We start from the raw sequence: 55,275 nt of genomic DNA, 5'->3' as shown, positions 1-55,275 counted from the left end.
CCGGGCAGGAACAGCACCAGCTGCGGCCAGATGACGACCAGCACCAGCACGCCGATCATGGGGATCAGCATCAACATGGTGTCCTTCAGCGCGTCGGCCAGCCGCATGTCGGCGATCTTGCAGCAGATCATCAGGCACAGGCCATAGGGCGGGGTGACCAGGCCGAAGGCCAGCGAGACGATCCCGATCATCGCGAAATGCACCGGATCCAGGTGGCCGGCCGCTGCGATCGGCTGCAGGATGGTGCCCACGATGATGATGGCCGGGATCGCGTCGAGAAAGCAGCCCACCACCAGGAACACGAAGGCGATGAACAGGCCCGTGGCGATCGGGCCCATGCCCCAGGCGGACACGCCTGCGAGCAGCGCTTGCGGGATCTTGTAGTACGCCATCAACCAGCCGAAGGCGCTGGCGGTGCCCACGCAGAACAGCGTGACGGACGAGAACTTGCCGGTGTCCAGGAAGGCGAGCTTCAGCGCCTTCAGGTCCATCTCGCGGTAGACGAAGACCGACAGCGCGCCCGCATAGAGCACGGCGACCGCGGCCGATTCCGTGGCCGTGAACCAGCCGAAGATCTTGCCCCCGATGATGATCACCGGCGTCAGCAGCGCCGGCACCGAGACCGCCGCCGACTTCAGGAACTCGATGAAGGTCGCGCGCGGATAGGTCGGATAGCCGCGCCGGACGGCGTAGGCGTGGACGGTGGCCATCTGCACCGCGACCAGCAGCAGGCCGGGGATGATGCCGGCCAGGAACAGCGCCCCGATCGACACGGACAGCACGCCGCCCCACACGATCATCAGGATCGAGGGCGGGATGATCACCGCCAGCACCGAGGAGACGGCGGTGATGGCCACCGAGAAGCTGTCGTCGTAGCCTTCGCGCCGCTGCGCCTCGATGAAGATCTTGGACTGGCTGGCGGCGTCGGCCGTCGACGAGCCCGAGATGCCGGCAAAGAACAGCGACAGCACCACGTTGATCTGCGCCAGCCCGCCCGGGAAGTGGCCCACCATCGTGCGCGACAGCTTGAGCAGCCGGTCGGTGATGCCGCCGACGTTCATCAGGTTGGCGGTGAGCAGGAAGAACGGCACCGCCAGCAGGATGAAGGAGTTGTACGCGTTGAAGGTCTCGCTCATGAGCGTCATGGCGGACAGCCGCGGCTCGATCAGCAGGATCGGCAGGCAGGCCAGGCCGAGCGAGAAAGCCACCGGCACGCGAAACGCCATCAACCCGAAGAAGACGACGAACAGGATGAGGGCGGCGACCGCTGGGGACAGGACGGCCCCGTTCACTCGGCCACCTCCGCGGCAGGCGCTGCGGCTGTGAGCACGCGGACGTTGTCCACGAACTGCTCACCGAGGAACACGATCCAGGCCAGGCCCGTCAACGGCCAGGCAACGTGGATCAGCCACAAGGGCAGCTCGGCCAGCTCGGAGATGCGGTTCATCGCGAACTTCGTGAACTCGATGCCCGACCAGATGAACACCAGCGCGAAGACCAGGGTGGCCACTTGCGTGACGAGGTTCAGTGACGCCTCGCCGCGTGGGCCCAGGCGCTTCCACACGTCGACGTTGAAGTGCGCCATCTCGCGCACGCCGACCATGGCGCCGATCATGATCATCCAGATGAAGACGAAACGAGCCAGTTCTTCCGTCCAGATGTAGGGCGGGATCAGGTCGGTGTAGCGCGCGACGATCTGCATCGTCACGGGCACGATCAGCACCGCCACCAGGGCGACGAGCAGCCAGTCCAGCAGCTGGGCGAACCCGGCGGTGAAGCGGCGCCAGCCGCCGCCAACGGCGCTCACTTGGTGGCGTTGATCTTGGTGTAGATCGCCTCGGCGTCGATTTCCTTGGCGTAGGCCGCCATCACCGGGTCGACCAGCCGCTTCATTTCAGCGCGGTCGGCGAACGGGATGCGCTTGAGCTTGCCGGCCTTTTCGAGCGCATCGAGCTTGGCGGAATCCTCGCTGGATTCGACTTGCCGGCCGTAGGCTCCGGCCTCCTTGCCGGCGCGGATGATGGCGGCCTGCAGGTCGGCGGGCAGTTTCTTGAAGGTCTTGCCCGAAAAGGCGATCGGCCGGATGGTGATGGCGTGCTGCGTCATGCTGAGGTTCGGCGCGACCTCGTAGAACTTCATCGACTCGACGCCTGCCGCCTCGTTCTCACCGGCGGACAGCACGTTGTTCTGGATGCCGTTGTAGACCTCGTTGTAGGCGACCACGGTGGGCGACATGCCCACGGCCGCGAACGTGCGGCTCCAGATCGGCGCGCCCTGCACGCGGACCTTCAGGCCCTTCATCTCGGCCAGGTTGCGAACCGGCTTGTTGACGAAGATGTTGCGCGTGCCGCCGCCGGCATAGCCGATCAGCATCACCTCGGCCTTCTGGTTGATTTCGTCGGCGATGGGCTTGAGCAGGTCGGCGTCGAGGACCTTGTTCCAGTGGTCGATGTCGCGGAACAGGAACGGCGCGTCGATGAAGGGCGCGGCCTTGGAGAACGTGGACATGTGCGCCGGCGACACGATGGCGTAGTCGACGGCCTTGCCCTGGGCCATGTACTCGAAGTACTGCTTTTCCAGGCCCAGCTCGCTGTTCCGGTGCAGCACGAAGTTGATGGGCTTGCCGTAATACTTCTTGACCAGCTCCTCGAACTTGAGAAGCGACTTGTTGAATGCGTGGTCGTCGTTGAACTGGACGGCGCCGTGCAGCGTGATGGCTTGCTGCGCGACGGCGGCAGCGGAGAAGCCCGCCAGTGCGAGAGCGGCGACGATCGCGCGACACCACAGTCCCGATACCGATTTGTTCATGTCCAGTCTCCTGTCTTGTTTCGACCAGCGGCCGAAAGCAAATGTAGAGACATCCCCATGCCCTGTCATAGGCGTAAACGCGAAGAGGTACTTTCCGGGCGCACGGTCATTCCCTCTCGAATCGGGTTTTTCCCTAGCACCCGATGGGTTATTCTGCGGCGAGGCTGTCGCGCTACGCGAGGCCGGCGCCTCGCGAACATCCTTACAGGAGAGACCCATGAAGACACTCAACACCCGATGCCTGGCCCTTGCCATCGCGCTTGGCGGCGTCATCGCCTCGGCGCCCGCGTGGGCCGGCAAGACGCTGGACGGCATCAAGTCGCGCGGCCAGCTGGTCTGCGGCGTCCACACCGGCCTGGCGGGGTTCTCGGCGGCGGACTCCGCCGGCAAGTGGACCGGGCTGGACGTGGACGTGTGCCGCGCCGTCGCGGCGGCGGTGCTGAGCGACCCGGAAAAGGTGAAGTACGTGCCGCTGACGGCGCAACAGCGCTTCACCGCCTTGCAGTCCGGCGAGATCGACCTGCTGTCACGCAACACCACGCTCACGCTCACGCGCGACGCGTCCCTGGGCCTGCAGGCCACCGTGGTCACCTACTACGACGGCCAGGGCTTCATCGTGCCGAAGAAGAGCAACATCAAGAGCCCCAAGCAGTTCAAGAACCAGACGGTATGCGTGCAGTCCGGCACCACCACCGAGAAGAACCTGACCGACTACTCCAAGGCCAACAACCTCAACATCAAGACCGTGGTGTTCGAGAAGGAGGAAGCGGCGACCGCCGCGTACTTCGCGGGCCGCTGCATCTCGTACACGACGGACGCCTCCGGCCTGGCCTCCATCCGCAACAAGGTGGCCACCACGCCGGCCGACCACGTGATCCTGCCGGACCTGGTGTCCAAGGAGCCGCTGGGCCCGATGGTGCGCCGCGGTGACGACGAATGGCTGGCGATCGTGAAGTGGGTGATCTACGGGCTGGTCGAGGCCGAGGAATACGACATCACCCAGGCCAACGTCGACCAGATGAAGGCCAGCAGCCAGGACCCGGTCGTCAAGCGCATCCTGGGCACTGGCGAAGACATGGGCAAGCTGGTGGGCCTGGACAAGGACTGGATGGCCCGTGCCATCAAGGCCACCGGCAACTACGGCGAGATCTTCGAGCGGAACGTGGGCCCGAAGTCCGCGCTGGGCCTGCCGCGCGGCATCAACAACCAGTGGAACAAGGGCGGCCTGATGTACGCCCTGCCGATGCGCTGAGCCTGGGCAACGACCGCCACTGATGCCGGCCAAGCGCCGCCGCGGAAAAAGCAGTTGGTCGTGGCGCAGCCGCGCCTTCCGCGGGTTGATCTACCAGGTGCTGGCCGCCGCGGCCGTCGCGGGGCTGGCCTGGTTCCTCTGGTCCAACACGCTGCACAACATGCGCGTGCGCGGCATCCAGAGCGGCTTCGACTTCCTGGGGCAGCAGGCCGGCTTCACGATCGGTGAAAGCCTGTTCCCCTTCGACTCGTCCGAGTCGTACCTCAAGGGCTTTGCCGTCGGATTGAGCAACACCTTGCGGGTGGCGCTGGCCGGCATCGTGCTGGCCACCTTCATCGGCACGGTGGTGGGCGTCGGCCGTTTCTCGCGCAACCTGCTGGTCCGTAGCCTGTGCGCCGGGTACGTCGAGTGCTTCCGCAACATCCCGGTGCTGCTGCAACTGCTGGTGTGGTACCTGGTGCTGACCGAGTACCTGCCCGGCGTCGGCGAAGAGTGGAAGGCCGGGCCCTTCTTCCTGAGCAAGGGCGGCCTGAACTTCCCCATCCCGATCTGGAGCCCGGGCCAGGCCTGGACGGTTGCGGGACTCGGCGTCGGCCTGCTGCTCGCGTGGGCCTGGCGACGCTGGGCCAGGCGCAGGTTCGAGGCGACCGGCATTCCCAGGAGCACGTTCTGGACGCCGCTGGCGCTGGTCATCCTGTGCATCCTGGCGGGCTGGACGCTGGGTGGCGCGCCGACGGCGCTGGACATCCCCAAGAAGGGCGAGTTCGCCGTGGAAAACGGCGGCGCGCTCACGCCGGAATTCCTGGCGCTGTTGCTCGGGCTCTCGCTGTACACCGCGGCTTTCATCGCGGAGGTGGTGCGTTCCGGCATCAGCTCGGTGGCGGCCGGCCAGTCCGAGGCGGCCGCCGCACTGGGGCTGGACCGCCGGCTCGAGATCCGGCTGGTGCTGATGCCGCAGGCATTGCGCGTGATCATCCCGCCGCTGACCAACCAGTACCTGAACCTCACCAAGAACTCGTCGCTGGCCGTGGCCATCGGCTACCCGGACGTGGTGTCCATCGCCAACACGTCGATGAACCAGACGGGCAGGGCAGTGGAGTGCATCGCCATCATCATGGCGGTGTACCTCACGCTCTCGCTGACGACGTCGGGCCTCATGAATTGGTACAACGCCCGCGTGGCGATCAAGGAAAAGTGAGGCCCATGGCATGGACCTGGCCGGTGCCCGCCGCATAGACCCGCGCCCTGCGCCGCGTGAGCGCGCCGGCGTGGTCGGCTGGCTGCGCGTGCAGTTGTTCAGCGACTGGCGCACCGGCATCGCGACGGTCCTGCTCGGCGCGCTGCTTCTATGGGTGGTGCCGCAGTTCGTTTCCTGGGCGCTGGTCAACGCCGTGTGGACGCCGAACCTGGAAGCCTGCCGCGCCGCGCAGGCGGAGGGCGCGTGCTGGGGAGTGGTGGCGGAGAAGTACCGCATCATCCTCTTCGGCCGCTATCCCTTCGACGAGCAGTGGCGCCCGCTGCTGGCCACGCTGCTGATGTTCGGGCTGGTCGTGGCCAGCTGCATTCGCGCTTTCTGGAAGCCGTCGCTCGCGGCGCTGTGGGCGGTGGGGCTGGCCCTCTTCTTCGTGCTGATGTACGGCAACGTGATGGGCCTGTCCAAGGTGACGACGGACCGCTGGGGCGGGCTGCCGCTGACCATCCTGCTGTCCACGCTGTCCATCGCGCTGGCCTTCCCGCTCGCCTTGCTGGTGGCGCTGGGGCGCCGTTCCAACCTGCCCGCGATCCGCGCACTGTGCACGATCTACGTGGAACTGGTGCGGGGCGTGCCGCTGATCTCGGTGCTGTTCATGGCCTCGTTCATGTTCCCGCTGTTCCTGCCGCAGGGCATGACCATCGACGTGCTGATCCGCGTGCTGGTGGGCATCACCCTGTTCGCCGCGGCCTACCTGGCCGAGGTGATCCGCGGCGGCTTGCAGGCCGTGCCCAAGGGCCAGGTGGAGGCGGCCGCCACCATCGGGCTGTCGTACTGGCAGACGCAGCGCAAGATCGTGCTGCCGCAGGCGCTGGCGATGGTGGTGCCCAGCATCATGAACAGCTTCATCTCCATCCTGAAGGACACGTCGCTGGTCAGCATCGTCAGCCTGTTCGAGCTGACCGGCTCCATGGACATGGCCTTGAACAGCGACGCCAACTGGAAGCCTTTCAAGCTGCAGGCCTACTTCTTCATCGCGCTGATCTACTTCACCCTGTGCTTCTCGATGTCGCGCTACAGCCAGTGGGTGGAAAAGCGCCTGAACCAGAGCAAGCAGCGTTGACGCCAAGGCACCATGACCGACTCCATCATCAGCTTCGACAAAGTCAACAAGTGGTACGGCAACGACTTCCACGTGCTGCGCGACATCGACCTGCGCGTTGCGCGCGGTGAGCGCATCGTCATCTGCGGGCCTTCGGGCTCCGGCAAGTCCACGCTGATCCGTTGCGTCAACGCGCTGGAGGAATACCAGGAAGGCAGACTGGTGGTGGACGGCACCGAGCTCGGCGACGACGTCAAGGCGATCGACGCGGTGCGCCGCAAGGTCGGCATGGTGTTCCAGCAGTTCAACCTGTTCCCGCACCTCTCCGTGCTGGAGAACCTGACCTTGTCGCCGATGTGGGTGGGCAAGCTGCCGAAGAAGGAAGCCGAGGAAAAGGCGATGCACCAACTGGAGCGCGTGCGCATCGCCGACCAGGCCGCCAAGTTCCCGCTGCAGCTGTCAGGCGGCCAGCAGCAGCGCGTGGCGATCGCGCGGGCGCTGTGCCTTACGCCCAAGATCATGCTGTTCGACGAGCCCACCTCCGCGCTCGACCCCGAAATGATCAAGGAAGTGCTGGACGTGATGATCGAGCTTGCGCAGCAGGGCATGACCATGCTGGTGGTGACGCACGAAATGGGCTTCGCCAAGGCGGTGGCCGACTCCGTGGTCTTCATGGACGAAGGCCAGATCGTCGAAGCGTCCAAGCCGGAGGACTTCTTCAACCACCCGCAGAGCGAGCGGGGGCAGGATTTCCTGTCGAAAATCCTGGGGCACTGACTGCCCGTCCAGCCCCGCTCGGCGGCCGCTGGCTACATCAGTTCCGACACCAGCGCGGCCAGGAAGACGCAGACGACCAGTCCGAGCACGACCGCGCCGCCGATGGCGAGCGGGCGCCAGTGGAAGCTGCCGCCCGTGACCCGCAGTCCGCGCGGAACTGACAGCGTCTTCGAGGCGCTTCGCAGTTCACCAGTGCGTGGATCGATGGCAACCCTGAAATCGTCCATCCGGCTAAGGGCCATGTCGCTCACTCCCGTTCGTCGTCGCAATGATCGGCCTCAGCCAGCCACTGGGATGTAGGACACCTTCCTGTCGAAGATCCTGGGATGTTGAATGCTCACTGTGCCGGCGACGCCACCGACTCCCGCAGCACCCCATTGATCTCCGCCCCGAAGATCAGCGTCGTGGCGCTGATGTACAGGAACACCAGCGTGGCGACCACGCCGGCGAAGCTGCCATACAGCAGCACCAGCTTGCCGGCGCTGCGCAAGGTGTACGACAAGGTGGCGGCAGCCCCCACCCAAAGCGCGGCGCCCACCAGCGCGCCCGGCAGCACGGTGTAGAGCCGCTGGGGCACGTCGGGCAGCCAGCCATAGACCAGCGCGTACAACACCGCCAGCGCGAGGAAGGCCAGGCCATAGCGCGCGCCGTCGAAGAGCCACAGGGCTTGCCGGCCATTGTCGGCATTGGCTTGCAGCAATTGCCACACGTAGGGCAGGATGATCACCGAGCTGAAGACCGCCAGCACGCCGGCGCCCACCACGATGGTGAAGATCGTCACCTTGATGCGGGCTCTCCAGAAGGACATGCCGCGCTCGACGCCGTAGGCGCGGTTCAGCGCCGAGCGGATGGCCTGCATGCCGGACGAGGCCGTCCACAGCGTCGCCAGCACGCCGATCGTCAGCAGCGCGCGATTGCGCTGGGCCAGCACCTGGTCGATGGCCGGCTGCATCGCATCCTGCACCATCTGCGGCGCATAGCCCATCACGCGGTGGACCAGGGCGGCCGCTTCGCCGGGCTGGCCGAAGTAGCCGGCGGACGCGGACACCAGCACCAGCAGCGGAAACATCGCCAGCAGCCACGAGAACGCCAGGCTGCCGGCCTGGTTGGCGCTCTGGTGCATCACGTAGTTGTGGACGGCCAGCAGCATCACGCGCAAACCGGGCGTGGCCAGCGCAGCGGAGCGCAGGCGCATCCAGGCATCGCGAAGTCGGCTCATTGACGCCGCAATTTATCAGGGACGATGGCCAGTTGGGCGCCTCGGCCAACTTCGGCGACCTTCGCCTACGCGGCGAAGCCCGCCGACATCTCGCCCTGATGGAAATCCTGGCAGCCCCGCGCTGACCGGAGTCAGCGCGCCTCTTGTGCCAGCGCAGCCAGCGCCCGCAGCCCCATCAGGTACGAGTGGACCCCCAGCCCCTGGATCGTCCCCTTCACCGCCGGCGAGATGATCGAGTGCGTGCGCCAGCTCTCGCGCGCGGCGATGTTCGACATGTGCACTTCGATCACCGGAAACGGCATGGCCTTGATGGCATCGTGCAGCGGCACCCCGTGCTGGGTGAGCCCGGCCGGGTTGACCAGGGCGCCCTTCGCCTCGTCGATGTGGCGGTGCAGGAAGTCGAGCAGCGCGCCCTCGTGGTTGGACTGGATCGTCTCGAGCTGCACGCCCAGTTCGCCGGCCAGCGCGGCGAGCTGCGCATCGATCTGCGCCAGGGTGGTGTGCCCGTAGATGTGCGGCTCGCGGCGCCCGAACAGGTTGAGGTTCGGGCCGTGCAGGACAAGGAACTTCACGGGACTGCCGCTTCGCATCAGAGCTTGGACACGCGTTCCAGCTCGGCCTTGAACAGGGTCACCACGGCGGGGTCGTAAGCCGCGGAGAACTTGTCGTACACCGGCCGCACCGCGGCGCGCATCTTGGCCAATTCGGCGGGAGGCACGTCGTTGTAGAGCATGCCCTTGGCGGTCAGTTCGCCCAGCGCCTTGCTGGAGACTTCACGGCTGACGGTGCGCTGCCAGTTCTGGGCTTCGATGGCGGCGTCCGCGATGATCTTCTGCTCGGTGGGCGACAGGCGATCCCAGAAACGCTTGCTGATCTGGACCGGGTTGGTCGCGTAGACGTGGTTGGTGCCGCTCACGTACTTCTGCACTTCATAGAACTTGCTCGAGGCGATGACCGCGAAAGGGTTCTCCTGGCCGTCGACGGCCTTGCTCTCCAGCGCGCCGTACAGCTCGGCGAAGGGCATCGGCGTGGGGTTGGCGTTGAAGGTCTTGAAGGTTTCCAGGAACACCGGATTGGGAATCACGCGCAGCTTCAGGCCTTCGAGGTCGGAGCCCTTCGTGATGGGGCGCTTGCTGTTGGTGACGTTGCGAAAGCCCAGGTCGAAGAAGGCCAGGACCATGACGCCCTTTTCCGGCAGCTTGGCGGTCAATGCCTTGCCGAGGGGTCCGTCGACCATGGCGTCGGCCTGCTTCGCATTGGCGAACAGGAAGGGGAAGTCCAGCATGCCGAACTCCTTGACGATGCCGTTCAGGGACGTGGTGGAGGCCACCAGCATTTCCTGCACGCCGCCTTGCAGGGCCGACTGCTGCTGCAGCTCGTTGCCCAGCTGCGAAGAGGCGAACTCCTGCACCTTGATCTTGCCGCCGCTCTTGGCCGCCACGATCTCGGCGAACTTGCGCACGCCCAGGCTGGTGGGGTGGTCGGGGTTGTTCAGGTGCCCGAACTTGATCGTGCGTTCCTGGATGTCCTGCGCGCTCACGCCCACGGCGGCGGCGAGCATGGCGACGGCGGCGAAGCCGCGGCGGGTGATCAGTTTCATGGGTTGTCTCCGATGGAAAACTTGGGAAGTGCGGCATGATAGGCAGTCGTCCAGAACTTCGTTCCACGCCGGAATTTCATTTCACATGACGAATTTGGCAGCCGGCCCCACGGGCACGGTCGATCGTACGCTGCGCATCCTCGAAACGCTGGCCTCGCAACCCGAAGGGCTGGCCCTGGCGGCGCTGGCCGACGAACTCAACGTGCCGCGCAGCGCCTGCCATCGCCTGCTGGCCGACCTGGTGCGCTGCGGCTATGTGCGCCAGTTGCGGGAGATGGGCGACTACATGCTCACCACGCGGCTGCCCGCGCTGGGCTTGAGCTTCCTGGGGGCGGCGGGCATCGTGGACATCGCGCAACCCATCATCGACCGCCTGGCCGAAGTGTCCGGTGAACTGGTGCGACTGGCGCTGGTGGACGGCGACCGCCTGACCTTCGTCGCCAAGGCCCAAGGCGCGCGCGCCGGCCTGCGCTATGACCCGGACATGGGCATCGACGTGCGCCTGTCCTGCAGCGCGGGCGGCCACGCGTGGCTGATGACGCTGAGCGAGGAGCGGGCGACGGAACTCGTGGCCCGGCAGGGCTTCGGTTCCCCGCGCGAATACGGCCCCAAGGCGCCCACCACCTTCAAGGCGCTGATGAAGTCGCTGGACGAAGATCGCAAGCGCGGCTTCAGCATGATGACGGAGATGTATGCGCCCGGCATGAGCGCCATGGCCGCACCGGTGCTCCGGCGCGGCACGGAGGCGGCCGGCGTGATCACCATCGCCGGGCCGCTGCAACGCCTGACGGCGGCGCGCATGCAGGAGTTGGGCCGGCCGCTGGTGCAAGCCGCCGGCGAGCTCGCCACGGCGGCGAACAGTTCGCCGCTGCTTCGCCGCGGCGCCACCCGCGCGGCCTGATCGGAAAAAAGGGAACAACGATGGCACTGTTGGGCGACTCCGCACTCGCGATGTGGTGGGACATGGCGCCGGACATGCGCGCCGAGTTCGAGCACTGGCATTCGCATGAGCACTTTTCCGAGCGTCTTGCGCTGCCCGGCTTCCTGCGCGCCTCGCGCTGGGCAGCGGCCGACGGCGGGGAGGGTTTCTTCATCCTCTACGAATTGCGGGACCATGCGGCGCTCAGTTCGCCCGAATACCTGGCGAGCCTGAACGCGCCGACGCCCTGGTCCACGCGCCTCATGCCGCACCACCGCAACATGGTGCGCAGCCAGACGCGTGTGCTGCATTCGCATGGCGCGGGGGTGGCGCGGCATGCGATGACGCTGCGCCTGTCGCCGCGCGAGGGCGAAGCGCCGCGCCTGCAGGCCGCGCTGCGCGCCATGATCGAGGAATTGCCACTGCGCGCGGGCCTGGCCGGCGCGCACCTGCTGCGCACGGACACGCCTGCCATCGCCCCCACCACCGAGCAGAAGATCCGGGGCAACGCGGATCGCAGCGCGGACTGGGTGTTCGTCGTCTGCGGCTACGACCTCGAGGTGCTGAGGCCGTGGAGCGGGAAGGCTTTCGCGCCCGCCGAACTCGCTGCGCTCGGCGCCGCGCCCGGCGCCGTCGCCGGCGCGTACAGCCTCTCGCTGTCCGTGGCGCGCGGCGAGAACGCGCCAGCCCGCTGAGCGCTCAGTGCTTGCCGGCGCCGTTGAGCGCGTCGAGCATGACGTTCTGCCAGGCCTGGAACGTCACGGGCCCTTCGTCCGCGGGCGATGGCTGCTGCTGCCCGGCCTTGGCCAGCATCTCGCCCTGAACCTTCATCGAGGCGGTCATCAGCTCCTGGCCGTACTGCATGGCCTGCTGCCAGCCCTGGACCAGCATCTGTCCCTGCAGCGCCAGGACTTCGGCGGGGCTGGTCGCCGCGCGGAGCCGCTCCGCGGCCTGCTCGTGAACGAGCGTGGCACGCTGCAGCATCTGCAGCTGGACCTCCTGGAAGGCTTGTGCGCCCTGGAGCAAGGTCGATGCGCCCTGGGCCACCCGGGCCAGGCTTTCGCGTGTGGGTCCGGCGGAGGATTCGACGCTCGACGTGGTGTCGTCCGGTTCGCTGTTGCGTGCGTTCTTTGCCATGAGGGTCTCCGGGTTGTGGGTACAGCGGGCACCCTACGCGCCCGCTCACGCCCGGCTGGCTCCGCAATGAACTGTTTCCACGCAGCCGTGTAAAGAGTCAGCCGCGCGCGAATTCCAGCAGTGCCGGCCCGGCCAGCCGATGCCGCACCCACTCGGGCATCGGCGCGGCACCGATCGAACGATAGAACTGCAGAGCCGGTTCGTTCCAGTCCAGCACGCTCCATTCGAAGCGCCCGCAGCCCTGCGCGACGGCGACGCGCGCCAGGTGCTGCAGCAAGGCCTTGCCGGCGCCCGCATTGCGATGCGCGGGCGTGACATACAGGTCTTCGAGGTAGAGGCCTTTCCTGCCTTGCCACGTCGAGTAGTTGAAGAAGTACACGGCGAAGCCGGCATCGACCCCATCGACGCTGCAGATCAGGGCATGCGCCGAACCTGCGTCGAACAGCGACTTCCGGATGTCGGCTTCGGTGGCGACGACCTCGTCTTCGGCGCGTTCGTAGATGGCGAGTTCGCGGATGAAGTGCAGGATCGATCCGGCGTCCTCCACGCAGGCGGGTCGAATGGCGATGGCGGGCATGCGCGAAGTGTAGATGGAGGGCTACCGGCGCAGCAAAGGAAAGCCCTTGCGAACGTGCTCGGCGAGCATCTCGCAGAACACCCTGGCATAAGAGGGCAGGGGACGGCGCTTGTCGGAGACCATCGTCAGCGGCTCGTTGAGGGCCTTGCCGCGATAGGTGACGCGCAGCACGCGAACCTTGTACCGGTGGATGCGCAGCGCCGAAGGGATGATGGCCACCCCGTGGCCGGCTTCGGCCATGGCCAGCAGCGCGTGCGGAGCCCGGCATTCGAGCACGTTGTTGGCCGTGAAGCCGGCCAGCCGGCACGCGGCGTCGAAGTTCCTGCGCATCGCGAAGTCCTGCGTCGCCTGCAGCAGCGGATGGGCCGCGAGGCTGGCGATTTCCACCTTGCCATCGGCGTTGCCGATCCGCAGCTTCGGGTGGCAGGCGGCCAGCATTTCCATGGGCGCGAGCTCATGGCTGGCAAAACGCTCCTCGTTCGGCGTGAGCGCGCTGGCAACGGTCTGCACCAGCTGCACCTCGCCGCGATCCAGCATCGCGAACGCCTCCTCGCCGGCCGCGGCATCCACCAGCCTGACCTGCACGCCCGGATAGCGTGCCGCGTAGTGCCGCAGGAATTCGGGGAAGATGCCTTCGATCAGGTGCGGCGAAGCCGACACGCGCAGCACCCCCACATCGCCGTGCTGCAGCACCTGGGCGCGTTCTCCCACCGCCCGCGCGTAATTCAGCAACCCCCGGCAGTCGCCCAGGAGTTGCTCGCCGCCGCTCGTGAGAACCAGGCGCCGGCCGACCCGGTCGAACAGCTTGAGGCCCAGTTCGTCTTCCAGCAGGGCGATCTGCCGCGAGAGCGCCGGTTGCGCGACGTGCAGGCGCGTGGCGGCTCCCGAGACGGTGCCGAGCTCGGCCACGGTGACGAATGTGCGGACATGACGCAAGTCCATGGGGGTTCCTTCTCATGCCGGTTCGGCATCAAGATGCAGAGCAACTCTATATTGGACTTATCAGGCGCGATGTCCAGAATCAGCTGCAACCCGTGGAGGCTTCCGATGAATCGCCTGATCCCGCTTCTCTTCGCGCTTGCCGCGCTCGATGTCTCGGCCGAGGGCTGGCCGGCGAAACCCCTGCGCGCCATCATCCCCGTGGGCGCCGGCAGTTCCACCGACATCGTGCATCGCATCGTGCTGGAGCAGGTTGCCCAGCAGCTCGGGCAACCCATCGTGGTCGAGAACCGCCTGGGCGCGGGGGGCAGCATCGGTACGGCCGCGGTGGCCAAGGCACCGCCGGACGGCTACACCCTGCTGGCCCACGGCTCGGCCCACACCATCGCGCCGGCTCTCTACAAGAACCTTCCCTATGACCCCGTGCGGGACTTCGCCGCCATCGTGCCGCTGGGCAGCTCGCCCAGCGTGCTGGTCGTGTCTCCCGCCAAAGGCATGAAGCGCGCCGCCGATCTCGTCGCCGCCGGCAAGGCGCAGCCGAATGCGCTGAACTTTTCCTCGGTCGGAATCGGCACCGCCACCCACCTGAGCGCCGAGCGCTTTGTCGCAAGCAGCGGCTTGCAGGTGGTCCACGTGCCGTTCAAGGGTGGAGCGGAAGCCATGACCGAGGTGCTGGCCGGCCGGGTGGACTTCTTCCTCGGACCGGTGGCGCTGGTGCTGCCGCAGTTGCGCGAGGGCAAGCTGGTGGCGCTGGCCGTGAACACTGCGCGGCGTTCGTCGACGCTGCCTGACGTGCCGACCATGGCCGAAGCCGGCATCGCCGACGCCGAGTATCCGATCTGGTTCGGACTCTGGGCTCCGGCCGGCACCCCCCGCGAGGTGGTCGAGCGTCTCGGCCGCGAGACCCTCCAGGCCCTGCAGGCCCCCAAGGTGCGCGAGCGGCTGGCTGCCCTGGGGGTCGATCCCATGCCGATGTCACCGGACGAGTTCACCGCGTACGCGGCCCGCGAGGTGCTGCTCAACGCGACGCTGGTGCGCAATGCCGGACTCAAGGCGGAGTGAAGTGAAATGTCGGTAGGTGCTACGCTTTGGCATGCAGGCAACGGGCGAGATCGAGAAAACCAGCAAGGCGCCTCTGGTGTCGATGAGGATCCTGGCGATCCTGGTGGTGGCCGTGCCGCTGCTGATCTACGGTTTTCTCGGCGCCTTCCGCTACCTCGAGTCCACGGCTGCCGCGGAACGGCGTGTGAGCCGTTCGCTGCGCGTGGCCCAGGAGCACGCCAGCAAGGTACTGGGCGGCGCGGAGGCGTTGCATGAGCGACTGGGCGATTTGCTCGGGGGCAAGACCGTCGAAGAGTTGCGTGCCGCGGAGCCGTCACTGCACGCGCTGCTCGCCACGCGCACGAAGGATCAACCGCAGATCCAGTCGATCTGGGTCATCGGCGCCGACGGCAAGCCCATCGCGACTTCGCTTGTTTCACCGCCACCGGCACTCGAGTATTCGGACAGGGAGTATTTCCGCCGGCACAAGGCGGGCGGCGCGGGCAGGTTCCTATCCCTGCCTTTCAAGTCCCGCAGCACCGGCGAAAGCATCGTGGACCTCAGCACGCGGTTCGACGGCCCCGGCGGCGCGTTCGGGGGCGTGATCAACGTCAGCCTGCGAACGAGCTACTTCGAGCGGTTCTACGAGGACCTGGTCAACGACGAGCCCGGGCTGGCGGTGAATCTGTTTCACCAGGCCGGTCCCATCTACGTGCGGTGGCCGGTACTGCCGGGGGCGCCGGACCGGCTCAGCCCCAGCAGCCCTACGCTCCAGCGCGTGGCCGCCGGCGACGACATCGGGCAGACCCGCGGCGTATCGTCCGTCGACGGGCAGTTCCGCATCATCTCCTTCCAGCGCGTGGGCGCCTATCCTCTTTTTGTCGGCACCGGAATGAACATCACGGCGCTGCGCAACGAAGTCCTTCGCGAGCTCGCCGTGCTGTTGTTGCTGGGCGTGCCGCCGTTCGCTGCGATCTACTTCGCGGCCCGCGCGTCCCTGCGGCATGCGCAGGAGGCGTACGAGTCCGCGCAGCGGCTGACGCGCGAGACGGCGACCCGGCGCAAGGCGGAAGAGGCGCTGTTGCAGGCGCAAAAGCTGGAGGCCCTCGGCCGCCTCACCGGCGGCGTTGCGCACGACTTCAACAACGCGTTGATGGTCGTGAGCAACAACGCGTACCTGCTCGCGCGCAGCGCGAGCGGCGCCGCCAGCTCGCAGGTCAAATCCATCCAGCGGGCGGTGGACTCGGCGACGAAGCTCACGCGGCAGCTGCTGGCTTTTTCGCGGCGCCAGGCGCTGGTGCCCGAGACGGTGGACCTGGCCGACAAGCTGCCGGCTTCGCGGTCGCTCCTGGCCCCGGTGCTGGGCACCCAGGTGCAGCTGCATGTCGAGGTCGCGCCCGGCACGCGCCCGATCACCGTGGACATGGCGGAGCTGGAGCTCGCACTGCTCAATCTCGCCATCAATTCGCGCGATGCGATGCCGGACGGCGGCACGTTCACGGTGACCGCGCGCAATACGGAAGATGTGCCACCCAAACTGGCCGGACGCGCAGTGGTCGCCATCGAGGCTGCAGACACCGGCGAGGGCATCGAGCCTGCGGTGCTGGACAAGGTGTTCGAGCCCTTCTTCACGACCAAGCCGGTGGGGCAGGGCACGGGCCTGGGACTGAGCCAGGTCTACGGGCTGTGCGAGCGTGCCGGCGGCATCGCCACCGTGCGCAGCGAGAAGGGCCTCGGAACGACGGTCACGCTCTTCTTCCCCGCTGCCGAGGGCGCTGCGGGAGGCACCAACGAACGACCCGAAGCTGCGATGGGCGCGCTCGGCAAGCGCGTGCTGGTGGTGGAAGACAACGACCAGGTGGCTGGCTCCCTGATGCCGCTGCTGGACGCCCTGGGCTGCCAGGCCACGCGCGTGGACCGGGCGTCCACCGCGCGCGAATGGCTGGCCGCGCAGCCGAAGCTGCCGGACCTGGTGCTGACCGACGTCGTGATGCCCGGTGAGATGGACGGCCTGGCCCTGGCCGCGCACCTGAAGAAGTCGATGCCCGGTTTGCCGGTGCTGCTGATGACAGGCTACGCGGAGCGCCTGGACGAGATCGCGGCGATGGGGTTCGAGGTCCTGCCCAAGCCTTGCTCGGCGGAAATCCTGGCTGCGGCGATCGCACGCGTGGCGCAGTCTTCGACCTAGGTCTCCTGCATGCTGGTCGTAAGAAGGAACGCCGACCGCTGGCGCTCAGCTTGAAAGCGCACCTTCGCTCACTAGGATGAAGGTATGTCACAAAATATCATTACAGGCAGCGCCGGGCGCGACCTGCTGATCGGAACCGCGGGCGACGACCTCATCAACGGCCTCGAAGGCAACGACTACCTGTTCGGGATGGCAGGCGACGACGACTTGCACGGCGGCCTCGGCGACGACTTCCTGTGGGGCGGGCAAGGCAACGACACGTACCACGTCGACACCACGGGCGAGAAGCTGTTCGAGCTCCGCAACCAGGGCATCGACACCGTCGTCAGCAGCATCAGCTACACGCTGCCGGCCAACTTCGAGCGGCTCGTGCTCGTCGATTTCGCCGACCCGACCTCAGCCACCGGCAACGACCTCGACAACGAAATCATCGGCAGCCAGGGCGACAACGTCATCGCGGGCAAAGGCGGCAACGACACGCTCGACGGCGCGGAGGGCCGCGACACCTATGTGTTCGATACGCGGCTGCGCCCGGACAACGTCGACACCGTGCAATTCGTTTCGGGCACCGACCTGATCCAGCTCGATTCGAAAATCTTCAAGGGCGTCACCGGGCCGGGAGCATTCGCGTTCGGCGGGGCAGCGATGGATGCGAACGACCGGATCATCTACGACGCGAACTCCGGCGCGCTGATGTACGACCCCGACGGCACGGGCCACCAGGCAGCGGTGACGTTCGCGATCCTGGTTGGACAAGCGGGCGCACTGTCCCCAGCGGACTTCGTTGTTGTCTAGGCAGGCCGGGTTGCCGCAGGCACCCCGGCGTCGCAACACGCGAGCGCTCAGTCCTTGAGATGCTTGCCCACGAGCCCCGTCATCTCGAACATCGTCACCTCGTCCTTGCCCATGACGGCCTTGAGCTTGTCGTCGCACAGGATGTTGCGCTTGTTCGCCGGGTTCTGGAGGTTGCGTTCCTTGATGTAGGCCCACAGCCGCTTGGTGACTTCAGTGCGTGGCACGGCCTCCGGCCCGATCACGGCAGCCAGCTGGGGGCTGGGCTTCAGTGCTTTCATGAAGGCGGAGTTCTTCTTGGGCGATTCAGATTGGGGCATTGGCTCTCTCTCATGCGAATGACGGCAGGATACCTGACCACGGGAGCTCCAACGAGCAGTTGCTCCTTGCAACTAAACTGCAGGGCTGACCATGACCCAAGACTCGACCGTCACTTCCCCACCTTCGCGCCGCCCGTCCACCGCACGCAAGGCGCCGCGGCCGGTGCATCCGCTCCTGCACAAACTGTTCGAGCTGTATCCGCGGCTGTTCGGTGCACGATTCCTCCCGCTCAAGGTCGGCATCTTCCAGGACTTGCTGGCGGCTCAGCCGCAGGCGCTGCCGGCGGACGAGCTGAAGGTGGCGCTCGGGCTGCACACGCGGTCGACGCGCTACATCGAGGCCGTGGCCTCCGGCCTGCCCCGCCACGACCTGCAAGGCCAACCGGTAGAGCCCGTGGCTGCAGAGCATGTGCATCACGCGATCCTGGAGTTGTACAAGCGCCGCGGCAGCAAGGCGCCGGAGCAGGCGCGTCGGCAGGCCGTCGAGCACCTGGCGGCTGCGGTCGAGGCATCCGGCCTCACCCGCGAAGGCTACCGCGAGCGCTTCACCTCGCCCGACGACAACGTGCACGCGATGCTGGAAGAAGCCCTGTCGATGGTGGCGCAGAAGAGCGCGCGCCGCGAAGCCCTGCAAAACGCGTACAAGGCCAGCGGCAAGACCGTCGCCGAATTCGCCGAGATGTACGGGGTGGACCCGCAGGAAGCGAAAAGGCTGCTGTCGTAAGGGTCAACCCGCACGCGACTGCACTTCCTTGCGCAAGCGCTCTTCCTGCTCGCGCAACTCGGGCGTGATGGCGTCGCCGAAATCCTCCACCGAGTAGATCTGGCGGATCTCGATCTCGGAATCCGTTCGCATCGGGTTCGGGCACTTCTTGACCCACTCGATCGCCTCCTGCAGTGAGGCGCACTTCCAGATCCAGAAGCCGGCCACCAGCTCCTTGGTCTCCGCGAACGGTCCGTCGATCACGCGCCGGTTCTTGCCGGAAAACGCGACCCGCGCGCCGCGGGAGCTGGGATGCAGGCCCTCGCCCGCCTCCATCACGCCGGCCTTGACCAGCTGCTCGTTGAAGGCGCCCATCTCCGCGAACTCTTCCGGCTTGGGTATGACGCCCGCTTCGCTGTCCTTCGTCGCTTTCACCATCACCATGAAACGCATGTCGCTCTCCTTGATCGATGCGGGCAGCCATCCGCCCACATCCTCACGACGATCGTAACGGGGCGAAATCGACAGGGCCGGCGCCGGTTTGCGCCGGAATTGCCGGCAACACGACCGTGAATGTTGCGCCTTTTCCCGCCCCTGCGCTATGGGCGACGACACTGCCGCCGTGCATCTCCACGATGCGCTTGACGATCGCCAGGCCCAGGCCCAGGCCGGACGTCTCGTTCACCACGGCGCCGGGCGCCTGCACGAAAGGCTCGAACAGGTCGTCTCCGCCGCTCTGCGCAAAGCCTTGCCCGGTGTCCGTGATCGTCACCTCCCAGCCGGCAGGCACGCTGGACAGCTTCAATGCGATGTCTCCACCGGCGGGGGTGTACTTCGCGGCGTTGTTCAGCAGGTTGGCGAACACCTGCACCAGGCGGCCGGCGTCACCGCGCACGGGTGCAGGTGTGTCGGGAACATCGGAGGTCAGTTGATGCTGCTTGCTCGCGATGAACGCCTCGACCTGGTCGTGCGCCTCGCCCAGCACGGCGCGCAGGTCGACCGGCGCCATCTGCATGTCGATCTTGCCGTGAAGCACCTTGGACGTATCCATGAGTTCATCGGACATGCGCGCGATCTGCCTCACCTGCCGGCTGACGATCCCGGCAGCCCAGGCAACCCGCGCCGGGTCGGTGGCGGACCGCTGCAGCACCTCGCTGGCGGTGGACAGCGCGGAAAGTGGATTGCGAATCTCGTGCGCGACCGTGGCCAGCACCTGGTCCTTGGCGCGATTGCTCCTGCGCAATTCCAAGACGGACTGGGACAACGCCCGGCGAGATGCTTTCAGGCGCCCGCCGATGACGCTGATGCTCACGCCAATGGCAATGAACAGCAACGTGCGCGTGATGTTGGGCGGTTGGAGAACGCCCTCCCAGCCCGGGTGGCCGACAAAGAGATAGGTGCCGGCCATGGTGCCCAGCGCTGTCGCGAACATCCCGGGACCGAACCCACCGTAGAGGGCAGCGAGCGCAACCGACAGGGCAAGGATCAGGTAGGGCCCCTGCTGGCCGAGGAAAGGATTGAGCAGGAAGCGCAGCCCAAGCCCGCCTGCCACGGCCAGCAGCGCCAGCGCGTAGCCGTCCCATGCACTTTCCCGGGAAGACGCGTCGTGCGCGGCATCGTTCGTTGTTGTCCGTCCCATTGACCCGCAATCTAAAGCAATACCAGTCTCCGGGCTCGCTAAAAGGCTTACAGGGCTTTCCACGTCGACACCCCGCGCCCGCAGCGTCTACAGTCCGTCACCGGAAATGACAGGAGACTCTGCAATGAAACTGGCCCGCGTACTTGCCCGCACGGCCCTGGCTGCCGCTGCTGTGCTGCCCCTGGTCGCGAGCGCGCAGGACTTCCCGAACAAGCCGATCCGCCTGCTGATCCCGTTCACCCCGGGAGGCGGCACCGACTTCGTCTCGCGCGTGGTGGCCACCAGCCTGACCGAAGTGCTCAAGTGGCAGGTGGTGCCGGAAAACCGACCCGGCGCATCCGGCAACCTGGCCGTGGCGCAGGCCGCGCAGGCGGCGCCGGACGGCTACACCATCGTCATGGGCCAGTCGGACAACATGGCCCTGGGTCCGTACCTCTACCAGAACGTGGGCTACGACACGCTCAGGAGCTTCGTGCCGATCATCCAGGTGTCCGAGACGCCGCTGGTGATCGTGTCGCGCGGCCCCGCCGCCGGTGGCACCAAGCTGCTGACGATGACGGATGTGGTCGCCAAGGGCAAGACCGGCGACGGATTGAACTGGGCCACCGCGGGCAACGGCAGCATGGGCCACCTGTTCGGCGAGCTGTTCAAGGCCAACGCAGGCTTGAAGCTGACCCAGGTGCCCTACAAGGGCGCCGCGCCGGCGCTCGCCGACGTGATGGGCGGGCAGACCGATGTCGCCATCCTCTCGGTGCCTTCGGTGCTGTCGCTGGCCAAGGGCGGCCGGCTCACGCCGATCGCCGTCACCACATCCAAGCGCGTGCCGGTGCTGCCCAACGTGCCCACGCTGGCGGAAGCCGGCATCAAGGACATGGACACGGGCGTCTGGCTGGGCCTGTTCGCGCCTGCGGGCACGCCGCCGGACATCGTCGCCAAGCTCCACGCCGGCATCCACAAGGTGCTGCAGATGCCCGAGGTGCGCGAGAAGATCATCAACGGCGGCGCCATCCCGGTGGGCGGCACCGGCGAGGAGTTCGCTGCCTTCCTGCGCGTGGACTACCCCAAGTGGGGCCGCGTCGTGAAGGAGGCCGGCGTCAAGCTGTCGGAGTAGGCGCCGCATGCAGCTCGAAGGCATCCGGGTCGTCGACCTCACGCGCATCCTCTCCGGGCCCTTCTGCTCGATGTTCCTGGCGGACATGGGCGCAGAGGTGATCAAGGTGGAGGACCCCGACGGCGGCGACCCGATCCGGCACCAGGGCGAAACGAGCAACGGCTTCTCGCTGTACTTCGCCTCGTTCAACCGCAACAAGCGATCGATCACGCTGGACCTGCGCAGCGAGGAGGGCAAGGAGGTCCTGCGCGACCTGCTGCGCGGCGCCGACGTGGTGATCAACAACTACCGGCCCGGCATCATGGACAAGATGGGGTTCGGGCGTGACGCGCTCAGGGCGATCAAGCCCGACATCATCAGCTGCCACATCACGGGCTATGGCCTGGACGGCCCGTACCGCGACCGGCCCTCGTTCGACTTCATCGCGCAGGCCATGAGCGGATTCATGAGCGTCAACGGCCTGGAGGACGGCCCTCCGATGCGCGCCGCGCCGCCGGTGTCGGACCTGGTGGCCGGCTCGTATGCAGCCATGGGCATCCTGGCGGCGCTGGTGCGCCGCAACCGCACGGGGCAGGGCGAGGAAGTCGCCACCGCGCTGACCGACAGCATGACGAGCATGCTGGCCTTCCTGGCCACCAACTTCTTCGCCAGCGGCAAGCAGCCGCTGCGCACCGGCAACGACCACGCGCTGGTCTCGCCGTACGGGCTGTTCGAGGCGGCCGACGGCCAGATCGCCGTGGCGCCTTCCAACGACGCCTTCTACGCCCGCCTGATCGACGGCCTGGGCCTCGACGACCTGCGCGCGCGCCCCGAGTACCGCACCAACGCCGATCGCTTCGAGCGGCGTGCGCAGATCAACGCCGAGATCAATGCGCGCACGCGCGGGCACACGGTCGAACACTGGATCGCAAGATTGAATGCGGCCGGCGTGCCGTGCGGCCGCGTGCTGGGCCTGGGCGAGGTCTTCGAGGATCCGCAGACCCAACACCAGCAGATGCGCATCACCATCCAGCATCCGCAGCACGGCCCGCTGGACGTGCTGGGCTTTCCCATCAAGTTCTCCGACGATCCCTGCCGCGTCCACCGCCCGCCGCCCGTGCTGGGCGCCGACACGGACGCACTGCTGGCCGAGCTGGGGCGGGACCCGTCCACCATTGCGTCGCTGCGCGAACGGGGTATCGTTTAGCGCGCAGCCTTTCCGGAGTAAACCGAATGACCACCTTCCAGACCCCTGCCAGCGACCGCTTCGTGCTGGTCACCGAGGTTGGCCCGCGCGACGGCTTCCAGTCCGAAAAGCAGTTCATTCCCACCGAGGTCAAGGCCGGCCTCATCAACGGGCTGATCGCTGCCGGCGTGCGCAGCTTCGAGGCGACTTCCTTCGTGTCACCCCGCGCCGTGCCGCAGATGGCCGACGCGTCCGAGGTGATGGCGCTCATCGAGCGCAAGCCGGGCGTGCGCCTGACCGCGCTGGTGCCCAATGCGCGCGGCGCCGAGCGCGCTGCGGCGGCCCAGGTGGACATGATGGCGGGCTTCGTCTCGGCCTCCGAGACGCACTGCCAGGCCAACCTGAACAAGTCGATCGATGCGGCGCTGGCGGACTTTGTCGAGTACGCACCCATCGCGCACAAGTACGGCATCGCGCTGCGCGGCGCGGTGGCAACGGCCTTCGGCTGCCCCTTCGAAGGCGAAGTGCAGATGGCCAACATCCTGAAGATCGTCGAGACCTACATGCGCCACGGCGCCAGGCACATCAGCCTGGGCGACACCACCGGCATGGCCACGCCGCCCGTGGTCACCCGCACCGTGGAAGCGATCCGCCAGCGCTTCCCGGAGGCGATCATCGCGCTGCATTTCCATAACACCCGCGGCATCGGGCTGGCGAATGTCATGAACGGGTTGCATCTGGGTGTGCGGGAGTACGAGTCGTCGTTCGGCGGGCTGGGGGGTTGCCCCTTCGCGCCGGGCGCCACCGGCAACATCTGCACGGAGGACCTGGTTTACCTGCTGCACGAGTGCGGGTGGGAGACGGGGATCGATCTGGACGCGCTCGCTGCGGTCGCGCGTGATGTTCAGGGTTTCATGGGGAGGGAATTACCGGGGCAGTATATGAAGGCGGGGGCGCGCCTGAAGTTGACTGGGGTGGGGGATGCCCGGCGCGCGGTAGGGTAACCGCAGGCCGGGTTGCCGAAGGCGCCCCGGCGTCCCCGTGAAGGCTTTCTCTTCGTCATCCCCGCGAAGGCGGGGATCCAGGGCTCCCTGACTGCGAAAACAGGAATTCAGACGGTCTTGAAAAGCGTGTCCTGCGTGCTCCCCGCAATGAAGCACGTGCTGCCACTCACCGTCGTATCCACATACTTCGCGTCTTGCATCAGCCTCGTGTCGAGTGCCTCGAACTGCCCCGCGAGTCGTTCACGGCTTATTGAACCCGCACCACCTCGAACTGCTGTCGGATGGGAGCGACCTGTATCGACACCTCATCCCCCTCGCATTTGCCCAGCATGGCCCTGCCCAAAGGGGATTCGCTGGTGATGACGTGAACGAGCTGAGTGCCGCTGACCAACTGCATGCTGCCACCATCCGGGCCGAGAAAAAGGTGTTGCCGCTTGTCGTCGGAATCGACCAGACAGACCAGTGCGCCGAGCTGTATACCTTCTCTCACGTCGTAGGGACGCGGGCGGAATTGGCGCCAATCGGCCAGCGCCTGCCGGATGGCTTCGGCGCGCCGCACTTGGCCGGTGGCCAGGTACGCGGCTTCGAGTCCCAAGGTGTCGTATTTGTTTTCGGCGATGTTTTCTTCGTGGGTCGCCGTTTCATGGGCCGCCCGCACCGCCTGTTCGGCTTGCAGCAGGTCTTCGGCTAGCCGATCCAGCACCTGCTGTTGCAGCAAGGCTTTATCCATGACGAAATGGACTCCGCGATCGACAGGCCATGGGAATCACCCTGCCTCCTGCGGCGACGCCGCGAAGTGCGGAAGTTTCTCGTCGAGACACACCCATGGTTGCGCACTCGCCGTCCAGATGTCCAGCATCGGGGCGAATGCGGAAGCATCATCAAGTGTAGGGAACCGGATCGACGTGAACTGCGCGTTCACCTCGCTTTGCGTGAAAAGGGGCGTGCCGCAGTCCCCGCAAAATCCGCGCGTCGTCATTTTCCCGCTGCTGGCACGGGCAGCGTAGGCCTTCGGACTGCCGGAGATCTCGAGATCCATCGTATGCACGACGATGCCGGAGGCAAAGGGAGCCCCGCTCGCACGCTGGCAATCGCTGCAATGGCAGTTCAACATCGCAACGGGATCGCTCGCGCACGTGTAGCTGACCGAGCCGCAGGCGCAACTGCCGGAGAAGGGTGGATTCATGCCGCGGATTATCGGCGGCGTCGCGACATCGACCGGCCAGGAGACCGAACTCGTTGCTCCGTCCGGAACGGAATACGAGGCGTTCCAGGCGGGAACGCGCATTCAATCGTGCTCGCCGTGCAGTCGCTTCAGCGTCGACACCAGCTCGCCGTCACTTGAGAGCTTGTTCACGAAGGCAGTTGCCCCTGCTTCGAAGGCTCGTAGCCTGCGGCCGGGATCGTCGTCGGCTGTGAAGATGATGACCTTGATCCCCGGCCTGGCTTGCATGACCTGACGGCACGCGTTCAGTCCCCCGACCTTCGGCAGATTCATGTCGAGCACGATCACGTCGGGCTCCAGGCGTTGGACCGCATCGAGCAGTTCGTCCCCGTCGGAAATGTTTCCGACGACATCGAATTCGATTGTCAGCAGCCGCGTGATGGCTTTCACGATCCCTGGGTGATCGTCCACGATCAGTATGCGAAGTCGGGCGGGTGTCATGGAGTGCTGGCGATGGTCCCGCTCAGGCTCTGCGCAGCAGCCCGGGCCGCGCACCGCCTGGAAGCGTGACGGTGAAGGTCGCGCCGCCATCGGCATTGCCATGGACGGCAATCGTCCCTTCATGGGCTTCCACGATCCTCTGCGTGATGGCCAGGCCGAGGCCGAGGCCATCCGGCTTGGTCGTGACGAAGGGCATGAACAGGGTGCGCATGGCCTCGGCCGACAAGCCGGCGCCCGTATCGCACACCGACACCTCCACGCGGCCGCCGGCGCTCGCGGTGCGGATCGTGACACGGCGTTTGTCCTCTTCGTTCTTCTGCAGCGCGTCCATCGCGTTGCGAATCAGGTTGACGAGCACCTGCTGGAGGAGCACCTGGTCGCCCTCGACGAGCAAGGGAGCCGGAGCAAGGTCCAGGCTCGCCTCGATCCGCCGCGTCTTCAGGTCGTGGGCAACAAGCGCGACCGATTCATGGATCGCGCGGTGAAGGTCGATCGGCTTCTTTTGCAGTTGATGGCCCCGGACCATTGCGCGGTGGCGCTCGATGATCTGTGACGCGAGGGTGGCTTCCGTCCGGATGTCGGCCACGATCTCCCCTGTCGCGTCCGGCGTCGCCCGGTCGGCCTCGACCATCGCCTGCAGCACCTGGGCGTTGCTCAGGATCGCGCTGAGGGGTTGGCCGAGTTCGTGCGCGATGGAAGTCGCCAGCGTCGAGATGGTTTCGCGGCGGTTGGCGTCGGCGGCGAGCGCCAGGTTCCGGCGGCCATTGGCCTCGGCGTGCTGCCTCGCGCGGCGTTCGTACAGGAGCCATGCGATCAGGATCGATTGGGACAGCAACACGCCAATGGCGGCCAGGATGGCGGCCTGGTACTCATCCCACAGGCTCGGGCCGCGGAACTCCACGACGCTGTCGGGCGGCAAGCGGCTTTCGGGGATGCCCCACCGCTGCAACTCGCGCCAGTCGAAGGTCGGCTGGCCTGCCGACAGTGGAGGGACACGCACGCTCGCAGCTGGCGCGCCTTGCAGGATCCGGTTTGCCGCGTCCGCCGTGTTCTGAGCCAGGCGGGGGATGGAGATCAGGGGTCCGCCGACCGCTCCGGCGCCGAGGTATGTGCTGAAGAGTCCGAACAAAGGGGCGTTGGCCTTGGCGTGAATGTCGGCCAGGACCTGCGCGTCCGCGTAGGCCGCGCCGCGGACGTCGGTGACGAAGTTGAGATAGACGATCGCCGTGTGCGGGGGAAGGCTGGCGACGCGGCGCAGGATGTCCTGGAGGGAGAACTCCTCGGACCAGACGAACGTCACGCGGCCGCTCAACCGCCGGAATTCGGTCTCGAGCTCCCGGCGCCAGAATGCGCTGGGGGCCCCAGCCCCATTCAGCATGAAGATCTGCCGGGTCTCGGGGAGGACCTGCAGGATGCCGTCGATGAGGCGGGGGAAATCGTTGGCTACCGGGGCCGCAGCCTCGTTTTCGCGCAGGGGCACGCGATAGGCGATCCGTCGATCGACCGCGGCGAACAGGAGCGGCTTGTCGGGAAAAAGCGCTTGCCGATGGTGGCGTGCGAACTCGACTGCCGTGCCGGAAGCAGCCACGATGAGGTCGGGCGGCGGCCGATCGGCGTACATGGACCGGATGTAATCGGCGACGGCTGGTCCGGAGGCACCGACGAAGCCAGTCGGTCCCACCGTGACCTCGACGACGTTCACGGGCTTGCCGGCCAGTTGGTCCAGGCGCACGCGAAATTGGCCATTGAACTCGTCCAGGACGACGTTCCCGCGATTGAAGGATTCCAGGAGCAAGACCTGCTTGGCCGCCGGTTGGTCCTGGCTCGCCGCTGCGGAGATGAACAGCACGCCGCCCAGCAACATCCATTGGAGACTGCGTCGCCGGCCGCGATGCGATGCGGGCCCGGCCGATGGCGAGTGCATGGACATGTGGCGTGAGTATCGCCGCTGCCGGCGCTCGTTGTCGGCTACGGCTGCACCACCCACGTGCCGGGCGCCACGTTCGGGAAGTTGCGCCAGCGCTGCCTCCGCCAGGCTCGCGGCGCTGGCACTCGAGTGGCTGGTGGCCTGCGACCGGTACGGCACCTGCCCGCTGGCCAGGTCGCGCAGTAGCACGTCGACGCGCTGCGACGGATACACGGTAGCGCCGCTTCCTCAGGTTTCTCGAACACCGCCTGGACTTGTTTGCTGCCCAGGAGCGGCCCTCCAGGAGCAATCGGGCACGACGGCATCAAGGCGCTCAGTCCAGCTTGATCCCCAGCCCCTGAACAAGCTGCGTATACCGCTCGACTTCGACCCGCAACATCCGGGCAAAGTCCTCGGGGGTCGGGCTGCCCAAGGCCTCGGCGCCATTCGCATCCATCGCCTTCTTGAATTCGTCGGTCGCCACGATCGCCACCAGTTCCTTGTGCAGGCGATCGACCACGGGCTTGGGCATGTTGGCAGGTCCCATGATTCCCAGCCAGAGCGCCGCGTTGAACCCTGGGTAGCCTTGCTCGGCCACCGTCGGCACGTCCGGCAACGCGGGCGAACGCGTCAACGTGCCCACGGCGATCGGACGCACCTTGCCCGCCTTGGCGTTCTGCAGCAGTGCGGGCATGGAGCCGAACACCGTCTGCACTTCACCCGACAACAGCGCCAGGTCGGCGGGCGCGTTGCCCTTGTAGGGAATGTGCTTGATGTCCAGCTTGGCGGCGTCCTTGAGCATTTCCATCGCGAGATGCGTGGCCGTGCCGTTGCCGGCCGATGCGTAGTTCAACTTGCCTTCGTTGGCCTTGAAATGGCTCACGAACTCGGGCAGCGTGCGAGCGGGCACCTGGGGATTCACGACCAGCAGGTAAGGCGTGATGGCCACCAGCGAGATCGGCGTGAAGTCCCGCGTCGGCACGAACGGAAGCTTGCTGTATGCGCCGGCTGAAATCGCGTGGGTGCTGGTGGTGGCCAGCGTCAGCGTATAGCCGTCGGGCGGCGCCTTGGCCACTGCGTCGGCGCCGATCGTTCCCCCGGCGCCAGCCCGGTTGTCGACGATGATGGACTGGCCCAGCCGGTCACCCAGTTGTTTGGCGACGATGCGCGCCACGATGTCCGTGGAGCCGCCGGGAGCAAAGCCGACCACCAGCCTGATCGGACGATTCGGGTAATCCGTTTGCGCGATGGCGGACAGGGGCGCGAGAAGTGTCGCGGCCGCCAGGCTCACCAGCACTTGTCTCTTCGTTGGCATGTTATTGCTCCAGTGCGTTAAGGCAGTGCGCATGAGACCTCCAATTCAAGGGCACGTCAATCCGGGCAGCCACGTGTTGGCACGAACGAAAGTAGCATGGAGTACGGAGAACATGGATTCGCATCGCCTCATCGCCGCCAACGCATACCGCGTGCCTCAGCCATTCCGCAGCTTCGCGGTCCGGAGCGAGGAACCGCAGCACGCTTTCGACGCCCGCGCGCCCTATGAATGGATCCACGTCGTGCGCGCCGACTTTCTCGATGCCGGTGCGCTCCGCAGTCTGGGTGCCGAGGGCCATGCACGTGCGAGAGCCGAGACCTTCACGGACATCGAGTACGCGGCCACCACGCTGGAGGACCTGGCCGCGGCCGCACCCGGCGTCGACGACCTCGTCGGGCGGATCGCGGGCGCACTGCACCTGACGGGTGTCCTCGGGGACGACCCGGCCGCGTACCGCAGCAGCGTCGCCACCCGCATCGACTATCTCGCCTCGCGAGGGGCGGGCTTCCACAACGACGTGCGGGGCCACTGGTCTCGCTGCCTGTTCTGGATCCTGGCGCTCGACCTGGCCAACGTCGACTTCGTGATGCCGCACGCGGGCGTGCAGGTGGCGTTGGCACCCGGCGACCTGGTCGTCTTCGACCCGACCATGGCCCACGGGCTGTGCCGCCCCGCCGACCACGGCGTGGCGCTGGAGGCGTCCTTTCTTGACGGCGAGGACGGCCGGCAGGTCTTCCTGACCGGCGAAGTCCTGCTCACCGATGCGCAGTGGGCTGCCGCCGGTGCGCCGTGGCTGCCCATCGAGGAGTTCGAGCGCCGCGGTGCGCTGGACCTGATGGTTGCCGAGTTCGACGACTGCAGCGGCAGCATCAAGCGTCCGGGCACGCTGCGCGCCTGCATGAAGCGCAGCACCTGCTACGTCGACGCCGCCGGCGCCTGACGACTCACGCGCTCCTGGCTAGCGCCACCAGGCCCAGGTATTCGGAGCGCGTCTGCGGCAGGACGGCGGCCGCCAGCTGTTCGTGCGACGTCCGGTGGCGAGCCTGCATGCGGGCCGAGGCTACCGCTTTCGACCGGCAGAACCAGTGGCAGGTGTGCTGCATCAGCAGCAATTCGGCGGTGATCGCAAACGCGCGGTCCTTCGGGGACGCTGCGCCCTCGGCCTCGATCGCGCGGCAAATGCCACGTGCGTGCACACGAAGGGCTTCGCGCAGGTCGAAGGACGGGGCGAAAGCCAGCGCGAACGGAAGCCAGATCGGGAGCTTACTCACGCGGGTGGCCTCGGGATCCGCCGACGCCACGTCATCCGCGAGCTGGCCCATCTGCCGGCACAAGTCCTGTTCGTTCCCCCGCAGCACGTACAGCACCTGTTCGCGCCGGCCAGGCTCCGCTTCGCCCAATGCGCGCAGGTAGCCCTGGGTGACGGTCTCGATGTTCTTCTCGATGCTGTAGGGCGACAGGAAGCTGGCAAGGAGCGCGATGCGCTGGTGCTGCACTTTGGTCTTGGCGATCCAGCAGCCGGCGGCCAGCGCAATGGCAAGGGGTAAGAGGTAATCCACGTCGCGATGCTACACAGGGACGACGGACGCCTCCGCGGGCGACTTCGACATCATCCAAACGGAGGAGGCCACGCACGAAGCGTGCGTCCCGCGCGACAAACCTGCGCAATCCAGAATGACGCCGCCGCGCCTCGTCGCTAGAGTTCAATCTCCACAACAGAGGAGGAATCATGAGAAAGCTGATCGTGGGCATGGCGCTCCTGGCGCTGCTTACCGGGTGTGCTTCCGTGAAGATGGAGGACAAGGCGGCCTCGGAGCGGGCCAAGCAATTCGCGCAGCCGTCGTCCGGGAGCGCGGGCCTGTATGTCTATCGGGATAGCACTTTCGGCGCGGCGCTGAAGAAGAACATCTGGGTCGACGACAAGTGCGTCGGCGAGTCCGCGCCCAACGTTTTCTTCTACACCGAAGTTGCGCCCGGCAATCGCAAGGTTTCGACCCAGTCCGAGTTCTCTCCGAACGATCTCGCGCTGATGGTTGAGGCGGGGAAGAACTACTTCGTGCGGCAGTACATCAAGATGGGTGTCTTCATCGGCGGCGCCGGCCTCGAGACCGTCCCGGACGAACAGGGCAAAGCCGCAGTGGCCAAGCTCGAACTTGCTTCGGCTGGTACGTGTAGCAAGTAAGCCGGCGGTGAGCTCCTCTTCATGAGGGGCTCACCGCTCTTCCTGCTCGCGGCGCCGTCGGATACAGTCGACCTCCCAACCCGCCAGGAGCGTCCCATGGACACCACCGCCGTCGAAACCTTCCTGAGGGTGACCGCACTGCAGCTCGGGATCAAGATCGTGGCAGCGATCGCTTTCTGGGTGATCGGGCGCTGGATCATTCTGCGCGTGATCAGGCTGGTGCAGGCCGGCATGGATCGCAGGCGGCTGGACCCGACCCTCACGAAGTACCTCGGCGCGGTCATCCATGTCACGCTGACCGTCGTCCTGGCGATCGGCATCCTCGGGTACTTCGGCGTGCAGACGACCTCCTTCGCCGCGCTGCTGGCCGGTGTCGGGCTGGCCGTCGGCGCGGCCTGGAGCGGGCTGCTGGGCAATTTCGCGGCCGGTGCCTTCATGCTGGTGCTGCGGCCTTTCAAGGTGGGAGACGCCGTCAGCGTCGGCGGTGTCACGGGAACGGTGCATGAACTGGGCCTGTTCGGGACCAGCATCATCACGCCAGACAACGTGCTGACGCTGGTTGGCAATGGCAAGGTCTTCGGCGACACGATCCAGAACTTCTCGCGGCTGCCGGTGCGCCGCGTGGATCGCACGGCGCAACTCTCCGGCGGCGTCGATGCCGTCGAGGCGTGCGCCAAGCTGCGCGAGGCGGTCGCACGCATTCCGAACGTGTCGGCTTCGCCGGCGCCCGAAGTGAACCTGCTGGACCTGAACGGACTCGGGCCGCTGATCGCCGTGCGGCCTTACTGCCGGAACGAACATTACTGGCAGGTTTACTTCGACACCAACGAAGCCATCGTTCGCACCGCCAGGGAAGCCGGTTGGCCGGCGCCAACGCCGGTGAACATCACCCGGGTGCAGCAGATCGCGTGATGTACGCTGGGCATCCCGCTCGTTTCCCTGACGCCCGTGCGCGAGATCTTCTCAGGTGCTTTCTTCGAGCGTGCAAGTGAACAGCTGCCATGGTTCGCGTTGGCGCTGCTGATTTCGGTGGCCATCACGTCCCTGGTTTCCCGCGAACGCCGCCGCCGGCTTGGACTCACCCGGTTCCTGCTCGGCTACCTGTGCCTCGCGGCCGTACCGCTCTTTGGCGTGATCGTGCTGCGGTCGGCGTTGCGCGAGGGACTGGAACATGCCGGCCACGGTTGGTGGGCAGCGTTGTGGTTCAGCCTGTTCTGGATGATGACCTTCATCGTCGTGGCGCAGTGGGTCGTGCGCCGCATGCCGCCGACCCGCGGGTGGCTGCGGGACTATCGTCAGGCCGGCCGCGACATCTGGCGCGACCGGCTGGCACGCTGGTTCGGCATCCGCTTGCGCGATTGAAAATGCCTAGCGCGCGGACAGCTTCATCCGCAAGCCTTCGGGCTGCATCACGAGCGTGAGCCGCTCGCGCGGCTCGCCGTCCGCTGCGGTCACGGAGTCGATGGAAAAGTTGGCGAGCAGCATCGCCATGACCATCTTGATCTCGGCGAGCGCAAGATACCGCCCGGGGCACACACGCGGCCCGGCGCCGAAAGGCATGACGACACGCTTCGCGCTGAACATGCGGCCGTGCGCGGCATCGGCTTCGCCGTGCAGCCATCGTTCGGGCCGGAAGGACTGCGGCTGCTCGAACCGCGCAGCGTCCACACTGGCCGGCCGCATCACGCACATCACGAACGTCCCGGCACGGACGGCCACACCATCGATCTCGGCGTCCTCTGCGGCCTGCAGGATGATCAAGGGCGCCACGGGCTTCAGGCGCAGCGATTCGTTCGCGCAGGCATCCACGTAATCGAGCTGCGACAACTGGTCCATGTTCATGGCGATCGCGCCGCGCCCCACCACCCGATCCACCTCGTCGCGCGCGGCCTCCAGCGCACCGCGGTTCTGCGACAGCAGCCAGATCATCCACGCCAGCGTGGTGGCGGTCGTGTCCTCGCCCGCAAGCAGCATGGTGAGCGCATTCGCGGACAACTCGTCGTCCGACAGGGCGCCGCCCCCGGCGTCGCACGTCGCCACCATCGACTGCATCAGGTTTTGCGGCTTTTCGCGCAGCTCGGGCCTGTCGCGAAGGAGGGTGCGTGTCCTCTCGATGAAGCCGCGTACGGCCTCTTTCAGCGCACTTACGTGCTCCTTCTGTTCGCGCGACGGCACCCAGTGCTCCAGGTCGAAAGGCGACAGCACACGCTTGAAGAGTGCCGGGAGGATGTAATTCAGGTGCCGCTGGATGGCAACGTCGTCTCCCTGCTCCATCGTGTTCAGGTCCTCGCCGAACGCCAGGCCGGTGGTCACGTCGACCGTGTAGCGCATCAGTTCAGCCTGCAAGTCCAGCTCCGTGCCCTGCGTGGCCGCCTTCCGCCATTTGGCGCGCAGGCGGTCCGTCACCGTGACCAGGGCAGGCAGGTACGCATGCAGGTGCGCCGGGTCCAGTCCCGGCATCACCAGTTGGCGCTGGCGCTTCCAGTCGTCGCCGTTGGCGGAGAACACGCCGTGAAAGCCCATGTCCTTGGCGACTTGCACGAGGCGCGGTGTCTTCAGGAACTGCTGGGGGCGCCGCCGCAGGACGGACGAGATCGCCTCGGGGTCGGTGATCGCCAGCATGTGCCGGTTGGTGATGCGGAAGCGGAACTTGCCGCCGTATTCGCGCGCCCATGCCTCGAGCTGCTGGTGGAAGGCTTCGAGCCGAATCTGGGTGGCGTTGCCCAGCACGGGTATCCCTTTGGGGCCAGGCAGTTCCTCGTAGGGGATGAGCGCCGCTTTCACGGTCGCGGCTGCTTCGGACATGGGGTGCCTCGCACGGAGAATGTGATGAAGGATGCTATGGGGGTGCATCCATGGCGTCAACCGCGCCGGGCACGTTTTCCTCTCCGAGACGAGTCCATCGGCACGGCCTCGATCCCAAGCCGATCGGCCCTGAGCAAGGCGCCGCTCAGCGCACCGTCGCCCGCACCTTCTCCAACTCCGCCCGATACAGCTTCACCACCGCCGGGTCGTACGTCGACGCGAACTTCTCGGCCACCGGTGCAGTCAGCTCGCGCATGCGCGCCAACGTGGCGGCGGGCACGTCGTTGATCGCGATCTTGCCTTCCAGCTCCTTGCGCGCGGCCACGGACGACTCGCGGCTCAGGCGGCGCTGGTAGGCGCCGGCCTCCACCGCGGCGTCCTGCAGGATCTTGTGCTCGGTGGCGCTCATGCGGTCCCACAGGCGCTTGCTCACCAGCACCGGGCTGGCCGTGTACACGTGGTTCGTCACGCTCAGGAACTTCTGCACCTCGTAGAACTTGCTGTTCAGGATGATCGCGAAGGGGTTCTCCTGCGCGTCCATCGCCTTGGATTCGAGCGCGCCATACAGCTCGGGGAAGGCCATCGGCACCGGGTTCGCGCCCAGCGCTGCGAAGCTTTCCACGAACATCGGGTTCGGGATCACGCGCAGCTTCAGGCCCTTGAGGTCGTCCACGGTCTGGATCGGTTTGCGGCTGTTGGTGAACTGGCGAAAGCCGGCTTCCCAGAAGCCCAGGCCCACCAGGCCCTTCTCCGGCAGCCGCTGCAGCAGGGCCTGGCCGAACGGCCCCTGCACCAGGGCGTCCACCTGCTCGCCGCGCGTGAACGAGAACGGGATGTCCAGCAAGGTGAATTCCTTGATGGCGCCGCCGGTGACCGTGGCCGACAGCACCGTCATGTCCTGCGCGCCACCCTGCACGGCGCTGAACTGCTGTCCCTCCCCGCCGAGGCTGCTGGAGTGGAACTCCTGCACCTTGAGCTTGCCGCCGCTCTTGGCGGCGACGATCTCGGCAAACTTCTGCACGCCCAGCGACAGGTGGTGGTTCAGGGGATTGACGTGGCCGAAGCGGATCACGCGCTCCTGGATGTCCTGGGCGGATGCGGCGGCGCAGGCGGTGGCCAGCGCGGCGAAGAGGGCAAGTCTGCGGAAGGTCACGGGAGTCTCCTGGCTTGTTCTGTCGCGCCGGGCGACCGCCAGGCACATGGGGCGGATTCTAGTCAGCGCACTGCTGCGTCGTTCCGGAGTGGAACGCCGGAACTGGTGGCACAGTGGAGGCCTTTGCCAGGAGGTGAGCGATGGAGTGGTCCGGGGCCGTGCGATGCGTCGTGCCGGGAAGCGACGTGCTGGGCGAAACGCCCTTGTGGTGCGAGCAGACCCGGTCCGTGCTGTGGCTGGACATCGAGCAGGCGCGCCTGCAGCGCTTCCATCCCGCCACGGGCCGCCACGACGTCTTCCAGTTCGAAGAGCGTTACGTCGGTTCGCTCGCGCTGCTGCAGCGCCCGGGCCGCGTGTTGCTGGGGCTGGACCTGGCGCTGGTGACCTTCGACCTGGGAACGGGCGAGCGCGAACTGGTGTGCCAGGTGGAGCCTGCCGGCAGCGCCGACAACCGCCTGAACGACGGCCGCTGCGACAGCCGCGGCCGCTTCTGGGTGGGCACCATGGACAACCAGCTGCATCGCGGCAATGGGAGTGTCTATCGCGTGGACCCGGACGGCAGCGCGCATCGGCAGTTCGGCGACGTCATCGTCTCCAACACGATCGCGATGTCGCCGGCGGAGGATGCGCTGTATTTCTCGGACACGCGGCGCTACACGACCTGGCGCTTCCCGCTCGATGTCGCTGCGGGCACGCTGGGCGAACGACAGGTGTTCGTGGACCACGCGGCCGTGCGCGATCGGCCCGACGGCGCATGCGTGGATGCCGAGGGGTTCGTCTGGAATGCCATCTTTGCGGGCAAGCGCGTGGTGCGCTACGCGCCGGATGGGCGGGTCGATCGGGTCATCCCGTTGCCGGTGAGCAATCCGACGTGCGTTTGCTTCGGGGGAGACGACCTCCGTACCCTGTACATCACCACTGCGCAGCGGTTCCTGACCCGCGCGCAGCTGCGCGACGAGCCGTGGTCGGGCGCTCTGCTGGCGGTGGACGTGGACGTGCCCGGCATGCCGGAGCGGCGGTTCGGCCGGGAATAGGGGTCTTCGTCATCCCCGCGCAGGCGGGGACCCAGGGCTTCCTGCCCCCACCGCACTTTCTTCCAAAGCCTTCAGCAAAGCTTCCGCCCCTGCCGCCGACGACGCCGGGTTCTGCCCCGTGACCAGCAACCCGTCGGTCACCACATACGACTGCCAGTCCGCACCCTTGCTGTAGCTCGCTCCGGCGGACTTCAGCATGTCCTCCACCAGGAACGGCACCACCTTGGTCAGGCCCACCGCCTCTTCCTCGGTGTTGGTGAAGCCGGTCACGCGCTTGCCCTGGACCAGGGGCGTGCCGTCAGGTGCCTTCACATGCCGCAGCACGCCCGGCGCATGGCAGACGGCGGCGACCGGCTTGCCCGCGCCGATCATGGATTCGATGAGGTTCCTGGAGTCTTCGCTCTCCGCCAGGTCCCACAGCGGTCCGTGGCCTCCCGGATAGAACACCGCGTCGAAATCCTCAGGACGTACGGACGACAACGCGATCGTCGTCGCGAGGGCTTGCATGGCCTCCTTGTCCGCGCGGAACCGGCGCGTGTCGTCGGTCTGCGCGCCGGGCTCGTCGCTCTTGGGATCGAGCGGGGGCTGGCCGCCCCGCGGTGACGCCAGCGTGATGTCGGCGCCGGCGTCCTGGAACACATAGTAAGGAGCCGCGAGCTCTTCGAGCCAGAAGCCCGTCTTCTTCCCCGTGTTTCCGAGCGCATCGTGGGACGTGAGAACCAACAGGATATTCATGGGCTGCCTCGCTGATTGCAAACCCGGGATGCTAGGGGGTGGCCTTCGGCTGAGTTTGTAGGTGCAGGTCCCGGCGCGACAAACGCGGCGCTTGCGGCTACTGCGCCGCGTAGGGCTTCGCACCCCGCAGGCTCGACTGCGACACTGCATCGTCCACGACACCACTCTCCGTCGCCCACGCGGCAAAGCGCTGCAGGAAAGCCAGGCCCGCACCCCGCTGGAGGGGAATGCCCAGGGCAAGGTGCTCGCTGCCCCATGCCTCGTCGAGGATGCGGCCGCCGCCCATTTCATCCGCCAACTGGCACAGGATGGCCTTGTTGGTGGCGAAACCGTCGAGGGCCGAGCTGGTCAACAGGAAGGCGGCGTCCGACAGCGATGTCACGGCCACGAGGCTTGCCTCGGGATAGAGCAGGCCGAACTCGCCGGCCGTGGTACTGCCCGCGGTGAAGCCGATGCGCTTTCCCTCCGCCGTCACATCGCCGAGCGAAAAAGCGGCGGAGCTGGTCGGGACGAGCACGCCTTTGTCCAGCGTGAGGAGCGGACCCGAGAAGTCGATGAATTTCGCGCGCTCGCCCGTGGCGTTGGTGAATACGAGGTCGATTTCAGCCGCGCCGACGGCCTGCAGGAGCTGCGTATTGCGCGGACGGATCACCGGCTCGAAAGGCGTGCCGAGGCATAGGGCCAGCGCGCGCCCGAGCAGGTAGCCCACGCCGCGCGGCGAGCCGCTTTCGCCTGCGACGTAGGAAGTCGGGCTGCCGGCATACACGCCCACGCGCAAGGCGCCCGTGGGCGCCAGCGCATCGCGCTCCGCGGGCGTCGCGGCGGGGGGAACGGTTCTCATTGGTTCTGGATCCTGGGTCCTTGCATGATCCGGCGATTGTGACGGGCAGGCCTGGCGCAGGCCGGCTTGCGGCGACAAGCTGCTGGTGCCCACGCTTGAACGAAACGGCTGCAACGGCAGCCGCTGCGTTCAAGCCCGCAAGGCAGCATGAGCGAAGAATTCGAATCTCCTCAACACCTCTTCGGAGATTCGAAATGACGTTCCTTGCTTCCCCTTCCGCCCTGGCCGCCAACGACGGCGCCACCAACCAGCCGGCGCGCAGTGCCAGCTGTGCCTGCGACCCCTGCACGTGCGCCCAGGGCGGGCAGCAGTGCATGTGCGGCGACACGGCCGCGCAAGCCTGCACGGCCTGCGCCGCGTCTTGCACCTGCGCCACCTGCCACTGCGCCTGAAGCGCCGTCGAGCTCCCGATGGACTCGATCCAAGGCTTCGGCACTGTCGTCCTCATCGGCGTGGCCGCCACCGCGGTGATGGATGCCTGGCTGCTGCTGCTGGCGCGGCTGGGCATCCCCACGACGGACTGGCGGCTGGTCGGCCGCTGGGTCGGCTCGATGCGGCAGGGGCGATTCGCCCACGCTTCCATCGCGCAGGCGCCCGCCGTTCGCCGGGAGCACGCACTCGGCTGGGCCACCCACTACGCGGTGGGCATCGCCTACGCGCTGGGCCTCGCGGCGTTGACAGGCGCGGCCTGGGTCAGGCAGCCCGTGCTGCTGCCGGCCCTGGCCTTCGGGCTGGCCAGCGTGGCGATGCCGCTGTTCGTCATGCAGCCCGCGATGGGCGCCGGCTTCGCCGCGTCCAGGACCGCCACGCCTTGGCGCAACCGCCTGCGCGCGCTGGCCAACCACGGCGTGTTCGGGCTCGGGCTCTACGCCGGCGCCGCGGCGCTCGCTTCCCTCTGACCCTCCATCCCCGGAACATCCCATGCTCTCCATTGCACTGGCCCATCGTCCCCGCTCGCGCTCCGTGCCAAGCCGGCTGTCACTGGCCGCCATGGCGGCCTTCGCCGGCGCCCTGATCGCCGGCTGCAGCACGCCGCCTGCCAACCTGGATGTCGCGCTCGAAAAGCCTTCGGCCGCCGGCTTCTACCGCGTCGCGCTGGTGCCGCCGGCGCAGCCGCCCGCCATCAACCAGATGCACAGCTGGAAGGTGAAGCTCGCGGGCAGCGACGGCGCTCCCGTGCAGGGCGCGCGCTTCACCATCGACGGCGGCATGCCCCAGCACGGCCACGGCCTGCCGACGCAGCCGCGCGTCACCCGCGAGCTCGGCGACGGCGCCTACCAGCTCGATGGCATGAAGTTCAGCATGACCGGCTGGTGGGAGATCAGGCTGGCGATCCAGGGTCCGCAGGGCGAGGACAAGGTGACCTTCAACACGGTGGTGCAGGACCCCAAGGTGCGGCCGTGATGACGCCCGCGGTTGCCCTGCGGCACTGGCTTGCCAGCGTGCTCGCCGCCGTCGCTGCCGTCGGCGCGATGGCCGTCACGGCGCAGACGCTCAACGGGGGGCCTTTGCGCGATGCGTGGTCGGCGCAGGACGTGGCGGTGCTCGCCGGGATGCGCTTGAAGGAAGCGGGCCCGCGCCCGCCCGACCCGTCCAACGCGTTCGAACAGCGCGCTGACGCGGCGTCGCTCGGCCGCGCCCTGTTCGAGGACCGCCGCCTGAGCCGCAACGGGCAGGTGGCATGCGCCAGCTGCCACGCCGAAGCCAGCCAGTTCCAGGATGGCAAGGCGCTCGGCGAAGGCGTCGCCCGGGGCAAACGCAGGACGATGCCGGTCATGGGCGCGGCGCATGCGCCCTTCCTGTTCTGGGACGGCCGCAAGGACAGCGCCTGGTCGCAGGCGCTCGGCCCCTTCGAGGACGCCGCCGAACATGGGGCCACCCGCGTGCGGCTCGCGAAGCTGGTGGAGGCGCACTACAGGGAGAGCTACCAGTCCGTCTTTGGCCCACTCCCCCCGCTGGGCAAGCTGCCCCAGGATGCGTCGCCTGGCGGCACCGAAGCCGAACGCGCAGCCTGGGCCGCGCTGCCGCAGGCCGACCGCGAATCTGTCAACCGCGTGTTCGCCAACATGGGCAAGGCGATCGCCGCCTACGAGCGCAACATCTCGTACGGCGAGTCGCGCTTCGACCGCTATGCACAAGCCACTGTCGCAGGCGACGCGCGCGGCCAGGACGCGCTGTCGCCGCAGGAAGTGCGCGGCCTGCGGCTGTTCCTCGGCAAGGGCCAGTGCGCCACCTGCCACAACGGACCGCTGCTGACCGACCATGCTTTCCACAACACCGGCGTGCCGCCCAGGGACCCCACCCACCCGGACCGGGGCCGCGCGGACGGACTGCGCAAGCTGGTGCAGGACGAATTCAACTGCCTGGGCCGCTACAGCGATGCCAGGCCGGACCAGTGCGGCGAACTGCAGTTCCTGGCCACCGACGACGCCACGCAGCTCGCCGCGTTCCGCACGCCCAGCCTGCGCAATGCGGCGGAGCGCGCACCGTACATGCATGCAGGGCAGTTCTCGTCGCTCGAGCAGGTGGTCCAGCACTACGCCAGTTCGCCCAAGGCCGTGCTGGGGCACAGCGAACTCGCGCAGCCCGGCGAGCGGCACGCGCAACGACAGGCGATCCGGCTGTCGCCGTCCGAGGTGCAGGACGTGGCCGCGTTCCTGCAATCGCTCACCGGTCCGGTGGTTCAGGCCAGGTGATGGGCGCGCGCACGTTCACTCAGCGGCCCGCCCATGCGCAGCAAGGACGGGGGCAGGCCGAACATGGTGCGCGCCGTCCGCGACAGGTGCGCGGAATCGGCGAAGCCGGCCGCGTGGGCGGCGGCGGACAGCGTCTGGCCCTCCATCAGCAGGGTCCACACGTGCAGCAACCGGCGCCACACGAGGTAGGTGCGCAGCGGCATCCCGGTTTCCTCGACGAAGAGGTGGCGAAAGCGTTCGGGCGACAGGTGGGCCGCAGCGGCCAGCTCCTGCAGGGTGACCGGCTGGTCGACCCGCTGCCGGACGGTCTCGATCGCGGCGAGCACGCGGGCATCGGTGGGTTCGCGATGCACCGCGCCCGACAGGTCCTGGATCAGCTGCATGCAGGCGTCCCGCACCGCGTCGTAGCTGCATTGCACCCGCCAGGCTTGTTCCAGGCGGCGCGACGCCTCGGCGACGGTCTGCGCATCGACCAGTTCGAGCCGCCCCTGCAGGCGTGCCGCCAGCGCGCGGCCCGCCGGGGTTTCCGGCTCCACGAAGAGCACGGCACTCATCTCGCATGCGTTGACGTCGATGGTGTGCGTGGCCTTCGAGGGCACCAGCGCGGCGGCGCAGGACTGCCACGCACCGTGCCGGCCGAACTGCACGCGCAGCCCCCCGGGGATGCCGATCGCGAGCTGGATGGCGTAGTGGGCATGCGGCGAGGGCGAAGGACCGCGGCCGGCCCCGAGGAACCCGCACACGCCCGGCCAGGCGACGAAGTCGCCTTGGTAGTGGCTGGGAATCGGCGGGTCCATGCGTCCGTGCCTCCGCGCGCGAGTGTATCGGCGCGCGCCGCGAAGGGAAAGCGCCGGTGAACCCGACATCTGCTTCCTTTCCGAAGCACGTGGCCGTGGTCGGCGCCGCGGGCGGGCTGGGCCAGGGCATCCTGCGCGTGTGCCGCGCGTCAGGTGTCCGGTTCACCGCCATCGTCCGTTCCCGGCCCGAGCGTGTGGCGGACGTGCCGGAAGGCTGCCGCGTCGCGGTGGTCCCTTCGCTGGCCGATGCGGACGCGCTGACCGCAGCACTCCATGGCGTGGATGCGGTGATCACCGCCACCGGAGTGACCGCAAGCTCGCGTGATCCGTCGGCGCTGCTGTCGGCGAACATGGACTCAGTGGAGGACGCCATGCTGCTGGCCGGGGTGGAGCGTATCGTGATGGTGAACACCCTGCTGTCCTCGCTGCCCGGACAACCCGCGGGGCGGGCGCTGCGATTCTTCGCTTCGGTGCCGGGCACGATGGGAAGCGGCGCCCGCGAGCAGCATGCGGTGGTCCAGGCGCTGGGGCAGGGGGCGCTCTCGTCGCTGCGCTGGACGCTGGTGCGCGCGGCCACCAATGCCCGCGGAAAGGATGCGCCGCCGGTGGCGTCCCATGATTGGCAGGGCGCCGCGAATTCGTGGTGGCCTGTCTCGTACGACGCCATGGGTCGCTGGATGCTGCAGGAGGCAGCGGCCAACAGGTTCGTCCGCGCGGCGCCCTTGGTGTCCCGGCGCAGGTGACAGCCCGATCAGGCCATCGGATGACGACCGGGATCGCTTGAAGGTTCACGAACACAAAGAGGTGTGGGAGGGAATACGGCGAAGCGCAAAGAGGGTCATTCATCGATGCATAGAATGGCCGTCCGTCCCTTGTGGGTTGCGTTCCGGAGGAGCCATGAGCATGGGTGCAGAGGCCAGGGCACGCGCCGCATTCGCTGCGGCCATCGCCGTGATCGCCGCCGCAGCCGCGGCGTGGTTCCTGCTGGATTCGCGGCAGCGCGTGCTGTACGAGGTCTGGTCGCACGAGCCCGTGTCCGGCCTCATCGTCGGGGCGCCGGTGGAATTCCATGGTGTGGACGTCGGCCGCGTGAACGAGGTGCAGCTGAAAAACCCGCGGCTCGTCCGCGTGCTGCTGGAGGTGGACAGGGACGCACCGGTGACGACGGCCACGGTGGCGACCATCACCGGCCGGGGCCTGGCCACCCGCGGCTTCACCGGCTACGTGTACGTGAGCCTCGAAGACAGCGGCGCCGCCGGGCGGCCGCTGTCGCCCGCGTCCGGTCAGCGCCATGCCGTCATCGCCACGGCGCCGGCGCAGTCGATCAACCTGGACACTTCGATCAGCCAGCTGAACCGCACCGCCGAGTCGATCAACGCGCTGCTGCAATCCACGCTGGACCAGCAAACCGTGGCCTCCCTGAAGGCATCGATCTCCAACCTCGACGCGCTCTCGCAGACGCTGGCCGGCAACAGCGCGAGGCTCGGGCAGATCATCGCCAACGCGGACAAGGCCAGCGGCCAGATGCAGCCGCTGCTGTCGTCCAGCCAGGACGCCGTGAGCACGCTGCGCAACGACGTGCTGCCGCAGGCCCGCGAAACCGTGGACGAACTGCGCCGGCTGTCCGTCCATGCCAACGAGCACCTGCGCGTGATCCTGCAGAACGCCGAGCAGGCCAGCACCCGGCTGGATCCGCTGCTGCGCAGCAGCAACGAAGCGGCGCAATCGCTGCAGACGCAGATCCTGCCGGAAGCGCAACGCACGCTCTCGCGCCTGGACCGCCTGTCGATCTCGCTCGACGAAACGGCGGTGCGCATCCGCAAGAACCCGGCGGTGCTGCTGCGCGGAACCGGCAGCGGCAAGCCCGGGCCCGGCGAAACGCCATGAGGAAAGCGTGGCGCGCCGGTGTCGTGCTGCCCCTGGTCCTGCTTGCAGGTTGCGCCGGGCTGGCCCTCGACGAGCCTGCCATGACCTCCGCACTGCTGGACCAGTTGCCCGCCGACGTGCCGCGGGCGCGTTGCGCACCGGCCGTGCTGTCCGTGCGGCGGCCGCAAGCGCGGCCCGTGTACGACACGGTGCAGATGGCGTACACCGACCGGCCGCACCAGGTCGCCTTCTTCGCCCATCACCAGTGGGCCGAGACACCCGGGCAGATGCTGCATCCGCTGCTGGTGCGCACCCTCGAAGGCACGGGCTGCTTCACCTCCGTACTGGCGGCGCCCGGCGCCGGCGCCACGCACACGCTCAGCACCGACATCATGGAGCTGGTGCAGGACTTCACGCAGGAGCCGCCCGTGCTGCGGCTGTCCTTGCGCATGGGGCTGGCCGCCGAGGGCGTCGTGCGGCCTCCGGCGCAGCGTGAGATCGCGGTGGTGCAAGCGATGCGGCAGAAAGGCCCGCTCGGTGGCGTCGAGGCGGCCAACCAGGCCATGGCGCGCGCCCTGGCGCAGGCCGCGGCCTTCGTGCTGCAGGAGATGCGCTGAGGGCGGATCAGCCGCCGGGAAGCATCTTGCGCAAGGTGTCGTCCTTCAGCACGGCATGGTGGTGCAAGGCCGCCGCCATGTGCAGCGAAGCCAGCAAGATGAAGGCATAGGCCAGCCATCGGTGAATGGCGATCAGCAGTTGGAACAGGTGGTCGTTGACGCCGATGAGGTCCGGCACGACGATGCCGCCGAACAGCGGGATCGGATAGCCACCGGCGGACGACATCAGCCAGCCGGACACCGGCAGCGCGATCATCAAGCCGTACAACGCCAGGTGCACGAAGCGGGCGGCCACCTGCTGCCACAGGGGCAGGCCTGCCGCCAGCCGAGGCATCCGGTTGGCCATGCGCCAGGCCAGCCGCAACACCGCGGCCGCGAGCACGCCCATCCCGACGGCCTTGTGAACCAGGATCAGCGTGATCTTCGCGGTGTCGAAACCGACGTTCGGCATGGCCACCATGTAGAGACCGGTGCCGACGAGCGCCACCAGCGCAACGGCCATGCCCCAGTGCAGCAGGATGGCGAGCAAGCCGTAGCGATCGGCGGTGTTGGTCAGGCGGGGCATGGGAACGCAGCCATCTTGAGGCACAGCGTCAAACAGAGTGAACTGGGCGGCAGCATCTTGGAACGCTGGTAGTACGGGACGTCTGCTTCTGGCTAGCAGCAGCGTACTCTCAAGCGCCGACCGATGGGCAGCAGCCTCTAAGTGAGCCGCCGGCCGGGGTTGTCACTTGCGGTGATGTGGATGTGACGCTTGCCGGACCGGTGCTTTGGGCGGAAGTCGGGGCCTCCGGTAGGCCGGTGGTGAGCCCGCAGCGAACCCCGGTGTCGAAGTCGCCCCTACTGCTGGAGCTTCGGCTTCGCGGCGTCGGGCTCGTTCAAAAGGCCCGTCTCGTACACTCACTTGTGGTGCAACTTCCCTTTCGCTACGCGCTGCGCGACCACAAGGTTTCTACAGTTCCGGTCCAACTTTGTCCGTCCAGGGTCCCACTGTCACGTTCGGGTACTTAGTAGTCCTGAGCGATAGATCTACAGCGAGCCAGTCGTAGAGTGCTGCCGAGTTCCACGGAGTGCCGCTTGGCTGCTGCATTGCGTTGTTGACAAATGCTTCGAGACGTTGCTGAACGTCTGCAGGACTCGAGAAGAACTTAGCAAATGCAGCCACCGCTGCTGTCCACATTTGTCGAGTCTGCGGGACTTGGTGCTGCACTATGCCCATCAAATCTTTCAGGGCCGCCTCAAACTCAGCTGCATCGCAAAGGCCGGCCTTCTTTGCCGCTTGGCTGTCGACGTAGACCCTCTCTAAGCCACATCCGCCAATAAGTTGAACTAAATCCTTCTCCATGTCCGTTCTTGTTATCAGTTCAACAATTGGCAAGTAAGCGACCAGTTGCAGAGGGAGGTGAAGCATCTGGGGGCGCGGCTTTCCTTCTGACATGAAGGCAGGATCGATGTCCGCGACCACCATGGCTTGATCGCTCGTGCTCAACGGATCTGAACCGCGCGAATAGTAAATTCCCTTGGACCAGCCGTGGTAGGGAGTAGTGTGTGTCACCATTCCTGGGGGATCAGATTCTGTCTTCCAGCTATTCCGGCCAATGAAGCAACTGCCCCCTTTTGCCTGAGAACCGACTGCGTTGCAAAATATCGTGGTCAAACCAGCAGCCAGCAAGGCAGACTGTCCACAGATCCAGTAATCAGCGGTTCGCGTCGTGGCAGCGGGAACTGTGACAAGACCTCGGCGAGGCAGTTCGAAGGTCGGACCAGGTGGAGGGCCTTCGGTACCCAAACAAGCGGCCAATGCGCGCAAGTCGGAAAGCACGATATCCAGACAATCTTCCTTTGACATTCCAAACTTCTGGCTAAGGCTCTTGTAGTCGGTTGCGAGAGCATAGTAGTTAGCCGGGCTTGTAAGGAGAAACAGTTCTGAGCAAATCAACTCGGTGAAATGGCGAAGCGGCAAATGCGCGGTTGCCAAGGCAATGATCCCTGCGCTCGAAAAGTGCATGCCCTGCCTCTCCAACGATGCAACAAGCTCGCGTAGCGTGAAGAGTGGCAGTAGCTCTTCGGACGTCGGCCGGATGAATTCTTCCATTGCTATGGACCGATACTTTTTATGGCGCCGGAACGAAAGCACTGGGCCGCGAATCAGTGACTCAGGAATTTCCTCCTCGTGATTCTCGCGTTGGCGAATGAGGTCGTCTTTCGCAGTTGCTGGCAAGGGGTACAGCAGTTCCATGCAGGCGGCAAGGTGTCGGGAACTGCCAGCCGCATCAAAGACCCGATACGAGCCTGCGAGGACGGCAGTATTCTTTCCTGCAAGTTGTTCTTTGACCCAGGAAACTGTCTCAGGCCTCACGGAATACTCAGGCAGAACGAGAAGATCAACATTCATGCGCGAACAGGCTTGCAGTGCTTCTTCGATGATCTTCCGCCGTCTGAATTCAGGCCAACTTGGAAAGTCTTTAGTTTTCAACCAACGATGCTCATTACCTGCTGCCGCGCACACTTCGCCGAGATCCGGATTTTCAGTTGCAATAGCCGCCGCGACCCTCTCTTGCTCTGACTTGCTCAACAGATTTTTGGGCACTCCGGCTTCCACAAGAGGGTGCCGATAAGAGTCATCGATCCGAAATTGCAGGATCGCCACTCGTACATGCGCGGGGACGCGTTCCTTGCGGTTTGCCCAGCCAGGGGCTTGCAACCGTTCCCTCACTTGGCTGATGTCCATTGCTTCGGGAAGAAGCTCTATGTGATCTCCAGGAAACGGCGCGGCCGTATGCTGCCTTGCAGCAGGTTCCATTTCTTGAACTGGCTTGGGATGAGAGGTGCTTACATTTAACTCGGAAGCAAGATCGGACGCCTGGAGTTCGGGTTCTGCACCGGACTCAGAGATGCCAGTGTCAGGTGTCGGCCTTGGTGGAACAGCGGCGCCGCTGCTAGTCGCCGCGCGCTCTTCCGCGGTACCAAGCAATTCCGCGAACTTCCGACCCAGTACGTTGACAAGGAGAAGACGGCCAGTGGCAACGTCGACAATTTCAGACCAGCGGCGACCTACCGCCCCGTCTTGGCCGATGACTTCCTCGGTCTTTCGCTCTCCTGGGGGAATCTGATCAATGACCCAGGGATCCACGGGCCAGTCGCGTCCGGAACCATCTACAAACCTCGAATGCCTAGGATCATATGGCCAGCGCTCCAAGTCGACGGTTCTCACTCGAAGCCCGCAGTGGCGACTGGCAGACTCGATTAGAAGAAGTCCTCGATTTACGAAATCCGAATCGAACAAGTCGACCCGGGCTCGATCAAGTATCTCGAAGGGCCAAGCTGCTTCAGGGGGCAGAACTTCACCGCGCGCAGACAGGCTCAACACGTTGGCGAGCCATCGAGCCTCCCGCTCCATCGTCACTAGATATTCACCACTGACCACTGCGCTCGACTCGCCGATCAGGCCCAATTGCGCACCCAAAATCGTCAGCCAGCCTAGCGGTGTAATCTCTTTCAGTGCACGAAAGTTGCCCTTCGCACCCAGAGCGCTTTTCAGGTACTTGAAAAGGCAGGTATCGGGGGGCGTTCCTCCGACGGTGACCGCCGGTCCGATCGACCATTCGGCCATAGGGTCCACTTCCCTAGGGAGAGCGAACCCACCGTGCCGAACGAGCGCCAGTACAAGGCTCCGAAGGCCGCTGGTGACTGTAGATATTGCGAGCCCAGCATTAAGAATGCTCAGACACTCAGCAACTGTTCCTGACTGCTCTGGAAGACGCTCGATGCGACTCCGAAGGGCAATCAACGCACCACATGTTCGACCAATATAACTTTTGTCCTGGCCCATCTGCGCAGCGGGCATACGCTCCGCCACGGCTACAGGCAACCGGGTGATGGTCATCATGGCACAACGGGAGACGAAGTGAGCAAATGTCCCTGACCCAGATACGTCGTGCTGCTCCTCATAGCGAAGACGCATCGCCGCGGTCTCGATGTCTGTCGCGAGCAGATAGCTGATTCCTGTGAGCTCACTCGGATCTTCTGGATACTCCTCAAGAAGTTTGAGAGACCGGGCGACAGTACTAGGCAGGTGAGGCCGGCTTCGAGACCTGGGTGTGATCCGATTCCCTGAAAAAGCCCCTCTTAGTTTCTTCAGTTGGCTTCGCAGGACGAAGCGTGCGGGGTTCGCTAGTGCATCTTCTTCGAGTGGGAAGTCTGAGTCATGTGCCTCATAGCGGATCAAGTCGTCAGCCGCACCGGCGAGATCGGTCATGGCCACGCCGATCCGCCAAATCGGTGCATCCTGCATAGGCACCTCAACTGATCTCAAGTTGCCGCTCATGTCTCTGAGCACCGCCCGATTTGCGATCTTGGCCGTCTCCACAGGAACACAAATCAACGCGAGCTGGTGATTCTCGCCAGCAAAAATATAGGGGCATGCCGTCACGTACTCGTACCGAGGATCGACGGAAGACTGGTGATAATTAATACGAGCTAGAACATCGAAAAGGCGAGCCAATCGATGAAGAAAGCGAGGTGAATAATCCAACGACGGATTCGTGCACGCTTTCAAAACCTCCGACGCTGGCCAGTCGGCGACTTCAAGCGCAAGCGGTGTTGGTACGGGATCTCTTTCCCATGCCGGCGTGTACTTAGCGAGAGGGTGACCGACATCAGATTGGTTCTGTGAAACTTTCCAGAAGCCCAGGTCCTCAAACCCACCGTCGAGCACCGGAAGGCTTAGGTAGAAAATTCGCTCCAACGCGCCAGTGGTGGCATCCGATCGCCCAAAGATCAGGCCGGACTGATCCAGACCAGGCAATGGAGGAAAGGCGAAGGCGCGCGCAGGGCTTTGATCAATTAGGTGCGGCCGCCTTCTGAGAAGGGGCAACAGCATCTCCTTTCTTGCGATCGCTGCAATCGACAACAACGCTAACGCACGAGCGCGTCCACCGTCATCCTCACGGGGCGGCTCTGTGGTAAGGGCCTGAAGAAGCGCGATTGAAGATCGGTAAGCACCTTCGTGCCACTTGAGGGCTTCCTCAATTTGTCGCAAAGGTCCGGCGAGACTCTGAAGCGGATCCTCTTCCTCATCTTGCATTCCCCTAATCGCTGCCACCGCATGATGGAGCCACACGAAAGGGAGGCCTGCCACGAACTCGGTTCCAGAGACCTGCGAGTAGGGCGATTGCTGATCAAGGCTCGCAAGGCTAAGCGTAGACCCGCCTTCCGCCACACTCAACAAGTCCCGAAATAGACTAGGGCGGACTGGGCCGGTCATGAGATGGAACGGCCATGCAGGCATTGCGATGCCCGCAAGTTTGGAGGCCTTCCACGCGAGCAGCAGGAATCGTCGCCAAAACTGCCGCTGCAACATTAGGGCGCCTTTACCCACCCCCTTCGCCCCCGTCGACTTGCCCAGACACCCCTCAAAGAAGTTCATGGAAAGAACTTCAGTGCAGAGCAATTTGATGCGTTCTTTCTTGGATATATTCTGGGCGGCAGTCAGTCCAGGTTGGTCGAACGCACAAGATTCGATGAGTTTCTCTAGACCCTCTAGGGCGAAAAGTACCGGGTCCTCCCAAGGTGACTCCGCATTCAATTTCCAGGGCGCTTCCTTGGTGGTTTGCCCCCAGAATGACCAGTACTGGCGCCAGATGTCACCATGGTTCGTAGGCTCCGTAACGGCATACCAAATCCATCGAGTGCCTTTAGGAATTTCGGTGGGGCGCAGATCAACCGCTTGAAAAGCCGTGCTTACGCTAGACAGGAGCACGCCCACTGAAGCGCCGTAGAGGTTGCTGTTTCGGAGGATTTCCAGCGCTGTCTGCCTCTCCTGGTCCGCACCGGTATCGCCTAAATCCCAGCCTACCTCTCCGTCGCCCAACGGAATGAGTGGTGGCTCCCATGCGGGTACCGATCCGGCAAGAACCCGGCCGCTGTTAATTTGCTTGGCAAATTCCTCCGGGGCCATCGGGGGAAGCGGCTCCACCTTAGGGATAATGGATAGCTTAAGCTTCGCCGCTGCTTCTTCAACTCGTTCGCGCAAGACGGAGAGCAGGTCCGGAGAGTCGGCTACTAGTACCACATCGTCGACATAACGTGCATAACCAACACGCTGCCCATCGATATTGGACATCTGCATGAACTCAAATGCAGCCAAATCGACCGGGAACAACGCGATGGTGCCCAACCAGGCCGAAAGGACAGGCCCCTGAGGAATCCCCACCTCTGCGGGTACTTGTGCGACTGTGCCGTCCCGAGGGTTTAGGTACCTGTATCCGAAAGTTTGGTCGCAAAGCCAGTCGACAACTTGGGCTGCAGGGTCGGCATTCACGTCAGCACGCATCAAAGTCCAGAGGAACTCATCTTCGGGTACCGACTGCACTGCGCCTGCGATTGAAGGTCCCAGCTGATCACGAATCACGTACCGACGAATTCTGTCGTAATATCTGCTCGCATCCAGACGGAGCGCGTACACCACGGGCATTGCTCGGGTTTGCTCCTTTAGCGATGCCATAAAGTGGTTCCAGCAATCCATAAATGGTCGGAACATGCCTTGATCTGTTGGTGGCTGCCGCCCTTCCAGAACGTCCATATCGATCTGATATGCAAAACTGAGTGGCTCGGCGAACGGCTTCGATCCGTGCACCAACCCTGTCGTCAGCGTCTGGCTCGATGTCCTGTAATAGCGGACCGCGGGTATCCAATTGCTGAATGGGAGCCTTGCAGATAGATGGTGGTCCGCTCTTTCGCTCAAAAGCTCATTGAGCACATATTGCTGAACGATTAAGTCCTCAGGGGACGGCATTGTCTTCAGTCGGGGTTCAGTCTTTCCGAAGCCTCTCGAAACGTAGACAGCATCAAGTGGTGCTAAGGGCGACCGAATCTGAAGGCCCAACCTATCTCTAAGCAACCTGTTGAATGCCGTCGCAGCGACGTCGATTCTTTCCCATGCGGGCTCGTCGGCTGGTAGCTCCCCTCTTCGGGAGCCGGCTTGTGCCAGGAACCGAGCATGATTGAGTCGTGCTTCAGCATCCTCCAAGAACGACTCCAGCCCCTCCTGTTTTCCTTTGTCACCCTCCGCATAGTTAAGCAAGGCCTGCAGACACGCGACCTCGGTTTGTTTCAATTGCCCCGGAATTCGGAGCACCAAGTTGCGAAGTTCCTGCGTGCCGGATGCCAGCGCGGATAGGTGTTTAAGCACCTCAATCGCGGCGCGGTACCTCCTGCTCGGTGAGATCTTCAACCACTGCTGCTCGTCGAGCAGATCGTCAATGCGTGCGTCCCCAAGAGCTGCGGCGAGGAGTACCAATGCGGCAGGATGTTTAGACGATTCAATTAGGCCCTGAAAGGTCTCAGGAGCCACGCTGCGTCCGATCTCGTCGGCGTCCTTCGAGGTTGGTGATATGCCAGACGCTTCCAGCCTTGCACGCGTAGGAAAGATGAAGCCCACGTCGATTCGAGCCGCTAAGAGTTTCGACGCAGCGCGCGCGGCGCCCCGATGCCCGGCATCGTCTCGGTCTAGGAAGAGCCAAACGCGAAGCGCGGCCGAAGAACTGAGCGTGCTTTCAAGCTCGTTAAGTAGACGAACCTGCGAATCTGATAGAGAGCTACCAAGAAGAGCTACTGCGTCATGCCCAGCGCTTTCGAGGCGCAATGCATCAAGAGCGCCTTCGCAAAGGTACAGGTCTACGTCGCCTTCTTTGTTCTCCTTGGTTTTCGCCCAGACGCGATCCAATCGGTAGAGCAGCTTCGAGCGCTCCAGGCCGGGCGTGTACAAATACTTTGGAGAGGTTGGGCGGAGTTTGTCATCACTTGGCGTCCGTCGTCCAGCGAAGCCACTGAGCGTTCCCTTTGGCTCGTAGATTGGGAACACGATCCGGCTATCGAAAAAGAAGTCTTGGTACCCATAGTCGATGTCTAGGTACTTGCTGGACCCGACCTCGCTGGTGTGGTCGCGTCGCCTCCTCAGCAACTTCGCTTCGTCAAGAAGCGCAAGGATTTCTCGCTGTCTGCCAGCATGTGACTCCGCTCTGACTCGACGCGTGAGGGTCCCTGGTAAAGACAGATGAATCTCGGCGCTCTGAGCGACGGTTTTGGGAATTTGACGTTCCCTTAAGAAAGCAGTTAGAGCTTCCTCATGGTCATTGCCTTTGAACGCGTCGAGCGCGATCTGAAACCCGGACAGATCAAGCTCGGGGCGCCTATCAAAGGTCTTCGCAGTGACTGCTGCCTTCAAGCCGTATGACGTTGCCAGCCAATCAACCGACTGTTTGAAGTTCAGCCCAAGGCTCTTTTTTACAAGCTCGAAAATGTCTCCGTGCGCACCACACGAGTAGCAGTGGAAGTGCGGGCTTCCTTGCGCCGGTCTCTCATAGAGAAACATTGAGGGACGCGTGTCTCGATGGTAGAGGCAACGTGTCTTCGCGTGCCTACCGTCGTCCATCACATCAAGCCCAAGTCGAACTGCCACGTCCCGGATCGACAGGTTCTCTGTGATGCGCTTTACTAGTTCGCTCATATTTCGTCTATGAAAGGCTGCAGCAATGACATGCTCTGCCTTCCCCTCCTTGGCGCGCGAGTCTAGCTTTGTGTTGATGCTAGGTCTACATCAATGAACGCATGGTCTGAGCGACATTCGGACGATTGACTCTGAGAGGACGCGTTGCCCGAAGACGCGGTGATTGAGGGGCATCCCCGCATAACTGCCTTTGGATTGCGGCACCCGAATGACGGCGGGCTTGCGATCTGACCGTCGTGTTTGCGCGCTAGGTGGCGTTGAAATCAAGGCCGATGTCTAAAAGCTCTGTACCAAGAGCCTCGGAGAACCAGATTCTGCTTTCGCTTCCACTACAGCAATGGTCGATGCGTTTGGTTCGGTTGCTGTTTCGCGCCAGGCGCACCCGCTCGCCCCGTAAGCGCTCGGAGCAGCCTAGAGAGATGGTTGAGGGACCGTGCCCGCTCGAACTGGAGATTCCCGATCGGAGGGGTGTTCCGGTGGCTAGGTCGTCTAATTCCGTTGACCACGTCCACCTCACAGCCTTTTCGTGCAAAATAGAACGACCGTTCGTTTTATTGCCCGAAACCCAGCCCCACCCATGTCCGTCACCCCCCTCCCCCTCAAACCCGGCCGCGCCCGGGAGGGCAAGGCCCTGCAGAAGGGCCAGCAGACCAAGGCGGCGATCGTGGACGCCGCCCTTGGCCTGGCCACCCAGATCGGGCTGGAGGGGCTGTCCATCGGCGCCCTGGCCGAGGTCACGCAGATGAGCAAGTCGGGTGTGTTCGCCCACTTCGGCTCGCGTGAGGAGCTGCAAATCTCCGTGGTGCGGGAATACCACCAGCGCTTCGAGCAAGAGGTGTTCTTTCCGGCGCTGAGCGAGGCGCGGGGCCTTCCGCGGCTGCGCGGCATGTTCGCCAACTGGATGAAGCGCACCTCGGTGGAGCTGGACTCCGGCTGCATCTACATCAGCGGCGCCGTCGAATTCGATGACCGGCCCGGCCCCGTGCGTGATGCGCTGGCCTGGTCGGTGCAGACGTGGCATTCGGCCATGAAGCGCGCCATCACGCTGGCCAAGGAAGAGGGGCACCTGGACGCCGCGACCGACGAGGAGCAGATGCTCTTCGAAATCCACGGCCTGATCCTGGCCTTGCACTACGAGGCCCGCTTCCTCAAGAATGCCGGTTCCATCGCCCGCGCCCACGCGGGTTTCGAAAACATCCTGCGGCAGTACGGCGCCACGCCCAGCGCTGCCGCTCCCGCCAAGTCCGTTTCTTCCAGAACCCGTTCCGCCAAAAGCGCCAAGGAGTAAGCACCCATGCCGACGTACACCCCGCCCCTGCGCGACATGCAGTTCATCATCCACGAGGTGCTGAACATCACCGAGGAACTGAAGGTGTGCCCCAAGCACGCCGACATCGACGCGGACACGATGAACGCCGTGCTGGAAGAGGGCGGCAAGTTCGCCGCGGAAGTCGCCTTCCCGCTCAACCGCATCGGCGACGAGCAGGGCTGCAAGCTGGACGCGAAGACGCACGAGGTCAAGACGCCCGATGGCTTCAAGGACGCGTACGCCAAGTTCGTGGAGGGCGGCTGGCCGGCGCTGTCGTGCGATCCGGACTTCGGCGGCCAGGGCCTGCCGTTCGTGATGAACCAGTGCCTCTACGAGATGCTCAATAGCGCCAACCAGGCGTGGACGATGTATCCCGGCCTGTCGCACGGTGCGTACGAGGCGCTGCATGCGCACGGCACGCCGGAGCAGAAGAAGCTGTTCCTGCCCAAGCTGGTGACCGGCGAATGGACCGGCACCATGTGCCTGACCGAGCCGCATTGCGGCACCGACCTGGGCCTGCTGCGCACCAAGGCCGAACCGCAGGCCGACGGCACCTACAAGATCACCGGCAACAAGATCTTCATCTCCGCCGGCGAGCACGACATGACGGAGAACATCATCCACCTGGTGCTCGCGCGCCTGCCGGATGCGCCGCAGGGCAGCAAGGGCATCTCGCTGTTCCTGGTGCCCAAGTTCAAGGTCAAGCCGGATGGCTCCATGGGCGAGCGCAACGGCATCTACTGCGGCGGCCTGGAGCACAAGATGGGCATCCACGGCAACGCCACCGCGCAGCTGGTACTGGACAACGCCGTCGGCACGCTGGTGGGCGAGCCCAACAAGGGGCTGCCGGCGATGTTCGTGATGATGAACGCGGCGCGCCTGGGCGTGGGCAACCAGTCGCTGGGCCTGACCGAAGTGGCGTTCCAGAACGCGCTGGCCTATGCCAAGGACCGCATCCAGATGCGCTCGCTGTCGGGCGTGAAGGCCAAGGACAAGCCGGCCGACCCGATCATCGTGCACCCCGACGTGCGCAAGATGCTGCTCACCGCCAAGGCCTATGCCGAAGGGGGCCGCGCCATGGCCATCTACTGCACGATGCTGCTGGACAAGGAGCTGTACCACCCCGACGAGAAGGTGCGCAAGGACTCCGGCGAGATCGTCGCGCTGCTCACGCCCATCGTGAAGGCGTTCCTCACGGACAACGGCCACATCGCCACCAACGCCTGCATGCAGGTGTTCGGCGGCCACGGCTACATCCAGGAATGGGGCATGGAGCAGTTCGTGCGGGACAACCGCATCAACATGATCTACGAAGGCACGAACACCGTGCAGTCGCTCGACCTGCTGGGCCGCAAGATCCTGGGCAACCAGGGCGCCACGCTCAAGAAGTTCGGCAAGCTGGTGGCGCAGCTGGTGGAGGAAGAGGGCGTCAACGAGAAGATGGCGGAGTTCATCAACCCCGTCGCCTACCTCGGTGACCAGATCACCAAGTTCACCACCGAGATCGGTTTCAAGGGCTTCCAGAATCCGGACGAAGTGGGCGGCGCGGCGGTGGACTACCTGCGCGTGGCGGGCCACCTGGTGTTCGGCTACTTCTGGGCGCGGATGGCGCAAGTGGCGCTGCGCGAGATCGAGTCCGGCAACACCGATCCGTTTTACCAGGCCAAGCTGCAGACGGCGCGCTTCTACTTCGCGCGCCTGTTCCCGGAGACGGCGTCGCTGATGCGCACGGCCCGCTCCGGCGTCAAGAACCTGCTGGACACGGACGCGGCGCTGGCATGAAGCGCTTGCTGGTTGCTTCGCTCGCACTGGCGGCGGGCGCCGCCTTTGCGCAGCAGACGCCGGTGGGCGTCTGGCGCAGCATCGACGACAAGACCGGCGAGGCCAAGGCCGAGATCCGCATCGTCGAGAGCGGCGGTGCGCTTTCGGGTCGCATCGAGAAGCGGCTGCTGAAGGATGCGAAGCCGGACGACGTGTGCAAAGAGTGCACGGACGAGCGCAAGGACAAGCCGATCCTCGGGCTGGAGATCATTCGCGGCGCCAAGCTGGCCGCAGGTGGCAACGCCTGGGAAGGCGGCAAGATCCTGGATCCGGAGAACGGCAAGGAATACACGCTGAAGCTGTCGACCGTCGATGGGGGGCAGAAGCTGCAGGTGCGCGGGTATATCGGGCCGTTTTATCGGACGCAGACCTGGGTGCGGGTGAATTAATTGCGTTAACTCCCTCCCCCTTTGGGGGAGGGCGGGGGTGGGGGCGCTCGTGGGGGGGGGGGGGGGGGGGGGGGGGGGGGGGGGGGGGGGGGGGGGGCGGGGGGGGGGGGGGGGGGGGGGGGGCGGGCGGGGGGGGGGCCGCGGGGGGG

Annotated in this window: 54 protein-coding genes (1 of these 54 only partly in view); 28 read left to right on the top strand and 26 right to left on the bottom strand. The window is 65.6% G+C overall.

Translation table 11 applies throughout. The features are described from left to right. The 3 genes in view from WG902_RS15100 to WG902_RS15090 are tightly spaced (each overlapping or abutting the next) and all read right to left on the bottom strand, a layout consistent with a single transcriptional unit that may run on beyond the window. On the bottom strand, positions 1-1,292 hold the 5' portion of the coding sequence (locus WG902_RS15100; protein WP_340060961.1) for a TRAP transporter large permease. The gene continues 28 nt to the left of window position 1, outside the view; 1,292 of the gene's 1,320 nt are visible here — the first part of the coding sequence; the start codon lies at positions 1,290-1,292; its stop codon lies beyond the left edge, outside the window. After that, the gene (locus WG902_RS15095; protein ID WP_340060960.1) at positions 1,289-1,807 is read right to left on the bottom strand and encodes a TRAP transporter small permease; all 519 of its coding nucleotides are present in this window, start codon (positions 1,805-1,807) and stop codon (positions 1,289-1,291) included. The genes WG902_RS15100 and WG902_RS15095 overlap by 4 nt, the downstream gene beginning before the upstream one ends. After that, complete coding sequence (locus WG902_RS15090; protein ID WP_340060959.1) at positions 1,804-2,808, bottom strand: TRAP transporter substrate-binding protein; 1,005 nt, start codon at positions 2,806-2,808, stop codon at positions 1,804-1,806. Before WG902_RS15090 ends, WG902_RS15095 begins: the two co-directional genes overlap by 4 nt. A 217-nt stretch (positions 2,809-3,025) precedes the next feature. On the opposite strand from WG902_RS15090, the gene WG902_RS15085 reads away from it, so the two are divergent. From WG902_RS15085 to WG902_RS15070, 4 genes are read left to right on the top strand one after another with little or no spacing between them, the layout of a single operon-like run. Then, complete coding sequence (locus WG902_RS15085) at positions 3,026-4,060, top strand: amino acid ABC transporter substrate-binding protein (protein WP_340060958.1); 1,035 nt, start codon at positions 3,026-3,028, stop codon at positions 4,058-4,060. 22 nt (positions 4,061-4,082) lie between these two features. Next, positions 4,083-5,258: an amino acid ABC transporter permease gene (locus WG902_RS15080; RefSeq protein WP_340060957.1), complete on the top strand. Its 1,176-nt coding sequence runs from the start codon at positions 4,083-4,085 to the stop codon at positions 5,256-5,258. 10 nt (positions 5,259-5,268) lie between these two features. Continuing rightward, complete coding sequence (locus WG902_RS15075; protein ID WP_340060956.1) at positions 5,269-6,375, top strand: amino acid ABC transporter permease; 1,107 nt, start codon at positions 5,269-5,271, stop codon at positions 6,373-6,375. A 12-nt stretch (positions 6,376-6,387) separates the two neighbouring features. Continuing rightward, entirely contained in the window at positions 6,388-7,131 is a 744-nt protein-coding gene (locus tag WG902_RS15070) for an amino acid ABC transporter ATP-binding protein (protein WP_340060955.1), read from the top strand. Positions 7,132-7,163: 32 nt separating this feature from the next. On the opposite strand, the gene WG902_RS15065 is transcribed toward WG902_RS15070, so the two are convergent. From WG902_RS15065 to WG902_RS15050, 4 genes are all read right to left on the bottom strand, one after another. Beyond that, on the bottom strand, positions 7,164-7,373 hold the full coding sequence (locus tag WG902_RS15065) for a hypothetical protein (protein ID WP_340060954.1): 210 nt from the start codon (positions 7,371-7,373) through the stop codon (positions 7,164-7,166). 95 nt (positions 7,374-7,468) lie between these two features. Next, the gene (locus WG902_RS15060) at positions 7,469-8,350 is read right to left on the bottom strand and encodes a YihY/virulence factor BrkB family protein (RefSeq protein WP_340060953.1); all 882 of its coding nucleotides are present in this window, start codon (positions 8,348-8,350) and stop codon (positions 7,469-7,471) included. A 131-nt stretch (positions 8,351-8,481) separates the two neighbouring features. Then, positions 8,482-8,922, bottom strand: coding sequence for a type II 3-dehydroquinate dehydratase (locus WG902_RS15055; protein WP_340060952.1), 441 nt, complete (start codon positions 8,920-8,922; stop codon positions 8,482-8,484). Positions 8,923-8,939: 17 nt separating this feature from the next. Continuing rightward, positions 8,940-9,950 (bottom strand): TRAP transporter substrate-binding protein, encoded by a 1,011-nt coding sequence (locus WG902_RS15050; protein WP_340060951.1) that lies wholly within the window; start codon positions 9,948-9,950, stop codon positions 8,940-8,942. Positions 9,951-10,035: 85 nt separating this feature from the next. Between WG902_RS15050 and WG902_RS15045 the strand changes: the two genes are divergently transcribed. Then, positions 10,036-10,851 carry an IclR family transcriptional regulator gene (locus WG902_RS15045; RefSeq protein ID WP_340060950.1) on the top strand — a complete coding sequence of 272 codons (816 nt, stop codon included), beginning with the start codon at positions 10,036-10,038 and terminating at the stop codon, positions 10,849-10,851. 20 nt (positions 10,852-10,871) lie between these two features. Beyond that, a complete protein-coding gene (locus WG902_RS15040; protein ID WP_340060949.1) occupies positions 10,872-11,564 on the top strand; it encodes a hypothetical protein in 693 nt (230 codons plus the stop codon). Positions 11,565-11,568: 4 nt separating this feature from the next. Here WG902_RS15040 and WG902_RS15035 read toward each other — a convergent pair whose 3' ends face one another. The 3 genes from WG902_RS15035 to WG902_RS15025 form a co-directional block, all read right to left on the bottom strand. Next, positions 11,569-12,006, bottom strand: a complete 438-nt coding sequence (locus WG902_RS15035; RefSeq protein WP_340060948.1) for a phasin family protein — start codon at positions 12,004-12,006, stop codon at positions 11,569-11,571. A 97-nt stretch (positions 12,007-12,103) separates the two neighbouring features. Further along, complete coding sequence (locus WG902_RS15030) at positions 12,104-12,583, bottom strand: GNAT family N-acetyltransferase (RefSeq protein WP_340060947.1); 480 nt, start codon at positions 12,581-12,583, stop codon at positions 12,104-12,106. A gap of 21 nt (positions 12,584-12,604) precedes the next feature. Then, positions 12,605-13,525 carry a LysR family transcriptional regulator gene (locus WG902_RS15025; RefSeq protein WP_340060946.1) on the bottom strand — a complete coding sequence of 307 codons (921 nt, stop codon included), beginning with the start codon at positions 13,523-13,525 and terminating at the stop codon, positions 12,605-12,607. A 105-nt stretch (positions 13,526-13,630) separates the two neighbouring features. Between WG902_RS15025 and WG902_RS15020 the strand changes: the two genes are divergently transcribed. From WG902_RS15020 to WG902_RS15010, 3 genes are all read left to right on the top strand, one after another. Beyond that, the gene (locus WG902_RS15020) at positions 13,631-14,584 is read left to right on the top strand and encodes a Bug family tripartite tricarboxylate transporter substrate binding protein (RefSeq protein WP_340060945.1); all 954 of its coding nucleotides are present in this window, start codon (positions 13,631-13,633) and stop codon (positions 14,582-14,584) included. A gap of 31 nt (positions 14,585-14,615) precedes the next feature. Continuing rightward, a complete protein-coding gene (locus tag WG902_RS15015; RefSeq protein ID WP_340060944.1) occupies positions 14,616-16,751 on the top strand; it encodes a hybrid sensor histidine kinase/response regulator in 2,136 nt (711 codons plus the stop codon). Between the two features lie 84 nt (positions 16,752-16,835). Then, on the top strand, positions 16,836-17,546 hold the full coding sequence (locus tag WG902_RS15010; protein ID WP_340060943.1) for a calcium-binding protein: 711 nt from the start codon (positions 16,836-16,838) through the stop codon (positions 17,544-17,546). Positions 17,547-17,593: 47 nt separating this feature from the next. Here WG902_RS15010 and WG902_RS15005 read toward each other — a convergent pair whose 3' ends face one another. Then, a complete protein-coding gene (locus WG902_RS15005; RefSeq protein WP_340060942.1) occupies positions 17,594-17,863 on the bottom strand; it encodes an SWIB/MDM2 domain-containing protein in 270 nt (89 codons plus the stop codon). A gap of 91 nt (positions 17,864-17,954) precedes the next feature. Between WG902_RS15005 and WG902_RS15000 the strand changes: the two genes are divergently transcribed. After that, entirely contained in the window at positions 17,955-18,587 is a 633-nt protein-coding gene (locus tag WG902_RS15000) for a ProQ/FINO family protein (RefSeq protein WP_340060941.1), read from the top strand. 3 nt (positions 18,588-18,590) lie between these two features. On the opposite strand, the gene WG902_RS14995 is transcribed toward WG902_RS15000, so the two are convergent. Continuing rightward, a complete protein-coding gene (locus tag WG902_RS14995) occupies positions 18,591-19,019 on the bottom strand; it encodes a YciI family protein (protein WP_340060940.1) in 429 nt (142 codons plus the stop codon). Between the two features lie 43 nt (positions 19,020-19,062). After that, positions 19,063-20,205, bottom strand: coding sequence for a sensor histidine kinase (locus tag WG902_RS14990; RefSeq protein WP_340060939.1), 1,143 nt, complete (start codon positions 20,203-20,205; stop codon positions 19,063-19,065). Positions 20,206-20,329: 124 nt separating this feature from the next. Here WG902_RS14990 and WG902_RS14985 point away from each other — a divergent pair, with 124 nt between their 5' ends. Genes WG902_RS14985 through WG902_RS14975 form a run of 3 tightly spaced genes read left to right on the top strand, consistent with a single transcriptional unit; the run spans position 20,330 to position 23,485 of the window. Continuing rightward, a complete protein-coding gene (locus WG902_RS14985; protein WP_340060938.1) occupies positions 20,330-21,316 on the top strand; it encodes a Bug family tripartite tricarboxylate transporter substrate binding protein in 987 nt (328 codons plus the stop codon). Positions 21,317-21,323: 7 nt separating this feature from the next. After that, a complete protein-coding gene (locus WG902_RS14980; protein WP_340060937.1) occupies positions 21,324-22,502 on the top strand; it encodes a CaiB/BaiF CoA transferase family protein in 1,179 nt (392 codons plus the stop codon). A gap of 26 nt (positions 22,503-22,528) precedes the next feature. After that, positions 22,529-23,485 carry a hydroxymethylglutaryl-CoA lyase gene (locus tag WG902_RS14975; RefSeq protein WP_340060936.1) on the top strand — a complete coding sequence of 319 codons (957 nt, stop codon included), beginning with the start codon at positions 22,529-22,531 and terminating at the stop codon, positions 23,483-23,485. 247 nt (positions 23,486-23,732) lie between these two features. On the opposite strand, the gene WG902_RS14970 is transcribed toward WG902_RS14975, so the two are convergent. The 5 genes from WG902_RS14970 to WG902_RS14950 form a co-directional block, all read right to left on the bottom strand. Continuing rightward, positions 23,733-24,215, bottom strand: coding sequence for a GreA/GreB family elongation factor (locus WG902_RS14970; protein ID WP_340060935.1), 483 nt, complete (start codon positions 24,213-24,215; stop codon positions 23,733-23,735). A gap of 36 nt (positions 24,216-24,251) precedes the next feature. Continuing rightward, on the bottom strand, positions 24,252-24,671 hold the full coding sequence (locus WG902_RS14965; RefSeq protein ID WP_340060934.1) for a GFA family protein: 420 nt from the start codon (positions 24,669-24,671) through the stop codon (positions 24,252-24,254). 102 nt (positions 24,672-24,773) lie between these two features. After that, positions 24,774-25,151 (bottom strand): response regulator, encoded by a 378-nt coding sequence (locus WG902_RS14960; RefSeq protein ID WP_340060933.1) that lies wholly within the window; start codon positions 25,149-25,151, stop codon positions 24,774-24,776. A 22-nt stretch (positions 25,152-25,173) separates the two neighbouring features. After that, a complete protein-coding gene (locus WG902_RS14955; protein WP_340060932.1) occupies positions 25,174-27,291 on the bottom strand; it encodes a sensor histidine kinase in 2,118 nt (705 codons plus the stop codon). 100 nt (positions 27,292-27,391) lie between these two features. Then, complete coding sequence (locus WG902_RS14950; protein WP_340060931.1) at positions 27,392-28,372, bottom strand: Bug family tripartite tricarboxylate transporter substrate binding protein; 981 nt, start codon at positions 28,370-28,372, stop codon at positions 27,392-27,394. 112 nt (positions 28,373-28,484) lie between these two features. Here WG902_RS14950 and WG902_RS14945 point away from each other — a divergent pair, with 112 nt between their 5' ends. Next, a complete protein-coding gene (locus WG902_RS14945; protein ID WP_340060930.1) occupies positions 28,485-29,312 on the top strand; it encodes a hypothetical protein in 828 nt (275 codons plus the stop codon). 4 nt (positions 29,313-29,316) lie between these two features. Here the strand turns inward: WG902_RS14945 and WG902_RS14940 are convergent, their stop codons facing one another. Continuing rightward, on the bottom strand, positions 29,317-29,931 hold the full coding sequence (locus WG902_RS14940) for a hypothetical protein (RefSeq protein WP_340060929.1): 615 nt from the start codon (positions 29,929-29,931) through the stop codon (positions 29,317-29,319). Between the two features lie 170 nt (positions 29,932-30,101). Here WG902_RS14940 and WG902_RS14935 point away from each other — a divergent pair, with 170 nt between their 5' ends. From WG902_RS14935 to WG902_RS14925, 3 genes are all read left to right on the top strand, one after another. Then, positions 30,102-30,554 (top strand): DUF2846 domain-containing protein, encoded by a 453-nt coding sequence (locus WG902_RS14935; protein ID WP_340060928.1) that lies wholly within the window; start codon positions 30,102-30,104, stop codon positions 30,552-30,554. 96 nt (positions 30,555-30,650) lie between these two features. Then, on the top strand, positions 30,651-31,466 hold the full coding sequence (locus WG902_RS14930; protein ID WP_340060927.1) for a mechanosensitive ion channel family protein: 816 nt from the start codon (positions 30,651-30,653) through the stop codon (positions 31,464-31,466). A 36-nt stretch (positions 31,467-31,502) separates the two neighbouring features. Then, complete coding sequence (locus WG902_RS14925; protein WP_340060926.1) at positions 31,503-31,916, top strand: hypothetical protein; 414 nt, start codon at positions 31,503-31,505, stop codon at positions 31,914-31,916. A gap of 6 nt (positions 31,917-31,922) precedes the next feature. On the opposite strand, the gene WG902_RS14920 is transcribed toward WG902_RS14925, so the two are convergent. Next, the gene (locus tag WG902_RS14920; RefSeq protein WP_340060925.1) at positions 31,923-33,359 is read right to left on the bottom strand and encodes a cytochrome P450; all 1,437 of its coding nucleotides are present in this window, start codon (positions 33,357-33,359) and stop codon (positions 31,923-31,925) included. Between the two features lie 145 nt (positions 33,360-33,504). Next, positions 33,505-34,512: a TRAP transporter substrate-binding protein gene (locus tag WG902_RS14915; protein WP_340060924.1), complete on the bottom strand. Its 1,008-nt coding sequence runs from the start codon at positions 34,510-34,512 to the stop codon at positions 33,505-33,507. Between the two features lie 140 nt (positions 34,513-34,652). Here WG902_RS14915 and WG902_RS14910 point away from each other — a divergent pair, with 140 nt between their 5' ends. After that, complete coding sequence (locus WG902_RS14910) at positions 34,653-35,546, top strand: SMP-30/gluconolactonase/LRE family protein (protein WP_340060923.1); 894 nt, start codon at positions 34,653-34,655, stop codon at positions 35,544-35,546. A 9-nt stretch (positions 35,547-35,555) separates the two neighbouring features. On the opposite strand, the gene WG902_RS14905 is transcribed toward WG902_RS14910, so the two are convergent. After that, entirely contained in the window at positions 35,556-36,281 is a 726-nt protein-coding gene (locus tag WG902_RS14905) for a type 1 glutamine amidotransferase domain-containing protein (RefSeq protein ID WP_340060922.1), read from the bottom strand. A 97-nt stretch (positions 36,282-36,378) separates the two neighbouring features. Then, on the bottom strand, positions 36,379-37,122 hold the full coding sequence (locus tag WG902_RS14900; RefSeq protein ID WP_340060921.1) for a transporter substrate-binding domain-containing protein: 744 nt from the start codon (positions 37,120-37,122) through the stop codon (positions 36,379-36,381). A 194-nt stretch (positions 37,123-37,316) separates the two neighbouring features. Here WG902_RS14900 and WG902_RS14895 point away from each other — a divergent pair, with 194 nt between their 5' ends. Genes WG902_RS14895 through WG902_RS14880 form a run of 4 tightly spaced genes read left to right on the top strand, consistent with a single transcriptional unit; the run spans position 37,317 to position 39,818 of the window. Continuing rightward, positions 37,317-37,514: a hypothetical protein gene (locus WG902_RS14895; RefSeq protein WP_340060920.1), complete on the top strand. Its 198-nt coding sequence runs from the start codon at positions 37,317-37,319 to the stop codon at positions 37,512-37,514. A gap of 18 nt (positions 37,515-37,532) precedes the next feature. Then, positions 37,533-38,021, top strand: a complete 489-nt coding sequence (locus tag WG902_RS14890; protein ID WP_340060919.1) for a DUF2938 domain-containing protein — start codon at positions 37,533-37,535, stop codon at positions 38,019-38,021. Positions 38,022-38,043: 22 nt separating this feature from the next. After that, positions 38,044-38,526, top strand: coding sequence for a FixH family protein (locus WG902_RS14885; protein ID WP_340060918.1), 483 nt, complete (start codon positions 38,044-38,046; stop codon positions 38,524-38,526). Continuing rightward, the gene (locus WG902_RS14880) at positions 38,526-39,818 is read left to right on the top strand and encodes a cytochrome-c peroxidase (RefSeq protein WP_340060917.1); all 1,293 of its coding nucleotides are present in this window, start codon (positions 38,526-38,528) and stop codon (positions 39,816-39,818) included. The genes WG902_RS14885 and WG902_RS14880 overlap by 1 nt, the downstream gene beginning before the upstream one ends. Here the strand turns inward: WG902_RS14880 and WG902_RS14875 are convergent. After that, the gene (locus WG902_RS14875; protein WP_340060916.1) at positions 39,806-40,615 is read right to left on the bottom strand and encodes an AraC family transcriptional regulator; all 810 of its coding nucleotides are present in this window, start codon (positions 40,613-40,615) and stop codon (positions 39,806-39,808) included. The two genes, WG902_RS14880 and WG902_RS14875, sit on opposite strands and share 13 nt — an antisense overlap. Before the next feature lie 56 nt (positions 40,616-40,671). Here WG902_RS14875 and WG902_RS14870 point away from each other — a divergent pair, with 56 nt between their 5' ends. From WG902_RS14870 to WG902_RS14860, 3 genes are all read left to right on the top strand, one after another. Further along, positions 40,672-41,358: an NAD(P)H-binding protein gene (locus WG902_RS14870; protein ID WP_340060915.1), complete on the top strand. Its 687-nt coding sequence runs from the start codon at positions 40,672-40,674 to the stop codon at positions 41,356-41,358. A gap of 154 nt (positions 41,359-41,512) precedes the next feature. Continuing rightward, a complete protein-coding gene (locus WG902_RS14865) occupies positions 41,513-42,502 on the top strand; it encodes an MlaD family protein (RefSeq protein ID WP_340060914.1) in 990 nt (329 codons plus the stop codon). Beyond that, a complete protein-coding gene (locus tag WG902_RS14860; protein WP_340060913.1) occupies positions 42,499-43,098 on the top strand; it encodes an ABC-type transport auxiliary lipoprotein family protein in 600 nt (199 codons plus the stop codon). The genes WG902_RS14865 and WG902_RS14860 overlap by 4 nt, the downstream gene beginning before the upstream one ends. A 7-nt stretch (positions 43,099-43,105) precedes the next feature. On the opposite strand, the gene WG902_RS14855 is transcribed toward WG902_RS14860, so the two are convergent. After that, positions 43,106-43,663 (bottom strand): cytochrome b, encoded by a 558-nt coding sequence (locus tag WG902_RS14855; protein ID WP_340060912.1) that lies wholly within the window; start codon positions 43,661-43,663, stop codon positions 43,106-43,108. Between the two features lie 387 nt (positions 43,664-44,050). Beyond that, positions 44,051-51,607, bottom strand: coding sequence for a CHC2 zinc finger domain-containing protein (locus WG902_RS14850; RefSeq protein ID WP_340060911.1), 7,557 nt, complete (start codon positions 51,605-51,607; stop codon positions 44,051-44,053). Positions 51,608-52,184: 577 nt separating this feature from the next. Between WG902_RS14850 and WG902_RS14845 the strand changes: the two genes are divergently transcribed. Genes WG902_RS14845 through WG902_RS14835 form a run of 3 tightly spaced genes read left to right on the top strand, consistent with a single transcriptional unit; the run spans position 52,185 to position 55,126 of the window. Next, a complete protein-coding gene (locus WG902_RS14845) occupies positions 52,185-52,895 on the top strand; it encodes a TetR/AcrR family transcriptional regulator (protein ID WP_340060910.1) in 711 nt (236 codons plus the stop codon). A 6-nt stretch (positions 52,896-52,901) separates the two neighbouring features. Continuing rightward, the gene (locus WG902_RS14840) at positions 52,902-54,698 is read left to right on the top strand and encodes an acyl-CoA dehydrogenase C-terminal domain-containing protein (RefSeq protein ID WP_340060909.1); all 1,797 of its coding nucleotides are present in this window, start codon (positions 52,902-52,904) and stop codon (positions 54,696-54,698) included. Continuing rightward, positions 54,695-55,126: a DUF2147 domain-containing protein gene (locus WG902_RS14835; protein ID WP_340060908.1), complete on the top strand. Its 432-nt coding sequence runs from the start codon at positions 54,695-54,697 to the stop codon at positions 55,124-55,126. The genes WG902_RS14840 and WG902_RS14835 overlap by 4 nt, the downstream gene beginning before the upstream one ends. Positions 55,127-55,275 lie beyond the last annotated feature (149 nt).

The sequence above is a fragment of the Ramlibacter sp. PS3R-8 genome, assembly GCF_037572435.1.
GTDB lineage: Bacteria > Pseudomonadota > Gammaproteobacteria > Burkholderiales > Burkholderiaceae_C > Ramlibacter.
The sequence above is the reverse complement of the archived record's forward strand: the minus strand, read 5'-3'. Positions and strand labels throughout refer to the sequence as shown.

What these genes read in the sequence shown, in the direction of transcription:
- WG902_RS15090 (WP_340060959.1), bottom strand. Translation starts at nt 2,808, where the DNA reads ATGAACAAATCGGTATCGGGACTGTGGTGTCGCGCGATCGTCGCCGCT.
- WG902_RS15085 (WP_340060958.1), top strand. Translation starts at nt 3,026, where the DNA reads ATGAAGACACTCAACACCCGATGCCTGGCCCTTGCCATCGCGCTTGGC.
- WG902_RS15080 (WP_340060957.1), top strand. Translation starts at nt 4,083, where the DNA reads ATGCCGGCCAAGCGCCGCCGCGGAAAAAGCAGTTGGTCGTGGCGCAGC.
- WG902_RS15075 (WP_340060956.1), top strand. Translation starts at nt 5,269, where the DNA reads ATGGACCTGGCCGGTGCCCGCCGCATAGACCCGCGCCCTGCGCCGCGT.
- WG902_RS15070 (WP_340060955.1), top strand. Translation starts at nt 6,388, where the DNA reads ATGACCGACTCCATCATCAGCTTCGACAAAGTCAACAAGTGGTACGGC.
- WG902_RS15065 (WP_340060954.1), bottom strand. Translation starts at nt 7,373, where the DNA reads ATGGCCCTTAGCCGGATGGACGATTTCAGGGTTGCCATCGATCCACGC.
- WG902_RS15060 (WP_340060953.1), bottom strand. Translation starts at nt 8,350, where the DNA reads ATGAGCCGACTTCGCGATGCCTGGATGCGCCTGCGCTCCGCTGCGCTG.
- WG902_RS15050 (WP_340060951.1), bottom strand. Translation starts at nt 9,950, where the DNA reads ATGAAACTGATCACCCGCCGCGGCTTCGCCGCCGTCGCCATGCTCGCC.
- WG902_RS15045 (WP_340060950.1), top strand. Translation starts at nt 10,036, where the DNA reads ATGACGAATTTGGCAGCCGGCCCCACGGGCACGGTCGATCGTACGCTG.
- WG902_RS15040 (WP_340060949.1), top strand. Translation starts at nt 10,872, where the DNA reads ATGGCACTGTTGGGCGACTCCGCACTCGCGATGTGGTGGGACATGGCG.
- WG902_RS15035 (WP_340060948.1), bottom strand. Translation starts at nt 12,006, where the DNA reads ATGGCAAAGAACGCACGCAACAGCGAACCGGACGACACCACGTCGAGC.
- WG902_RS15030 (WP_340060947.1), bottom strand. Translation starts at nt 12,583, where the DNA reads ATGCCCGCCATCGCCATTCGACCCGCCTGCGTGGAGGACGCCGGATCG.
- WG902_RS15025 (WP_340060946.1), bottom strand. Translation starts at nt 13,525, where the DNA reads ATGGACTTGCGTCATGTCCGCACATTCGTCACCGTGGCCGAGCTCGGC.
- WG902_RS15020 (WP_340060945.1), top strand. Translation starts at nt 13,631, where the DNA reads ATGAATCGCCTGATCCCGCTTCTCTTCGCGCTTGCCGCGCTCGATGTC.
- WG902_RS15015 (WP_340060944.1), top strand. Translation starts at nt 14,616, where the DNA reads ATGCAGGCAACGGGCGAGATCGAGAAAACCAGCAAGGCGCCTCTGGTG.
- WG902_RS15010 (WP_340060943.1), top strand. Translation starts at nt 16,836, where the DNA reads ATGTCACAAAATATCATTACAGGCAGCGCCGGGCGCGACCTGCTGATC.
- WG902_RS15005 (WP_340060942.1), bottom strand. Translation starts at nt 17,863, where the DNA reads ATGCCCCAATCTGAATCGCCCAAGAAGAACTCCGCCTTCATGAAAGCA.
- WG902_RS15000 (WP_340060941.1), top strand. Translation starts at nt 17,955, where the DNA reads ATGACCCAAGACTCGACCGTCACTTCCCCACCTTCGCGCCGCCCGTCC.
- WG902_RS14995 (WP_340060940.1), bottom strand. Translation starts at nt 19,019, where the DNA reads ATGCGTTTCATGGTGATGGTGAAAGCGACGAAGGACAGCGAAGCGGGC.
- WG902_RS14990 (WP_340060939.1), bottom strand. Translation starts at nt 20,205, where the DNA reads ATGGGACGGACAACAACGAACGATGCCGCGCACGACGCGTCTTCCCGG.
- WG902_RS14985 (WP_340060938.1), top strand. Translation starts at nt 20,330, where the DNA reads ATGAAACTGGCCCGCGTACTTGCCCGCACGGCCCTGGCTGCCGCTGCT.
- WG902_RS14980 (WP_340060937.1), top strand. Translation starts at nt 21,324, where the DNA reads ATGCAGCTCGAAGGCATCCGGGTCGTCGACCTCACGCGCATCCTCTCC.
- WG902_RS14975 (WP_340060936.1), top strand. Translation starts at nt 22,529, where the DNA reads ATGACCACCTTCCAGACCCCTGCCAGCGACCGCTTCGTGCTGGTCACC.
- WG902_RS14970 (WP_340060935.1), bottom strand. Translation starts at nt 24,215, where the DNA reads ATGGATAAAGCCTTGCTGCAACAGCAGGTGCTGGATCGGCTAGCCGAA.
- WG902_RS14965 (WP_340060934.1), bottom strand. Translation starts at nt 24,671, where the DNA reads ATGAATCCACCCTTCTCCGGCAGTTGCGCCTGCGGCTCGGTCAGCTAC.
- WG902_RS14960 (WP_340060933.1), bottom strand. Translation starts at nt 25,151, where the DNA reads ATGACACCCGCCCGACTTCGCATACTGATCGTGGACGATCACCCAGGG.
- WG902_RS14950 (WP_340060931.1), bottom strand. Translation starts at nt 28,372, where the DNA reads ATGCCAACGAAGAGACAAGTGCTGGTGAGCCTGGCGGCCGCGACACTT.
- WG902_RS14945 (WP_340060930.1), top strand. Translation starts at nt 28,485, where the DNA reads ATGGATTCGCATCGCCTCATCGCCGCCAACGCATACCGCGTGCCTCAG.
- WG902_RS14935 (WP_340060928.1), top strand. Translation starts at nt 30,102, where the DNA reads ATGAGAAAGCTGATCGTGGGCATGGCGCTCCTGGCGCTGCTTACCGGG.
- WG902_RS14930 (WP_340060927.1), top strand. Translation starts at nt 30,651, where the DNA reads ATGGACACCACCGCCGTCGAAACCTTCCTGAGGGTGACCGCACTGCAG.
- WG902_RS14920 (WP_340060925.1), bottom strand. Translation starts at nt 33,359, where the DNA reads ATGTCCGAAGCAGCCGCGACCGTGAAAGCGGCGCTCATCCCCTACGAG.
- WG902_RS14910 (WP_340060923.1), top strand. Translation starts at nt 34,653, where the DNA reads ATGGAGTGGTCCGGGGCCGTGCGATGCGTCGTGCCGGGAAGCGACGTG.
- WG902_RS14905 (WP_340060922.1), bottom strand. Translation starts at nt 36,281, where the DNA reads ATGAATATCCTGTTGGTTCTCACGTCCCACGATGCGCTCGGAAACACG.
- WG902_RS14900 (WP_340060921.1), bottom strand. Translation starts at nt 37,122, where the DNA reads ATGAGAACCGTTCCCCCCGCCGCGACGCCCGCGGAGCGCGATGCGCTG.
- WG902_RS14895 (WP_340060920.1), top strand. Translation starts at nt 37,317, where the DNA reads ATGACGTTCCTTGCTTCCCCTTCCGCCCTGGCCGCCAACGACGGCGCC.
- WG902_RS14890 (WP_340060919.1), top strand. Translation starts at nt 37,533, where the DNA reads ATGGACTCGATCCAAGGCTTCGGCACTGTCGTCCTCATCGGCGTGGCC.
- WG902_RS14885 (WP_340060918.1), top strand. Translation starts at nt 38,044, where the DNA reads ATGCTCTCCATTGCACTGGCCCATCGTCCCCGCTCGCGCTCCGTGCCA.
- WG902_RS14880 (WP_340060917.1), top strand. Translation starts at nt 38,526, where the DNA reads ATGACGCCCGCGGTTGCCCTGCGGCACTGGCTTGCCAGCGTGCTCGCC.
- WG902_RS14875 (WP_340060916.1), bottom strand. Translation starts at nt 40,615, where the DNA reads ATGGACCCGCCGATTCCCAGCCACTACCAAGGCGACTTCGTCGCCTGG.
- WG902_RS14865 (WP_340060914.1), top strand. Translation starts at nt 41,513, where the DNA reads ATGAGCATGGGTGCAGAGGCCAGGGCACGCGCCGCATTCGCTGCGGCC.
- WG902_RS14860 (WP_340060913.1), top strand. Translation starts at nt 42,499, where the DNA reads ATGAGGAAAGCGTGGCGCGCCGGTGTCGTGCTGCCCCTGGTCCTGCTT.
- WG902_RS14855 (WP_340060912.1), bottom strand. Translation starts at nt 43,663, where the DNA reads ATGCCCCGCCTGACCAACACCGCCGATCGCTACGGCTTGCTCGCCATC.
- WG902_RS14850 (WP_340060911.1), bottom strand. Translation starts at nt 51,607, where the DNA reads ATGAGCGAACTAGTAAAGCGCATCACAGAGAACCTGTCGATCCGGGAC.
- WG902_RS14845 (WP_340060910.1), top strand. Translation starts at nt 52,185, where the DNA reads ATGTCCGTCACCCCCCTCCCCCTCAAACCCGGCCGCGCCCGGGAGGGC.
- WG902_RS14840 (WP_340060909.1), top strand. Translation starts at nt 52,902, where the DNA reads ATGCCGACGTACACCCCGCCCCTGCGCGACATGCAGTTCATCATCCAC.
- WG902_RS14835 (WP_340060908.1), top strand. Translation starts at nt 54,695, where the DNA reads ATGAAGCGCTTGCTGGTTGCTTCGCTCGCACTGGCGGCGGGCGCCGCC.